The organism is Streptomyces sp. NBC_01506 (assembly GCF_045040295.1).
Classification (GTDB): domain Bacteria; phylum Actinomycetota; class Actinomycetes; order Streptomycetales; family Streptomycetaceae; genus Streptomyces.
This window is the reverse complement of record NZ_CP109422.1, coordinates 4,144,055-4,200,108: the sequence shown is the minus strand read 5'-3', so window position 1 is coordinate 4,200,108 and position 56,054 is coordinate 4,144,055. Positions and strand designations below refer to the sequence as shown.

At 70.4% G+C, this 56,054-nt stretch carries 55 protein-coding genes and 1 pseudogene (2 of these 56 running past the window's edge); 34 read left to right on the top strand and 22 right to left on the bottom strand.

Going from position 1 to position 56,054, the window contains the following annotated elements:
* Positions 1-346 carry the 3' portion of a kynureninase gene (gene kynU / locus OG329_RS18225; protein ID WP_405796399.1) on the top strand. 854 nt of this gene lie to the left of the window's left edge, so the window shows 346 of its 1,200 coding nt (coding positions 855-1,200); its start codon lies beyond the left edge, outside the window; its stop codon occupies positions 344-346.
* A 58-nt stretch (positions 347-404) separates the two neighbouring features.
* On the opposite strand, the gene OG329_RS18220 is transcribed toward kynU, so the two are convergent.
* Complete coding sequence (locus OG329_RS18220; protein ID WP_405796398.1) at positions 405-710, bottom strand: hypothetical protein; 306 nt, start codon at positions 708-710, stop codon at positions 405-407.
* Positions 711-884: 174 nt separating this feature from the next.
* On the opposite strand from OG329_RS18220, the gene OG329_RS18215 reads away from it, so the two are divergent.
* The 11 genes from OG329_RS18215 (at position 885) to OG329_RS18165 (ending at position 12,151) form a co-directional block, all read left to right on the top strand.
* Positions 885-1,820: an ABC transporter ATP-binding protein gene (locus OG329_RS18215; RefSeq protein ID WP_405796397.1), complete on the top strand. Its 936-nt coding sequence runs from the start codon at positions 885-887 to the stop codon at positions 1,818-1,820.
* Positions 1,820-2,584, top strand: a complete 765-nt coding sequence (locus OG329_RS18210; protein WP_405796396.1) for an ABC transporter permease — start codon at positions 1,820-1,822, stop codon at positions 2,582-2,584. Before OG329_RS18215 ends, OG329_RS18210 begins: the two co-directional genes overlap by 1 nt.
* A 6-nt stretch (positions 2,585-2,590) precedes the next feature.
* Positions 2,591-3,979: an ATP-binding protein gene (locus tag OG329_RS18205; protein ID WP_405796394.1), complete on the top strand. Its 1,389-nt coding sequence runs from the start codon at positions 2,591-2,593 to the stop codon at positions 3,977-3,979.
* On the top strand, positions 3,976-4,596 hold the full coding sequence (locus tag OG329_RS18200; protein ID WP_405796393.1) for a response regulator: 621 nt from the start codon (positions 3,976-3,978) through the stop codon (positions 4,594-4,596). Before OG329_RS18205 ends, OG329_RS18200 begins: the two co-directional genes overlap by 4 nt.
* Before the next feature lie 141 nt (positions 4,597-4,737).
* Positions 4,738-5,286, top strand: coding sequence for a YciI family protein (locus OG329_RS18195; RefSeq protein ID WP_405796391.1), 549 nt, complete (start codon positions 4,738-4,740; stop codon positions 5,284-5,286).
* A gap of 91 nt (positions 5,287-5,377) precedes the next feature.
* Positions 5,378-6,643 (top strand): serine hydrolase domain-containing protein, encoded by a 1,266-nt coding sequence (locus OG329_RS18190; protein ID WP_405796389.1) that lies wholly within the window; start codon positions 5,378-5,380, stop codon positions 6,641-6,643.
* A 175-nt stretch (positions 6,644-6,818) separates the two neighbouring features.
* Positions 6,819-7,748, top strand: coding sequence for an alpha/beta hydrolase (locus tag OG329_RS18185; protein WP_405796387.1), 930 nt, complete (start codon positions 6,819-6,821; stop codon positions 7,746-7,748).
* A gap of 66 nt (positions 7,749-7,814) precedes the next feature.
* A complete protein-coding gene (locus tag OG329_RS18180; RefSeq protein ID WP_405796386.1) occupies positions 7,815-8,693 on the top strand; it encodes an NAD(P)H-binding protein in 879 nt (292 codons plus the stop codon).
* Between the two features lie 148 nt (positions 8,694-8,841).
* On the top strand, positions 8,842-10,239 hold the full coding sequence (locus OG329_RS18175; RefSeq protein ID WP_405796385.1) for a sensor histidine kinase: 1,398 nt from the start codon (positions 8,842-8,844) through the stop codon (positions 10,237-10,239).
* Entirely contained in the window at positions 10,236-10,895 is a 660-nt protein-coding gene (locus tag OG329_RS18170) for a response regulator (RefSeq protein WP_381795643.1), read from the top strand. Before OG329_RS18175 ends, OG329_RS18170 begins: the two co-directional genes overlap by 4 nt.
* A 53-nt stretch (positions 10,896-10,948) precedes the next feature.
* Positions 10,949-12,151: a cytochrome P450 gene (locus OG329_RS18165; protein WP_405796382.1), complete on the top strand. Its 1,203-nt coding sequence runs from the start codon at positions 10,949-10,951 to the stop codon at positions 12,149-12,151.
* A 67-nt stretch (positions 12,152-12,218) separates the two neighbouring features.
* Here the strand turns inward: OG329_RS18165 and OG329_RS18160 are convergent, their stop codons facing one another.
* Together OG329_RS18160 and OG329_RS18155 are read right to left on the bottom strand one after the other, a co-directional pair.
* Positions 12,219-13,877 (bottom strand): ABC transporter permease, encoded by a 1,659-nt coding sequence (locus OG329_RS18160; protein ID WP_405796381.1) that lies wholly within the window; start codon positions 13,875-13,877, stop codon positions 12,219-12,221.
* Positions 13,874-14,857, bottom strand: coding sequence for an ATP-binding cassette domain-containing protein (locus OG329_RS18155; protein ID WP_405796380.1), 984 nt, complete (start codon positions 14,855-14,857; stop codon positions 13,874-13,876). The genes OG329_RS18160 and OG329_RS18155 overlap by 4 nt, the downstream gene beginning before the upstream one ends.
* Before the next feature lie 134 nt (positions 14,858-14,991).
* On the opposite strand from OG329_RS18155, the gene OG329_RS18150 reads away from it, so the two are divergent.
* Positions 14,992-15,525 carry a GbsR/MarR family transcriptional regulator gene (locus OG329_RS18150; RefSeq protein ID WP_405796378.1) on the top strand — a complete coding sequence of 178 codons (534 nt, stop codon included), beginning with the start codon at positions 14,992-14,994 and terminating at the stop codon, positions 15,523-15,525.
* Positions 15,526-15,562: 37 nt separating this feature from the next.
* Here OG329_RS18150 and OG329_RS18145 read toward each other — a convergent pair whose 3' ends face one another.
* Positions 15,563-16,459 carry a diacylglycerol kinase gene (locus tag OG329_RS18145; RefSeq protein ID WP_405796376.1) on the bottom strand — a complete coding sequence of 299 codons (897 nt, stop codon included), beginning with the start codon at positions 16,457-16,459 and terminating at the stop codon, positions 15,563-15,565.
* Between the two features lie 144 nt (positions 16,460-16,603).
* Here OG329_RS18145 and OG329_RS18140 point away from each other — a divergent pair, with 144 nt between their 5' ends.
* On the top strand, positions 16,604-17,887 hold the full coding sequence (locus OG329_RS18140; protein WP_405796375.1) for an adenylosuccinate synthase: 1,284 nt from the start codon (positions 16,604-16,606) through the stop codon (positions 17,885-17,887).
* Between the two features lie 77 nt (positions 17,888-17,964).
* Here the strand turns inward: OG329_RS18140 and OG329_RS18135 are convergent, their stop codons facing one another.
* The gene (locus tag OG329_RS18135; protein ID WP_405796374.1) at positions 17,965-20,103 is read right to left on the bottom strand and encodes a serine/threonine-protein kinase; all 2,139 of its coding nucleotides are present in this window, start codon (positions 20,101-20,103) and stop codon (positions 17,965-17,967) included.
* Positions 20,104-20,300: 197 nt separating this feature from the next.
* Here OG329_RS18135 and OG329_RS18130 point away from each other — a divergent pair, with 197 nt between their 5' ends.
* Together OG329_RS18130 and OG329_RS18125 are read left to right on the top strand one after the other, a co-directional pair.
* On the top strand, positions 20,301-22,718 hold the full coding sequence (locus OG329_RS18130; protein ID WP_405796373.1) for a protein kinase domain-containing protein: 2,418 nt from the start codon (positions 20,301-20,303) through the stop codon (positions 22,716-22,718).
* A gap of 47 nt (positions 22,719-22,765) precedes the next feature.
* On the top strand, positions 22,766-25,045 hold the full coding sequence (locus OG329_RS18125) for a protein kinase domain-containing protein (RefSeq protein ID WP_405796371.1): 2,280 nt from the start codon (positions 22,766-22,768) through the stop codon (positions 25,043-25,045).
* Positions 25,046-25,054: 9 nt separating this feature from the next.
* On the opposite strand, the gene OG329_RS18120 is transcribed toward OG329_RS18125, so the two are convergent.
* A complete protein-coding gene (locus tag OG329_RS18120) occupies positions 25,055-26,581 on the bottom strand; it encodes a substrate-binding domain-containing protein (protein ID WP_405796370.1) in 1,527 nt (508 codons plus the stop codon).
* Positions 26,582-26,802: 221 nt separating this feature from the next.
* Between OG329_RS18120 and OG329_RS18115 the strand changes: the two genes are divergently transcribed.
* The 5 genes from OG329_RS18115 to OG329_RS18095 all read left to right on the top strand — a co-directional run bounded on the left by OG329_RS18115 (position 26,803) and on the right by OG329_RS18095 (position 31,113).
* Positions 26,803-27,969, top strand: coding sequence for a permease (locus OG329_RS18115; RefSeq protein WP_405801894.1), 1,167 nt, complete (start codon positions 26,803-26,805; stop codon positions 27,967-27,969).
* A 268-nt stretch (positions 27,970-28,237) separates the two neighbouring features.
* Positions 28,238-29,188, top strand: coding sequence for a hypothetical protein (locus OG329_RS18110; RefSeq protein WP_405796369.1), 951 nt, complete (start codon positions 28,238-28,240; stop codon positions 29,186-29,188).
* Positions 29,189-29,292: 104 nt separating this feature from the next.
* Positions 29,293-29,559: a hypothetical protein gene (locus tag OG329_RS18105; RefSeq protein WP_405796367.1), complete on the top strand. Its 267-nt coding sequence runs from the start codon at positions 29,293-29,295 to the stop codon at positions 29,557-29,559.
* Positions 29,556-30,020, top strand: coding sequence for a hypothetical protein (locus OG329_RS18100; protein WP_405796366.1), 465 nt, complete (start codon positions 29,556-29,558; stop codon positions 30,018-30,020). The genes OG329_RS18105 and OG329_RS18100 overlap by 4 nt, the downstream gene beginning before the upstream one ends.
* Before the next feature lie 379 nt (positions 30,021-30,399).
* Positions 30,400-31,113: a hypothetical protein gene (locus OG329_RS18095; protein ID WP_405796364.1), complete on the top strand. Its 714-nt coding sequence runs from the start codon at positions 30,400-30,402 to the stop codon at positions 31,111-31,113.
* A 79-nt stretch (positions 31,114-31,192) separates the two neighbouring features.
* Here OG329_RS18095 and OG329_RS18090 read toward each other — a convergent pair whose 3' ends face one another.
* The gene (locus OG329_RS18090; RefSeq protein WP_405796362.1) at positions 31,193-31,633 is read right to left on the bottom strand and encodes a hypothetical protein; all 441 of its coding nucleotides are present in this window, start codon (positions 31,631-31,633) and stop codon (positions 31,193-31,195) included.
* 87 nt (positions 31,634-31,720) lie between these two features.
* Here OG329_RS18090 and OG329_RS18085 point away from each other — a divergent pair, with 87 nt between their 5' ends.
* Positions 31,721-32,053, top strand: a complete 333-nt coding sequence (locus OG329_RS18085) for a hypothetical protein (protein WP_405796360.1) — start codon at positions 31,721-31,723, stop codon at positions 32,051-32,053.
* Between the two features lie 30 nt (positions 32,054-32,083).
* Here OG329_RS18085 and OG329_RS18080 read toward each other — a convergent pair whose 3' ends face one another.
* A complete protein-coding gene (locus OG329_RS18080) occupies positions 32,084-32,245 on the bottom strand; it encodes a hypothetical protein (RefSeq protein ID WP_405796359.1) in 162 nt (53 codons plus the stop codon).
* 113 nt (positions 32,246-32,358) lie between these two features.
* Between OG329_RS18080 and OG329_RS18075 the strand changes: the two genes are divergently transcribed.
* On the top strand, positions 32,359-33,255 hold the full coding sequence (locus OG329_RS18075) for a hypothetical protein (protein ID WP_405796358.1): 897 nt from the start codon (positions 32,359-32,361) through the stop codon (positions 33,253-33,255).
* Positions 33,252-35,171 carry a hypothetical protein gene (locus OG329_RS18070; protein WP_405796357.1) on the top strand — a complete coding sequence of 640 codons (1,920 nt, stop codon included), beginning with the start codon at positions 33,252-33,254 and terminating at the stop codon, positions 35,169-35,171. The genes OG329_RS18075 and OG329_RS18070 overlap by 4 nt, the downstream gene beginning before the upstream one ends.
* A 15-nt stretch (positions 35,172-35,186) precedes the next feature.
* Here the strand turns inward: OG329_RS18070 and OG329_RS18065 are convergent, their stop codons facing one another.
* Together OG329_RS18065 and OG329_RS18060 are read right to left on the bottom strand one after the other, a co-directional pair.
* The gene (locus OG329_RS18065; RefSeq protein ID WP_405796355.1) at positions 35,187-35,777 is read right to left on the bottom strand and encodes a dihydrofolate reductase family protein; all 591 of its coding nucleotides are present in this window, start codon (positions 35,775-35,777) and stop codon (positions 35,187-35,189) included.
* Positions 35,778-35,843: 66 nt separating this feature from the next.
* Positions 35,844-35,972 (bottom strand): annotated as a pseudogene (locus OG329_RS18060) (transcriptional regulator); the annotation flags it as partial.
* A gap of 419 nt (positions 35,973-36,391) precedes the next feature.
* On the opposite strand from OG329_RS18060, the gene OG329_RS18055 reads away from it, so the two are divergent.
* A complete protein-coding gene (locus OG329_RS18055; protein ID WP_405796351.1) occupies positions 36,392-37,039 on the top strand; it encodes a DUF4232 domain-containing protein in 648 nt (215 codons plus the stop codon).
* A gap of 30 nt (positions 37,040-37,069) precedes the next feature.
* Here the strand turns inward: OG329_RS18055 and OG329_RS18050 are convergent, their stop codons facing one another.
* Entirely contained in the window at positions 37,070-38,359 is a 1,290-nt protein-coding gene (locus OG329_RS18050; RefSeq protein WP_405796350.1) for a transcriptional regulator, read from the bottom strand.
* A gap of 189 nt (positions 38,360-38,548) precedes the next feature.
* On the opposite strand from OG329_RS18050, the gene OG329_RS18045 reads away from it, so the two are divergent.
* The 5 genes from OG329_RS18045 (at position 38,549) to OG329_RS18025 (ending at position 42,629) form a co-directional block, all read left to right on the top strand.
* Positions 38,549-39,181, top strand: coding sequence for a hypothetical protein (locus tag OG329_RS18045; protein WP_405796348.1), 633 nt, complete (start codon positions 38,549-38,551; stop codon positions 39,179-39,181).
* Complete coding sequence (locus OG329_RS18040; RefSeq protein ID WP_405796346.1) at positions 39,181-39,801, top strand: hypothetical protein; 621 nt, start codon at positions 39,181-39,183, stop codon at positions 39,799-39,801. The genes OG329_RS18045 and OG329_RS18040 overlap by 1 nt, the downstream gene beginning before the upstream one ends.
* Before the next feature lie 28 nt (positions 39,802-39,829).
* Positions 39,830-39,994 (top strand): hypothetical protein, encoded by a 165-nt coding sequence (locus OG329_RS18035; RefSeq protein ID WP_405796345.1) that lies wholly within the window; start codon positions 39,830-39,832, stop codon positions 39,992-39,994.
* A gap of 86 nt (positions 39,995-40,080) precedes the next feature.
* Positions 40,081-41,250: a YcaO-like family protein gene (locus tag OG329_RS18030; RefSeq protein WP_405796343.1), complete on the top strand. Its 1,170-nt coding sequence runs from the start codon at positions 40,081-40,083 to the stop codon at positions 41,248-41,250.
* On the top strand, positions 41,247-42,629 hold the full coding sequence (locus OG329_RS18025) for a TfuA-like protein (protein WP_405796341.1): 1,383 nt from the start codon (positions 41,247-41,249) through the stop codon (positions 42,627-42,629). The genes OG329_RS18030 and OG329_RS18025 overlap by 4 nt, the downstream gene beginning before the upstream one ends.
* Here OG329_RS18025 and OG329_RS18020 read toward each other — a convergent pair.
* From OG329_RS18020 to OG329_RS18010, 3 genes are read right to left on the bottom strand one after another with little or no spacing between them, the layout of a single operon-like run.
* Positions 42,545-43,825: an MFS transporter gene (locus OG329_RS18020; RefSeq protein ID WP_405796340.1), complete on the bottom strand. Its 1,281-nt coding sequence runs from the start codon at positions 43,823-43,825 to the stop codon at positions 42,545-42,547. The genes OG329_RS18025 and OG329_RS18020 overlap by 85 nt on opposite strands.
* 13 nt (positions 43,826-43,838) lie before the next feature.
* Positions 43,839-44,075, bottom strand: coding sequence for a DUF397 domain-containing protein (locus OG329_RS18015; protein ID WP_405796338.1), 237 nt, complete (start codon positions 44,073-44,075; stop codon positions 43,839-43,841).
* Positions 44,072-44,908 carry a helix-turn-helix domain-containing protein gene (locus tag OG329_RS18010; protein WP_405801893.1) on the bottom strand — a complete coding sequence of 279 codons (837 nt, stop codon included), beginning with the start codon at positions 44,906-44,908 and terminating at the stop codon, positions 44,072-44,074. The genes OG329_RS18015 and OG329_RS18010 overlap by 4 nt, the downstream gene beginning before the upstream one ends.
* A gap of 228 nt (positions 44,909-45,136) precedes the next feature.
* Here OG329_RS18010 and OG329_RS18005 point away from each other — a divergent pair, with 228 nt between their 5' ends.
* Both OG329_RS18005 and OG329_RS18000 read left to right on the top strand, forming a co-directional pair.
* Entirely contained in the window at positions 45,137-45,505 is a 369-nt protein-coding gene (locus OG329_RS18005) for a hypothetical protein (RefSeq protein ID WP_405796337.1), read from the top strand.
* 153 nt (positions 45,506-45,658) lie between these two features.
* Positions 45,659-48,316 (top strand): ADP-ribosyltransferase, encoded by a 2,658-nt coding sequence (locus tag OG329_RS18000; protein WP_405796335.1) that lies wholly within the window; start codon positions 45,659-45,661, stop codon positions 48,314-48,316.
* A gap of 109 nt (positions 48,317-48,425) precedes the next feature.
* On the opposite strand, the gene OG329_RS17995 is transcribed toward OG329_RS18000, so the two are convergent.
* The gene (locus tag OG329_RS17995) at positions 48,426-49,652 is read right to left on the bottom strand and encodes an RCC1 domain-containing protein (protein WP_405796333.1); all 1,227 of its coding nucleotides are present in this window, start codon (positions 49,650-49,652) and stop codon (positions 48,426-48,428) included.
* Positions 49,653-49,863: 211 nt separating this feature from the next.
* Here OG329_RS17995 and OG329_RS17990 point away from each other — a divergent pair, with 211 nt between their 5' ends.
* Positions 49,864-50,220 carry a VOC family protein gene (locus OG329_RS17990; protein ID WP_405796331.1) on the top strand — a complete coding sequence of 119 codons (357 nt, stop codon included), beginning with the start codon at positions 49,864-49,866 and terminating at the stop codon, positions 50,218-50,220.
* Positions 50,221-50,323: 103 nt separating this feature from the next.
* On the opposite strand, the gene OG329_RS17985 is transcribed toward OG329_RS17990, so the two are convergent.
* The 4 genes from OG329_RS17985 to OG329_RS17970 form a co-directional block, all read right to left on the bottom strand.
* Positions 50,324-50,620 (bottom strand): hypothetical protein, encoded by a 297-nt coding sequence (locus tag OG329_RS17985; RefSeq protein ID WP_405796329.1) that lies wholly within the window; start codon positions 50,618-50,620, stop codon positions 50,324-50,326.
* 171 nt (positions 50,621-50,791) lie between these two features.
* Positions 50,792-51,229, bottom strand: coding sequence for a DUF732 domain-containing protein (locus OG329_RS17980; RefSeq protein ID WP_405796327.1), 438 nt, complete (start codon positions 51,227-51,229; stop codon positions 50,792-50,794).
* Between the two features lie 339 nt (positions 51,230-51,568).
* On the bottom strand, positions 51,569-51,769 hold the full coding sequence (locus OG329_RS17975) for a hypothetical protein (protein WP_405796325.1): 201 nt from the start codon (positions 51,767-51,769) through the stop codon (positions 51,569-51,571).
* Positions 51,770-51,852: 83 nt separating this feature from the next.
* Positions 51,853-52,761 carry a helix-turn-helix transcriptional regulator gene (locus tag OG329_RS17970; protein WP_405796323.1) on the bottom strand — a complete coding sequence of 303 codons (909 nt, stop codon included), beginning with the start codon at positions 52,759-52,761 and terminating at the stop codon, positions 51,853-51,855.
* Between the two features lie 189 nt (positions 52,762-52,950).
* On the opposite strand from OG329_RS17970, the gene OG329_RS17965 reads away from it, so the two are divergent.
* Positions 52,951-53,715 (top strand): SDR family oxidoreductase, encoded by a 765-nt coding sequence (locus OG329_RS17965; protein WP_405796321.1) that lies wholly within the window; start codon positions 52,951-52,953, stop codon positions 53,713-53,715.
* Between the two features lie 41 nt (positions 53,716-53,756).
* Here the strand turns inward: OG329_RS17965 and OG329_RS17960 are convergent, their stop codons facing one another.
* The 3 genes from OG329_RS17960 to OG329_RS17950 form a co-directional block, all read right to left on the bottom strand.
* A complete protein-coding gene (locus tag OG329_RS17960; RefSeq protein WP_405796319.1) occupies positions 53,757-54,944 on the bottom strand; it encodes a GDSL-type esterase/lipase family protein in 1,188 nt (395 codons plus the stop codon).
* Between the two features lie 42 nt (positions 54,945-54,986).
* A complete protein-coding gene (locus OG329_RS17955) occupies positions 54,987-55,562 on the bottom strand; it encodes a TetR/AcrR family transcriptional regulator (RefSeq protein WP_405796317.1) in 576 nt (191 codons plus the stop codon).
* Positions 55,563-55,682: 120 nt separating this feature from the next.
* A protein-coding gene (locus OG329_RS17950) for a carboxylesterase/lipase family protein (protein WP_405796315.1) crosses the window boundary here: on the bottom strand, positions 55,683-56,054 show its end. It continues 1,116 nt past the right edge of the window; the window shows 372 of its 1,488 coding nt (coding positions 1,117-1,488); its start codon lies beyond the right edge, outside the window; the stop codon is at positions 55,683-55,685.

The window sequence follows — 56,054 nt, the reverse complement described above, 5'->3', positions numbered from 1 at the left end:
CTCCATGCTGGCGCTGGAGGCGGCGCTCGATGTCTGGGAGGGCGTATCGCTGGAGGCTCTGCGGGCCAAGAGTCTGGCGCTGACGGACTTCTTCCTGCGCTGCGTGGAGGCGTACGCTCCGGCGGGCCGGGTCACCTCGATGACGCCGACGGCGCACGCGGAGCGCGGCAGCCAGGTGGCGCTGCGCTGCGCGGAGGCGCCCGCGGTGATGGCGGAGCTGATCAGCCGCGGCGTGGTCGGCGACCTGCGGCGTCCGGACGTGCTGCGGTTCGGCTTCACGCCGCTGTACGTCGGCTTCCGTGACGCGGAGCGGGCGGCGCGGGTGCTGGGGGAGGTACTGGCCTGAGCGGCGTGCCGATGGGGCGGGAGTCGCTGGCCGGGGCTCCCGCCCCATCGGTGTGTGGTTACGGGGATGGGGGGCGGGCCCAAACGGCGGTTGACGGCCCGGCCCGGTTCGGTGAGTTGATCACTGTCGGGCTGGACGCCGCGCCCCACGGTCGCTGGAGGAGGCCGCCGAGCCCGCCGGCCGCCAGACCCGCCGCACCGGCGGTGAGCAGGGCGGCGGCCACGGTCAGCAGGATGGCGGCGCGGCTGTTTCCGGCCCGGTTTGTGGTGATCTTGTCGAGCCAGGTGTGGAGCCGTGCCGCGTCGAACGGGTGCGACTGGCCGGCGCACGCGGCGGCGACGACGAGCGTCGCGACCCGGAGCACGTGCCCTGTGCCCGCTGGGCGAGGAGCGGAGCCAACGAGCGGGCCGACAACCAACCGGGCGTCGGGCGCTGCGCGGGGTGCTGTACATCCACCGAACGGTGGAGGCGCGAATCAACCCAAGCGCAGACGCTACGGTCGATGTGGCGGGGTGCGGTGCGTCCGTAACTTCGCCGTATGACCGCATTGGAAGTGCGAAATCTGCACAAGCGCTACGGGCGGCACGTTGCCGTCGACGACGTCTCTTTCAGCGTTGACGAGGGCGAGATCTTCGGCATCATCGGGCCCAACGGCGCGGGCAAGACGACCACCGTCGAGAGCATCGCCGGCCTGCGGACGCCCGACTCGGGCTCGATCTCTGTGCTGGGATTCGACCCGGTCAAGGACCGGGCGCAGGTGCGTGAGCGACTTGGCGTGCAACTCCAGGAGAGCAGCTTCCCGGACGCGATCAAGGTCGCCGAAGCCCTTGAGCTCTACAGCTCCTTCTACCGGAACCCCGCCGACTGGCGCGAGCTCATGCAGCTCCTTGGTCTCACCGAGAAGCGCGACACGCGGTACAAGGCTCTCTCGGGCGGGCAGAAGCAGCGGCTTTCGATCGCGCTCGCCCTGGTCGGCAATCCGGAGGTCGCGATTCTCGACGAGCTCACGACGGGACTGGACCCGCAGGCGAGGCGCGACACCTGGAGCCTCATCGAGCGGGTTCGTGACACGGGCGTCACGATCCTCCTCGTCACGCACTTCATGGATGAGGCGGAGCGCCTCAGCGACCGGATCGCCGTCATCGACGGTGGCCGGATCGCCGCGGTGGATACGCCCGCAGGGCTGATCGCGCGGTCGAGCGCGGTGCGGCAGGTCCGGTTCCGCGTGAGTCGACCGCTGGACAGGAGTGTCCTGACCGGGCTTCCCGACGTGACCGATGTCGAGATCACCGAGGGCCGCTGGCTGGTCACCGGCAGGGGGCAGCTTCTGAGCAGCGTCGCGGGGGCTCTCGCCAGGGCGCAGGTCGTGGCGGAGGATCTGCGCGTCGACCAGCGCAACCTCGACGACGCGTTCGTGGCCTTCACGGGACGCGCCGCGGAGTCCCCAGAACCCTCCGAGAGGAGGGTCGACTGATGCGTGCCCTCCTGAAGATGGTCAAGGTCGAGAGGAAACTCTTCCTCCGGGACTCCGCCACCGTCGTCTTCGGTGTGCTGTTCCCGGCGGGACTCCTGCTCGGGCTGGGTGCCGTCCCTTCGCTCAGAGAGCCGTCCCCGGAAACCGGCGGGCTCCGGTCCATCGACATCTGGGCACCGACCGCACTGGTGTTCGGGATGGTGATGATCGCCGTGCAGCACGTCCCGGCGGTGATCGCGACGTATCGAGAGCGCGGCATCCTGCGCAGGCTGTCGACCACTCCCGCGCATCCGCGGAACGTCCTGCTCGCGCAGATGATCGTCGCGTTCGCCTCCGTGGTCGTCTCCGCGGCACTCATGATCTTCGTCGCGTGGGCGGTGCTGGATATCGCGCCGCCCACGCGGCCCCTGGAGTTCGTCGTCGCCTTCGTCGTCGGCTACGCGGCACTGCTCGGGCTCGGCATGATCTCCGCGGCGGTGGTCCGCACGAGCGGTGCCGCGAACCAGATCGGCACGCTCCTGTTCGTCGCGCTGATGTTCTTCGGCGGGGCCTTCCTGCCCCGTGTCCTCATGCCCGACGTGCTGCGCGAGGTCGGCGAGTTCATACCGCCCGGGTTGCAGGCCCTCACCGCGGCGTGGTCCGCCGAAGCGGGCGAGGTCACCGCCACCGCCGGTGGGCAGCCCTTCTGGCTACAGATCGCCATAATGGCGGGTATCGCAGTGATCGCGAGCGCGATCGCCGCGAAGCTCTTCCGCTGGGAGTAAGTGACGATGACGCGAGATGCCGGGGCCGGTGAGTGCCCGAGCTTCGGGACGCACACCGGGGCCGGTGAGCGCCCGAGCTTCGGGACGTACGAATCCGCCGTCGCGCAAGAGGCGGAGATCGCGAATCGCTCCCGGTTGGCCTGGAAAGCGGAGCAGCTACGGGTCTGGGACCTGCTGCAATTGATCACACCGTGGCTGCTGCTGACGATCTCGACGGCGATCTATTTCGCGTGGGTGCTTCCGGCCTCCGGTGAACGCTTCTGGCCCGAGGGCGCATCCGTCCTCGGGCTGGTCGCGGTCTCGGTGCTGTGGGTGCTGTTCGGTCACACGCTGCCCATCAGGAGCAGGACGCTGCGGCCCGTGTCGGCGGGCATCTTCTTCGTCGGGCTGCTGGCGCTGTCCGTCACCCTCATGACGTACTCCGACATCTTCCTCGTCTTCACCATCGCTGGCTTCTTCCACGCGTACTTGCTCAGGCCGTGGCCGTTGGGGGTGCTCGGCGTCCTGGCCACCTCCGTGGCCCTCAACGGCTCGGCGATGCGCGTGTGGGCCGACCCGACCCCGGACACGCTCGCGGAGTTCGTCCTGATCGTCGCCGTGCAGACCGCGGCGATCGGGGTGGGCATCCTGCTGACGGCGCGCAGCGAACCGGAGGAACGCAAGCGGGAGGAACTCGTCGAGCGACTTGAGGCGGCACTGCACGAGAACGCCGGGCTCCATGCGCAACTGGTCGCCCAGGCCCGTGAATCCGGGGTGCAGGACGAGCGGCAGCGATTGGCCGGCGAGATCCACGACACGCTGGCCCAGGGTCTCGCCGGCATCATCACACAGCTCCAGGCGGCGGACCGTTCCGCGAGTGTGCGGGGTGAGACGGACGAGCACGTCGCGCGTGCGCTTCGGCTCGCGCGCGGCAGCCTGACCGAGGCCAGACGGTCCGTGCGGGCGCTCGCTCCCCAGGAACTCGGACGGGCGCACCTCCCCGACGCGCTGCGCACGTTGACCGAGCGATGGGCGCAGGACCAGGAGATCAGCGCGCAGGTGGAGGTCACCGGCACCCGGGAGCCGCTGAGCCCGGCGATCGAGGTGTCGCTCTTCCGGGTCGCGCAGGAGTCGCTGACCAACGTGGCGAAGCACGCGGGCGCCTCGCGCGTCGGTGTCACGCTGTCGTACACGGGCACCGAGGTGCTGTTGGACGTGCGGGACGACGGACGCGGGTTCGCGTTCGCGAAAGGGGTCGGCACCGGCTTCGGCCTGACGAGCATGCGCCAGCGCATCAGAGGGGTCGGCGGTCACGTGGAGGTGCAGAGCGCACCGGGTGAAGGGACATCCGTCAGTGCGCGCGTTCCGGCGATCGCCCCCGGGGGCACGAGAGCGAAGGGGGAGACCGACCGATGATTCGACTGGTGATTGTCGACGACCATCCGATCGTGAGGGGCGGTCTTCGCGACACCTTCGCGCACGCCGAGGACATCGTGGTGGTCGGTGAGGCCGGGGACGGCGCCGAGGGCATCGAACGTGCGGAGCTGCTGGCGGCGGATGTCGTGCTCATGGACCTCCGGATGCCCGGGATGGACGGCGTCGCCGCGACCGCGGCCCTGCGCGAGCGGGCCCCGAGTGCCCGCGTACTGATCCTGACCACCTTCGACAGCGAGAGCGACGTACTGCCGGCGATCGAGGCGGGTGCGATCGGATATCTCCTGAAGGATGCGCTGCCCGACGAACTGATGCGAGCCGTCCGTGCGGCCGCGCGCGGGGAGTCGGTGCTCGCGCCGTCGGTGACGCAGCACCTGATGGGGCAGGTTCGGAGGCCCGGCGCCGGCACACTGACCGACCGGGAGAAGGAGGTACTGCAATTGGTCGCGAACGGCAGCTCGAATCGGGAGGCCGCTACAGCGCTGTTCATCGGCGAAGCGAGCATCAAGACCCATCTGCAACACATCTACGACAAACTGGGCGTCCGTGATCGAGCCTCGGCGGTGGCCGAGGGCTACCGCCGCCGCCTGCTCACCTGACGCTCCAACTCCCCACTCCCCACTACCCATTCCCAACTCCCGGCTCGCCGCCGCCTGCGACCGGCGCCGGGATGCCGTGCTGAAGGGGGTACCCGAGTGGTCGATGAGGCGTGAATCGGCCGGTGATGAAGAATGGCGGCCATGGAATTCTTCTGTTACCACCGTGACCGGCCCGGCTCCCTTGCGTTGCGGGAGAAGTTGCTGGAAGAGCACTGGTCCTACATGGACGGGTACGCGGACGAGATGATCGCCCGGGGGCCGACCATGCGCGGGGACGGGGAGACGCCCACGGGCAGTGTGCACATCCTCGACCTGCCCGATGTCGCCGCCGCCCGCGCGTTCGCCTTCGACGAGCCCGGCTATCAGGCGGGGGTGTACCGCGATGTGCTGTTGCGGCGGTGGCGCAATGTGCTGGGGCGCACCATGTGGGACTTCCCCGGGGGTGCTGAGGACGGTGACCGGTATCTGGTGCTCGGGCTGGGTGCGGGGGCGGGGGTCGATCTTGAACTGCCCGCCGATCAGCGCGAGTTGATCGCGTACGGGCCGCTGCTGTCCGACGACGGCGACACCTGGGTGGGTACGGCGGTGCTGCTGCGGGCGCCGGACGCGCGGACGGCTCGCGCCGTGCTGACGGCGGACGGGTACGCCGACATCGAGGTGCACCACTGGCAGTTCGGCGGGCGGTCGTAGCGCCGCGGCGCGGTGGTGGTGCTATCCCCACCGTGATGTCGGGTGCCTCCTTCATGGATCGGGACGGTCCGGCGGACCAAGCTTGACGACCATGAACTCCCAGCCGAAAACCTCCCGTCGGCCGCGCCTGCCCGTGGTCACCGCCCTCGTCACCGCCGCCGTCTGCGCCGTGTCCCTCGGGGTGTCCGCCGGGCCCGCGCCCGCGCAGGGGAACGGCGAGGGCGGCGGCGGCCGGGACTCCGCCGGGGCCGCGCTGTCGCAGAAGCAGTTGCAGCGTGAGGTGGACCGGACGTTGAAGGACGCCGGGTACGTCGGCATCTCCGTACAGGTGCGCGACGGGCAGAGCCGTCGGTACGCGGTCGCCGGGGAGGCCGAGTTGGGCACCGGGCGGCCGGTGTCGCACGAGGCCGACTTCCGTGCGGCGAGCGTCACCAAGACGTTCGTGTCGACGGTCGTCCTCCAACTCGTCGCCGAGGGACGACTGTCGCTGGACGACACCGTGGAGGACTGGCTGCCCGGCGTCGTGGCGGGGAACGGGAACGACGGCAGCCGCGTCACCGTACGGCATCTGCTCCAGCACACCAGTGGGATCTACAACTACGACGTCACCGAGGACACCGGCGACACGGCCGCGGACTTCGAGCGGACCAGATTCGACCACTACGACCCGCAGGACATGGTGGCCGGGGCGATGAAGCACCGGCCGGACTTCGACCCCGCCGACCCGAGCGACCTCGAGCCCGACTGGAGTTATTCGAACACCGGCTACGTGCTCGCCGGGATGATCATCGAGGAGGTGACGGGCAAGCCGTGGGACAGGGAGGTCCGTGACCGTATCGTCCGCCCGTTGGGGCTCACGCGGACGTACGCCCCCGGTGACGACCCGCGTCTCAAGGGGCCGTACACGCACACGTATCAGCAGCTTCCCGGGTCAACCGCCATGACGGACACCAGCATTCGCAACGTGTCGTGGGCGTCGGCCGCCGGCGAGCTGATCACCGGCGAGCGCGATCTGGACCGGTTCCTGACGGCCCTTCAGCGCGGCAGGCTGCTGCCGCCTGCCGAGATGGCCGAGCTGCGCAAGGCCGTTCCGGCGGCCGGGGACTACCAGATGGTCTTCCCCGGGCTGCACTACGGGCTCGGAGTGATGCGGCAGCCGCTGACCTGTGGTGGGGACCGCTGGGGACACGGCGGTGACCTGGAAGGGCAGACGATCAGGACGGCCGTCAGCGAGGACGGACAGCGGTCGGTCGTCATCAACGCGAGCGGCAAGAAGTCGAACGACGAGTGGCTGATCGGCGCGGAGAAGGCCGTCCAGGCGCTGGTGGACCGGGCGATGTGCGGCGGGGGCCGGTGACGGTCGCGGGGGCGCTGACGCGCGCGGAGTGAGCGCGGCTGTGGTGGGGGCCGTGGTGGGGCCGTCGAGGTGAGGCCGTCGAGGTGAGGCCGGGCCGTAAACCTGGGGCGTGGATGCTGGTAGCGTCCCCGCTGATCAGGTCAATTCGGGTCTCTCATCGAAAGGTTGGAGCAGCATGACGGATTCCGTCGCGAATGACTCCGCTGACTCCGCCGACGTCGCTGCGGTCGCCCGTGACCTCGCCGAGTCCGAGGCGCTGTTCGCACGTCCGGGGGTGGCGCCGGACGTCACCGTGGCGTACGGGGAGCACCCTGATCAAGTGGTCGACTTCTACGCGCCGCGCGGCGGGCGCGAGGGCGTGCCGCTGGTGGTCGTACTGCACGGCGGGGCCTGGCGCGCGTCGTACGACCGGCTGCATCTGACGCCGTTCGCCGGCTTCCTGGCCCGGCGCGGTTTCGCCGTCGCCAATGTGGAGTACCGGCGGGGGAACGGCTCCGAGGGCGGCGGCCACGACGGCGGCGGCCACGGCGGTGCCGGGGTCGTCGCGGGGCGGTGGCCCGAGACGTTCGACGACATCGCCACCGTGATGGACGCGCTGCCCGCACTCGTCGCCGACGCCCTGCCGCAGGCCGACCCGCGCCGGATCGTGGTCACCGGGCACTCCGCCGGTGGCCATCTCGCGCTCTGGGCCACCGCGCGGCATGTGCTGCCCGCCGGATCGCCGTGGCGGCTGGACGCGCCGCCGAAGCTGCGCGGTGTCGTCGCGATCGCGCCCATCGCGGACTTCGCCAGCGCGGTCGAGTTGGGCGTCTGCGGCGGAGCCGTCGTACAACTCCTCGGTGGGGAGGGCGAGTTGAAGGCGCGCGGGGACAGCGTGGACCCGTCGCTGCTGCTGCCCACCGGGATCGCGACCGCCGTCGTGCACGGCCGGAAAGACATCGTCGTGCCGCAGGCGGTCACCGAGGCGTACGTCGACGCCGCCGCGAAGGCCGGCGAGATGGTCGGCGTCACGCTTCTGGAGGACGTCGGGCATTACGCGCCGGTCGACCCCGGGGCCGATGCCTGCGCGGTCGTGGCCGAGGAACTGGCGCAGCTCGCGTACTGAGGCGTACTCAAGGTCCGGGCGGACTTGCGGACAGAAGCTGACCGCAAGCCCTCGTACCTTCGAATCATGACCAACAACGCAGACGCCAGCACGAACACGAGCGCGAACACGAACACGAACCCGACCGTGAACCTTGTGACCGGCGCGACCGGCACCGTCGGCCGCCAGATCGTCCTCGAACTGCTCGGCCGGGGCCACTCCGTACGCGCCCTGACCCGCGACCCGGCCAAGGCCGACTTCCCGGACGGTGTCGAGGTCGTACGCGGTGACCTCGCCGATCCGGCGTCGCTCGTTCCTGCCCTCGAGGGCGTCACCGGCCTGCATCTGATCACCTTCGACGGCGGTCTCTTCGCGCCGCTGGAGACCGGTCCCGAGATCGTGGAGCTGGCGGCCAAGGCCGGAGTGCGCCGGATCACCGTGCTCAACGGCGGTGGTGCCACCCCGCTCCAGGACGCGGTCATGGCGGGCGGCATTCCGTGGACCGTGCTCATGCCCGTCGAGTTCATGGCCAACGCGATGGAGTGGGCGCGGGGCATCCGCGCCGACGACGCCGTGCGCGAGCCGTTCGTCGGCCGGCTGAGCGCCATGGTCCACGAGGGCGACATCGGCGCTGTCGGCGCCGTCGCGCTCAGCGAGGACGGGCACGGCGGGAAGTCGTATCTGATCACCGGGCCCGAGGCGCTGACGATCCAGGACAAGGCGGACGCGCTGGCCGAGGCCCGGGGCCGGAAGATCGAGGTGGTCGAGCTGACCGAGGCACAGGCCGTCGAGCAGTGGCGGGCGGCCGGGCAGCCGGAGGAAGTGATCGGATTCCTGCTGGAGGTGTACGGGAACACGCCGCCCGAGGGCCGGACCCCGATCGGGACGGTGGCGGAGGTCACGGGGCGGCCGGCGCGTACGTTCGCGCAGTGGGCTGCCGAGAACGCGGACGCGTTCCGGCCGTAGCCGTCGCGCTCACCCGGGCCGCTCACCGGGGGTACTGGGGCGACCGCGTATAGCTCTCGCGGGGGGCTCGTAGTACCTGGGAGGGATGGGAAAGGATCCCTATCACTGGTGACGACCGGTACCCGTCCCTCCCCTTACCTTTGAAAACGTGACCCAGACACAGACGAAGACCGCGACCGGGAAAGCCCGGAGCCCCGAATTCCGGCTGGCCGCGAGCCTGCTCGGAAGCCTGCGCCAGGACCTCTTCCAGGACGCCTTCGCCTACCGGCCGCTGCCCCCCATGCGGACGGACGGCGTGATCACGCGCCGGCTGCCCGCTCGTATACGTGAGCACGCGGGATGGTTCCCGCACGTCGTGATCGTCGGCTGCGCGCTGTTCGCGCTCGTCGTCGGGACGGCCAACGGCACGGGAGTGGACCTGATCGCGGTCGCGCCGGTGCTGCTGGTCCTCGTCAGGCCCGTCGCGGCCTGGTGGCTGGCCCTCGCGGTCACCGCACTCACCGGCACAATGGGCTCCTACTACGCCGACTGGCCTTGGACGCCCTCCGCCTTCGCTTCGTATCTGGCGGTGATGACGATCGTCGCGATACGGACGAACCCGCGCACCGCGGGCTGGATGTGGGTTGTCACGCTGGTCTACGCGTTGTTCGTCGGGACGCTCTTCGGCGGGGGTTACGCGTACGGGTCGACCAGCGCGCCCATGCTGTTCGTCTCCGCGCTGTTCCTGCTGGCGGTCTCAGCCGTGCACATCCGCCGTGACGCGAAGCAGGAGGTCGCGGTGCAGCTCAGTGTCAACGCGGTCGAGCGTGGCCGGCGCACGCTCCTCGAGGAGCGCACCACCATCGCCCGCGAGCTGCACGACGTCGTCGCGCACCATATGTCGGTCGTCGCCATCCAGGCGGAGGCGGCGCCCTACCGCGTGGAGAATCCGCCCCCCGAGCTGGAGAAGGCGTTCGCCACCATCAGGGAGAACGCGGTCGCCGCGCTGACCGAGCTGCGTCGCGTCCTCGGAGTCGTACGGGCCGAGGACTACGACGCCCCCGACGCCCCGCAGCCGACTCTCGGCGATCTCGAAGGGCTGCTCGCCAATGTCCGCGAGGCGGGTCTGACCGTGGAGAAGGCGGTCACCGGAGCGGTGAGGGAACTGCCGCAGGGCGTCGAGCTGTCGGCGTACCGCATCATCCAGGAAGCGCTCAGCAACGCCCTGCGGCACGCGCCGGGGGCGACGGCGAAGGTGGAGGTCTCGTATGTGCTCGGCGGGCTCGGCCTGCGGATAGTCAATACGCCGCCGCAAGGGCTGGTGAAGCCCTCACCCGGGGCCGGGCACGGCATCACGGGGATGCGGGAGCGGGTGAGCATGCTGAACGGCGAGATGACGGCGAGGCTGCTGCCCGACGGTGGCTACGAGGTCGCGGCGTACATACCGGTCGCCGTTCAGGACGACGACGAGAACGAGGACGAGGGCCGAAGCCAGGGCGCGGTCCAGGGCGCGGTCCAGGGCGCGGTCCAGGACGTGGCTCCGAAGACCGGCGGGCAGGCGTCATGACGATCCGGGTACTGATCGTCGACGACCAGGTGATGGTCCGCGAGGGCTTCTCGGTCCTGCTGAACGCGATGCCGGACATCGAGGTCGTCGGCGAGGCGGTGAACGGCCGCGAGGCCGTCACCCAGGTCGCGGCCCTCGGCCCCGACGTGGTCCTGATGGACATCCGGATGCCGGAGCTGAACGGTATCGAGGCGACACGGGAGATCGTGGCGGCCGACGCGGACGCGAAGGTCCTCGTGCTGACGACGTTCGACCTGGACGAGTATGTGTACCAGGCACTGCGGGCGGGGGCCTCCGGCTTCCTGCTGAAGGACGCGTCCGCGCGCCAACTGGCCGACGGGGTAAGGGTGGTGGCGTCCGGCGAGGCGCTGCTCGCGCCCACGGTGACGCGCCGGCTGATCACGGAGTTCTCCAAGCTGGCCGAGTCCCCGCGCCCACCGGCGCTGGCACAGATGGGGGAGCTGACGGAGCGCGAGACCGAGGTCCTGGTCCTGATCGCGCAGGGACTGTCGAACGCGGAGATCGCCTCGCATCTGGTTGTCGCCGAGTCCACGATCAAGACGCATGTGAGCCGCATCCTGGTGAAGCTGGGGCTGCGGGACCGTACGCAGGCGGCGGTGTTCGCGTACGAGGCGAGGCTCGTCACTCCGGGGTGAGCGCGGGCGCCCGGCCATGGCGTTCGCGCGGGGCGGGTCAGTAGCGTGCGGGCATGGCATCCTTCGACCCCTGGTCGCCCGGCTTCGTCGCCGACCCGTATCCCGTGTACTCGGAGCTGCGCGAGCGTGGCCGGCTGCATTACTTCGAGCCGTCGCGGCAGTGGCTGGTTCCCCACCACGGTGACGTGTCGGCCCTGCTGCGGGACCGGCGGCTGGGGCGGACGTATCTGCACCGCTTCACGCACGAGGAGTTCGGCCGTACGCCACCGCCCGAGTCGCACGAGCCGTTCCACGTCCTCAACGGCAACGGGCTGCTCGACCTGGAGGCGCCGGACCACACCAGGATCCGGCGGCTGGTGTCGAAGGCGTTCACGCCGCGCAGGGTCGAGGCGCTTGCCCCGACCGTGCGGCGGCTCGCCGCCGAGCTGGTGGGCGGGCTGTGTGCGGCGGGCGGCGGGGATCTGCTCGCCGAGGTGGCGGAGCCGCTGCCGGTCGCCGTCATCGCCGAGATGCTTGGCGTTCCGGAGGCGGACCGGGGGCTGCTGCGGCCCTGGTCGGCCGACATGTGCGCGATGTACGAGCTGAATCCGACGGAGGAGGTGGCGCGGCGGGCGGTCAGTTCGTCACTCGAATTCAGCGACTATCTGAGGGAGTTGATCGCCGCCCGGCGGGCCGCGCCCGGTGCGGACCTGCTCACCGCGCTGATCGCGGCGCAGGACGCGGGGGACCGGCTGAGCGAGCAGGAGGCGATCTCGACCTGTGCGCTTCTGCTCAACGCGGGGCACGAGGCGACGGTCAACACCACCGCCAACGGCTGGTGGACGCTGTTCCGTCACCCCGAACAGCTCGCGGCCCTGCGGTCCGGGGAGGTGTCGTTGTCCACAGCGGTGGAGGAACTGCTGCGGTACGACACTCCGCTCCAGATGTTCGAGCGGTGGGTGCTCGACGACATGGAGATCGACGGCACGGTCGTGCCGCGCGGCGCCGAACTCGCGCTTCTCTTCGGCTCGGCCAACCGTGACCCGTCCCGTTTCGACCGGCCGGACACGCTCGACCTCAGCCGCGTGGACAATCCCCATCTGACGTTCGGCGCGGGGATCCACTACTGCCTGGGCGCTCCGCTGGGGCGGCTCGAACTGAGCGCGTCGTTCGGTGAGTTGCTGCGCCAGGCGCCGACACTGCGGCTCGTCGCCGAGCCGCAGTGGAAGCCGGGATATGTGATCCGGGGGGTGCGGGAGCTGCTGGTGGAGGTATGACGCCCCCCGCGGCGCCACACTTCCAACCGTCACCTCCGGCAGTTGGGCCCCGCCGGGAGGGGAGGATTCACTTGGTCTCCACGTCCCGGCGGCGGAAGCCCGCCAGGCCCAGCCGGATCAGCCCGGCCGCGACGGCGGTCAGGACGATCAGGGGCGTCCACCGCATATCGGCGGCGGGCAGTTGGGGTACGTGCCCGAAGGGCGACACGTTGTTCATCCAGTCCGGGAACTGGAGCATCGCCCCGAGATACCCGACCAGGAACGCGTACACCGGCACGATCCAGGCCACCGCCGCGGCCCGGGGGAACCAGCCGTAGAGCGCCACGGCCACGCCGATGGTCACCCACAGCGCGGGCGCGTACGCCAGCGCGGCGCCGGTCAGTTGGAGGACGAGGCCGCCGTCCCCGACCGAGGCGGCGCCCGAGATGCCGAAGCCCAGCCCGGCCAGGAGCAGCAGCGCCGTACCCCCCGCGAGCGCGATCGCGACATGGCTGCCCACCCAGCGGTCGCGGGACAGGCCGGTGGCCAGTAGTGGTTCGGCGCGGCCCGCGCTCTCCTCGGCGCGCGGCCGCAGCGCGGCCATCACCACGTACACGGCGGCGACGACGGCGACGATGACCATCGTCATCGACGCGAACGACTCGGCGACGGACGCGCCGCCGATCTTCTCCAGCGCCTCCTGGATCTGCTCGACGTCCTTCACCATGTCGGCCGCGTCGCCGAGGATGGAGCCGTACATCACGCCCATCAGGAACAGCCCCGCGCCGAAGCCCAGCAGGGTCCCCCGGTGCAGCCGCAGCGTGAAGCCGAGCGGGTGGGTGAGCGCGGCGGAGGCCGTACGGCGGCCGAGCCGGGCGGAGCGCAGGCCCGCGCCGACGTCGCGCCGGGTACTCAGTACGAAGCCGGTGGCGGCGGTCAGCGCGGCGAGGGCCAGGCACAGCAGCAGCGGCCACCAGCGGTTGTCGACGAAGACGTAGGTGCGCTGCGCCCAGCCGATCGGCGACAGCCAGGACAGCGCGTCGTTGCCCACGTCGCCGGAGGCGCGCAGTACGTAGGCGACGCCGATCACCGCGAGCGCCATGCCGGAGGCGGCGCGCGTGTGGGCGGTGATCTGCACGGTGATCGCGGCGACGCCCGCGAAGACCAGACCGACGGCGGCGTGCGTGAGCCCGTACAGCAGCGCCCCGCCGGTGCCGACGCCGTCGACGCCCGCCGACAGGACGCTCAGCGTCAGCAGGGCGGCGAGTGCGAGGTTGGCGACGGTGGCGACGATCAGCGCGGACGCGAGCTGCGCGTGATGTCCGACGACGGTGGAGCGCACCAGCTCCGCGCGGCCTGTCTCTTCCTCGTCGCGGGTGTGCCTGGTGATGATCAGTACGGACATCAGACCGACCATGATGGCCATGAAGCCGATCAGTTGGTGGCCCATCATCGAGCCGATGTTGTAGTCGGTCAGGTAGTGGCGCGGGCCGGTCATCGCGAGCGCGGCGGGGCTGTCCATGGAGCTGCGCGCCGTGGCACGTTCCTCGGCGCTGGAGTAGAGCGTCGTGAACTCGGTCACCGTGGTCATCGTGACCAGGGTGAGGGCGACCACCCAGACGGGGATACGGACGCGGTCCCGGCGCAGGCCGAAGCGGACCAGGGTCCCGGTGCCGGCGAAGGCGCCGGCCACGGTCCGGGCGGGCGCGGCGGTGCGGCCGGCGGCGGGTGCCGTGACGGTGGTCATCGGGCGACCCCACTGCTGCCGTTGCTCGTGTCGGCTGTGGCGGCGGTCGGCAGGTCGTCGAAGTCGTCCGTGGCGACGGAGTGGCCGTTGGCCGCCAGCTCGTCGCCGTAGTGGCGCAGCATCAGCTCTTCGAGGGTCGGCGGGTGGCTGACCAGGCTGCGGATGCCGAATTCGCCGAGCCTGCGGATCGCGGCGTCCAGGTGCGCGCTGTCGACGGCGAAGTGCACCCTGCGGTCCGTCACCCGCGCCCCGTGGATCCCGGCCATGGCGTCGAGCCCGGTGGCCGGGCGCTCGGTCTCGGCCTCGACCGTCGTACGGGTCAGGTGCCGCATCTCGCTGAGCGTGCCGGACTGCACGTTCCGGCCCTGCCGGATGATGCTCACGCGGTCACACAGCTTCTCGACCTGGGCCAGGATGTGGCTGGAGAGCAGCACCGTCTTGCCGGCGGCCTTCGCCTGGAGGATGACGTCCTGGAAGACGACCTCCATGAGCGGGTCGAGGCCGGCCGTGGGCTCGTCCAGGAGCAGCAGTTCGGCGTCGGACGCGAGCGCGGCGACGATGGCGACCTTCTGCCGGTTGCCCTTGGAGTAGGCACGGCCCTTCTTGGTGGGGTCCAGGTCGAACCGTTCGATCAGCTCGTCCCTGCGCCGGCGGTCCAGTCCGCCGCGCAGCTTGGAGAGCAGGTCGATGGCCTCCCCGCCGGTGAGGTTGGGCCACAGCTCGACGTCGCCGGGTACGTAGGCGAGCCGGCGGTGCAGGTCGACGGCGTCCTTCCACGGATCCTTGCCGAGGAGCTGCGCGGCGCCCGAGTCGGCGCGCAGCAGCCCGAGCAGGACGCGGATGGTGGTGGACTTGCCGGCGCCGTTGGGGCCGAGGAAGCCGTGGACCTCACCGGAATCGACGGCGAGGTCGAGGCCGTCCAGTGCGTGCGTCCGGCCGAACGACTTGTGCAGTCCGGCGACGGTGATTGCCTTCGTCATGATTCTGAACGTACACTTCTTTCAGAAACTTGTGAAGTTAAGGAAACGTATAAATGGGAGCTCGATAGACTTGACCGAGGCGTTGCTGGCACCGCAGGCGCCGTGAGGACACAGACAGAGACCGAGGTCAGCGCATGAGTGAGCGGCGGCGTGAAGACGGCCGTGCCGGAGACCACGCACCCGGTGGTGTCCGTGACGACGAGGCATCCGTCTCACAGTTCGTCGAACGCTTCGCGGCCCAGCTCGTCGAAGCCGGTATGACGCGCATGCCGGCCAGGGTCTTCGCCGCGCTGCTCGCCTCCGAGCAGGGCGTCATGACCTCCGCGGAACTCGGCGAGCAGTTGAAGGTCAGCCCGGCGGCCGTGTCCGGTGCGATCCGCTATCTCGCGCAGGTCGACATGGTCCTGCGCGAACGCGAGCCGGGCTCGCGGCGCGAGCGCTACCGGGTGCAGGGCAATCAGTGGTACGAGGCGCTGACCAACCGCGACTCGATTCTGAGGCGTTGGCAGGCCACCTTGCGGGAGGGTGTGGACCAGTTCGGTCTCGATACACCGCAGGGGCGCCGGATCAACGAGACGCTGGAGTTCTTCGCGTTCGTGGAGAAGGAGATCGGGTCGTTGATGGACCGCTGGGCCGAGCACCGCGCGACGCTCCTCCGGGGCGAATGAGCGACACCGGCACCGGCACCGGCACCGGCACCTGCGGTCAGGCGTCCGCCGGGAGCGTCAGCCCCCACGCCCCCGCCCGCAGCGTCCAGGTCCGTGTCCGCACCGGGCCCGTCACCGCCGCGTCCGCCCGGTAGCGGAAGTCCGCGCCCGAGACCGTCACCGACAGCGCGCTGGCGGTGATCGGCTCGGCCGAGGAGCGCGTACGGATCACGACCTCCGCCCGCCCGCCCCGCGAGCACACCGTCACGGTCTCCACCGGCTCGTCCAGATCGCTCAGCAGGACGCCGTCCGCCTCCACCCGCAGCCGGTGCGTGTGGACGGCGAGCACCTGCGGCACGGGCTTGACCAGCGTCCGGACCAGGGACCGGCAGGTGTCCCACACGGACGAACCGCCCGGCCCGCCCCCGCCCGGCCCGCCGGAATCACCCTTGCCGGAACCGCCCCTGCCGGAACCCTTGCCGGAACCACCCCTGCCCCCCGCCGCCGGCAGCGCCGGGATCCGCAGATCCCCCAGCACCACGCCGTCGCTGTCGTCGACGAGCAGATCCAGCCGCCGTACGACCCCGTCCAGCACCGCCCGCGCCGCCGCGACCGCGCCCGTGGGCACCCCGAGCGAGCGCGCCAGCTCGACCGACACCCCCACCGGCACCAGCGACAGCGCGCCCGCGGACAGCTCGCGCTCCCGGTGCAGCAGGGCCACCGTCCGCAGCAGGGCGCGGTCGTCGCCGATCACCACCGGCCGCCGCGCGCCCCTGCGGGCCAGCACCCGGGCGAACTCGGCGGGGCCGTCCGGCAGGCAGATTTTCGCGGTCGCACCCGCGCTCAACACATCTTTCGCGATCCGCACTGATTCGCCGTCGGTCCGGCGGGCGACCGGGTCGATGACCACCAGAAGTTGCTGCGCACCGTTCTCGGCGGGCTCTGGAGCCGACACCTCGGTCCTTCCTCGGGTAGCATCTTTGTGCAAGAGCCCCTTGCGCTATTGCGCCAGGGGCTTGGTCTATTCCGGGGCAACCGGTTCGACGGCTCAGGCTTCGTCGTACGTTGGACATGCCCCGCCCGGAAGGGGTGTACGCCTGTGCCCGCACTTGTGCTGCTCGGTGCTCAGTGGGGTGACGAAGGCAAGGGAAAGGCCACCGACCTGCTCGGTGGATCCGTGGACTATGTGGTGCGTTACCAGGGTGGCAACAACGCCGGCCACACGGTCGTCGTCGGCGACCAGAAATACGCGCTGCATCTCCTCCCTTCCGGAATCCTCTCGCCTGAATGCACGCCGGTGATCGGCAACGGCGTTGTCATCGACCCGGCCGTCCTGCTCTCCGAGCTGAGTGGGCTCAACAACCGTGGCGTTGACACGTCGAAGCTCCTGATCAGCGGAAACGCGCATTTGATCACGTCGTACCACACCACCATGGACAAGGTGACGGAACGGTTCCTCGGCTCCCGGAAGATCGGCACGACAGGCCGTGGCATCGGCCCGACGTACGCCGACAAGATCAACCGGGTCGGTATCCGGGTCCAGGACCTCTACGACGAGTCGATCCTGATCCAGAAGGTCGACGCGGCGCTGGACTTCAAGAACCAGATCCTCGCCAAGCTCTACAACCGGCGCGCCATAGACGCCGGGAAGATCGTGGAGGAGCTGCTGGGCTACGCGGACAAGTTGCGTCCGTACGTCAGCGACACCACCCTCGTCCTCAACGACGCGATCGACGCCGGAAAGGTCGTCCTCTTCGAGGGCGGCCAGGGCACACTCCTGGACGTCGACCACGGCACGTATCCCTTCGTGACCTCGTCCAACCCCACGGCGGGCGGCGCCTGTACGGGAGCCGGCGTCGGCCCGACGAAGATCAGCCGCGTCATCGGCATCCTCAAGGCGTACACGACCCGCGTCGGCGCGGGCCCGTTCCCCACGGAGCTGCTGGACGCGGACGGCGAGGCGCTGCGCCGCATCGGCGGCGAGCGGGGTGTCACGACGGGCCGCGACCGCCGCTGCGGCTGGTTCGACGCGGTGATCGCGCGCTACGCGACCCGGGTCAACGGTCTGACGGACTTCTTCCTCACCAAGCTGGACGTGCTCACGGGCTGGGAGCGGATCCCGGTGTGTGTGGCGTACGACATCGACGGCAGGCGCGTCGAGGAACTGCCGTACAGCCAGAGCGACTTCCACCACGCGAAGCCCATCTACGAGTACCTGCCGGGCTGGACCGAGGACATCAGCAAGGCGAAGACGTTCGAGGACCTGCCGAAGAACGCGCAGGACTATGTGAAGGCGTTGGAGGAGATGTCGGGAGCGCCGATCTCCGCGATCGGCGTGGGACCGGGCCGTACGGAGACGATCCAGATCAACTCGTTCCTGTAGACCGCGGATTCGCTGACAGCTCCGCCCCGGTGGGAGGTACGGCCACCGGGGCGGAGCCATGTGTGCTCACGCGGGGGTCAGTCGGTGCGGCGGAAGGTGTTCGCGTCGTCCGAGCCGACCCAGGTGAGGGTCATGGCGTCCGCGCCCTTCATCTTGACCGCGCGGCTGCCGAACGCCTCGCACTGGTCCTCCGGTTCGGCCGCCGTCACGATCTGCGGGCCCAGCCGCAGGCCCTCGGGCTTGGCGTCGACCAGGACGCTCTCCCATTCGCAGTGGTACGCGGGACCGTCGCCCGTGTACTTGGCGACGACCGTGCCGGACTTGCCCTGGCTCAGGACCAGGGTCGTCTTGCCCTCCGGTTCGGTCGAGTCCTCCTCGGTGGACGGCTCCTGTGTCCAGGTGCCGAGGAAGCTCGCCGGGATCGGCTCGGCGGGCTCCTTGTACTTGCTGAGGACCGCCGTCTCGCCGTCGTCGCCCGTCCAGATCAGCGTGCCGTCGCCGTTCGCGCGCACTGTCTGCCGGCCGCCGTCGGAGCAGCCGTCCTCGGGGATGCTGGTGACCGCACGGGACTCCAGCACCATCAGATTGTCGAACGAGGTCAGCTTCGCCGCACCCTCGCACAGCAGGTCGTCGAAGGAGTTGAACGTCGTGGCGACGTCCGCGCCCACCGAGCCCTGAGTGATCGTCAGACGGCGCAGTGAGACCTCCTCGTCGTAGCTGTCCTTGCCCACGCCCTGCCAAGTGCCCAGGTAGTCCTTGCTGATGACGCCCTCGACCGCCGCCGGCGGGGCGTCGGGCTCGCCGGACTCCCCGGACGTGTTGTCGGAGGCGTCGGACGCCGTGTCCGAAGGCGCGCCCGTCGCGCTGTCATTCGCGCCGTCATTCGCGCTGGAGTTGTTCTTGTCGTCGGACCCGTCCTTGCCGCCGAGGTTCATCGCCGCGTACGTCGCCCCGCCCGCGATCAGCGCGGCGGCCACCACGACCGACGTCACGATGAGCGCGGTGCGTCTGCGGCGTGCGGCGGGGTCCGGTTCCGGTACGGGGGCGGTGGGCGCCCCGAACACCCCCAGCGGCATGGGAGTTGGGGCCGGAGTCGGAGTCGGAGTCGGGGTCGGGGTGGGGGTCGGCTCGGGAACAGGCGCGGGCGCCGGGGAGTCGATCGCCGTTGGCGGCGGGGCCAGCGGCGGAGGTGGGGTGACCGGCGTCGGAGGGGTGACCGGCGCGGGCGGGTTCAGCGGTGGCGGCGGTGTCGACGCCGGGGGCGGCCCGGACGGCCGCGCCGGGATCGGCGCGGCGGGCGTCTCCGCCTCCAGCAGCTCCGCCGACCGCCGCCCGAGGTCCGCGAGCACCGAGCCCGGCAGCCACGGCAGGTCGGTCTCCACCCCTTCGCCGTCGTTGGCCGAGTCCGCCGTCCGCTCCGCGACCTCCGCCGGGGTGGGCCGCTCGGCGGGATCCTTCGCCAGACAGCTCCGCACCAGCTCCGCGAGCCCGTCCGGCAGCCCCTCCAGGTCCGCCTCCTCCTGCGCGATACGGAACATCACCGCGTGCATCCCGCTCGTCGACGTACCGAACGGCTGCCGCCGCGTCGCGGCGAAGGCGAGGACCGAGCCCAGCGAGAAGACGTCGCTCGCGGGCGTCAGGGTCTCGCCGCGCACCTGCTCGGGCGACATGTAGCCGGGCGACCCGATCACCACACCCGTACGCGTGCGGTTGTCGCCGGTGACGGCGTCCAGCGCGCGGGCGATCCCGAAGTCGATGACGCGCGGACCGTCGATGGTCACCAGCACGTTCGCGGGCTTGAGGTCGCGGTGGATCAGACCGGCGGCGTGGATGGCGGTGAGCGCCTGCGCGAGCCGGTGGGCGAGGATGCGCACCGACCGCTCCGGCAGCGGGTGCGGCCGGTCGGCGATCACGGCGTGCAGCGAGGGCCCGGGGACGTAACCGGTGGCGACCCACGGCTCGCGGGCGTCGGTGTCGGCGTCGAGGACCGGCGCGGTCCACTCGCCTCCCACCCGGCGCGCCGCGGCGACCTCCTGGGCGAACCGCCGCCGGAACTCCTCCTCTTCGGCCAGTTCCGGCCGTACGAGCTTCACCGCGACGGTCCGGCCGCCCTCGGACCTGGCGAGGTAGACGCGGCCCATGCCGCCCGCGCCGAGTCTGCCGAGGAGCCGGTAGGGGCCGATGCGGGACGGGTCGTCCGGGGTCAGCGCTTCCACGTTGTCTGTGCCTCTCCTGACGGACAGTCAGAATCTGACTGCCAACTACCCAACGTCATGGGATCTTTGCACAGTGCCCGGGACCCGGACAGACTGAACGAGCGCCTGTGGCCGAGCTGTGGCACAAGCGTTCTCGACCACCGCACCAGACACCATCGACCAACACACCATCGACAACGACGGGGGGCGGATGTCCCATGCTCGGTGAGCTTCTTGAACGGTCGCCACGCCAGATCGGGCCGTACCGCGTCCTCGCCCGCCTCGGCGCCGGCGGCATGGGTGAGGTGTATCTGGGCGCCGACACCCGTCCCGCGCCCCGTCCCCCCACGAGCGGGACCACCTCGCTCGCCGCCGTGAAGGTCGTACGCGCCGATCTGCTGGCGAGCGGCGGCCCCGCCTTCCGCGACCGCTTCCGGCGCGAGATCTCCACGGCCCGCGCTGTCGAAGGCCGGTTCACCGCCCGCCTGTTGACCGGCGACGCGGACGCCCCCGCGCCCTGGCTCGCCACCGAGTACGTCGCGGGCCCGACGCTGGAGCGCGCCGTACGCGAGAGCGGCCCGCTGCCCGCCGACACCGTACGGGGCCTCGGACTCAGCCTCGTACGGGCGCTGCGCGGCATCCACCACGCGCGGGTCCTGCACCGTGACCTCAAGCCCGCGAACGTCCTGCTCGGCGCGGACGGACCGCGCGTCATCGACTTCGGCATCGCCCGCGACTTCGGCGCGAGCACCCTGACCGCGACCGGCGCGATGGTCGGCTCACCGGGCTACATGTCGCCCGAGCATGTGCTCGGCGGACGCCATGTCGTGTCCGCCTCCGACGTCTTCTCGCTGGCGTCCGTGCTCTGTTACGCGGCCACGGGCGAGGGCCCGTTCGGTACGGGGCCGGTCGCGGCCGTGCTGTACCGGGTCTCGCAGGCCGAGGCCCGACTCGACGCCGTACCGGCCGAGTTGCGCGCGCTGATCGAGGACTGTCTGCGGGCCGACCCCTCCGCACGCCCGGACGCGATCGAGCTGGAGGCGCGCTTCCGGGACGCGGGCGCCCCGGACCCGGTCGTCTGGCCGGCGGCGATACGGGCCCAAGTCGCCCTGTACGAGGGGGAGCTGGCCCGTGCCGTTGAGGCGGCCGGGACCGTCGCCGGGCGCGTACCGACCATGCCGGGCGCGGCCCCCGTCCACAGCGCGCCCACGGTCACCGGCCCTTCGCGCGAGCCCCGGCCGCAGCCCCCCAGCACCCGCCGCCGACGTACCACGATCCTCGCCGTCGTCGCGGGCGCGCTCACCATCGGTGTCCTGGGCGCGTTCGGCATACGCGCCCTCCAGGACGTTCCGGATCCCAAGTCCCCTCCCTCGGAGGCCGGTTCGGAACCCGATCCACCCGCAGCGCTTGTCGGACTCGACAAGCACGGCGTCGACCGGGGCCGCCACTTCCCCGTCGACCCGGCCGCCCGCCCGCAGGACTGGCAGCCATGGACGGCGAAGCTCAGCGGCCGGCCCTGGGACTGCGCCCTCAGCAGCGACATCCTGGTGTGCCGGATGTTCTACGGCGGCCTGGAGGCCGTTGGGGCGGCCGACGGCAAGCCCCGCTGGAAGGTGCCGTCTGCGGAGCCCGGCGCGCCGCCGACGCTGGGCGCGTCGAGCGGCATGTACATCCCCGGTGACGCCACCAACCCGGTGATCTACGGCGATTCGGTGCTCTCCGCCGAGGGCGGCATGGTGCACTCCCGGTCCCTCAAGGAGGGTACGGAGCACTGGAAACAGCCGCTCAAGGGCGACGGCACGGTGCGGCTGGCCAATGTCGGGGAAGCGTTGGTGGGTGGCGGCGTCGCGTTCTTCGCCACCCGGGGTGAGCGCACCGAGATCCACGCCTTCGACGCCGACACGGGCGAACCGCTGTGGAAGCGCGCCCTGTCGACGTATGTGGGTGTGGAGGTCGGCTACGGCGGCTTCGGACCCGAAGCCTTCGCCGGCGGGCGTGTCCTGGCGTCCACGGACGGGGGACTGACGGGGTTCGACGCGCGTACGGGCAAGCCGACGCCGTTCACCGTGCCGGGTGAGGACGGCGGCAACTGCGTCGGCGTGCGGGTGATGGGCGGCGAGGTGCTGTGCGGGATCGAGGGCAAGGGCAGCGTGGTCCTGAACGCGGAGACGCTGCGGCAGACAGCCGACGGGCCACACGCGTCGCCGCCGGACTGGCAGCCGGAGGATCTGGTGACGGTGGGGGCGGACACATACGTCCTCGCACCGGACGAGAAGAGCACCAGGATGGAACTTCTCAACGCCTACGACGACGCCCCCGTACCGCGCACGGTGGGGAACTTCCTCCCCGCTCCGAAGGACGGGCAGTATCTGTACTCCGAGGCGTCGGTCGTCGGCACCACCGCCGTCTTCCTGGACAACGAATTCCTCTACACCCTGCCGGTGACGGGGGACGCCCAGACGGGGACGAGAACGCGGATCGAGGGCGCGCCCGGCAATCGGAGCGGCAGCGGACTCGGTGACGGCCGTCACGACGTCGACAATCAGGTCTGGGAGCCGGAGTTGATCTCGGTCGGCGGGGTGCTGTTCCTGATGTACCACGACGGAACGGTCCGCTCGATGGAACTGCCCACCTGATTCCTGAGTGAGAGTCAGTGACATTTTCCGGATGAGGAGTTGACGCCGTGCTCCGCCCGCTCGATGCGCACGTTCCGTTCAGCGTCGGTCCCTACCGGCTGCTCGCCGGTCTTGGTTCCGGCGGTATGGGTACGGTCCACCTCGCTCTGCCGCCCGGCGGCGGGCCACTCGATCTCGTGGCCCTCAAGACGGTGCGCCAAGACATCGACTCCCAGGGGGACTTCCGGCTCCGCTTCCGGCGGGAGGCCGATGCCGCGCGGGCGGTCCGCAGCCCGTACGTCGCCGCGCTCGTCGACGCCGACCCGGCCGCCGAACCGCCCTGGCTGGCGACGGAGCATGTCATCGGCCCGGCGCTGGACGAGGCGGTGGAGCGTTCGGGCCCCCTGCCGGTCGCGGCCGTACGGGAGTTGGGCGCCGACCTGGCGCGCGGCCTGTCCGCCGTGCACGGCGCACGGCTCGTGCACCGCGACCTCAAGCCGGGCAACGTCATCCTCGGTACGGGCGGCCCCCGGCTGATCGACTTCGGTATCGCCCAGGCGTACGACGCGACCGCACTCACGGCGACCGGCATCATGGTCGGCTCACCGGGCTTCATGTCACCGGAGCACGTCGCGGCGGACCGTTCGGTGACGGCGGCGTCGGACGTGTTCTGCCTGGGAGCGGTGCTGTGCTTCGCGGCGACCGGCCAAGGGCCCTTCCATGACAGTGAGTTGGCCGCCGTCGTGAACCGGATCGCGCGCGGCGGCGCCGATCTGTCAGGTGTGCCGGAGGAGTTGCGCGAGGTCATCGCGGACTGCCTGCGCACGGATCCACAACAGCGCCCGACCACAGACGAGTTGCTGCGGGTACTCGACCCGGCGGGGACGGCCGCCGCCCGTCCGGGTGTGGCACCGGCCGCCCGCGAAGGGGCCTTTCCCTGGCCGGAGGGCGTACGGGAGCAGATCGGCGAGTACGAGGTCGCGGTGGGCCGGGCGCTGCTGGCGCCGATACGGCGACCGCCCGCCCAGGTCCCCACGTCACCGCCACCGCCGCCACCACCGGCCCGCCGCAACCGGCTCAGATGGGGGATCGGTATCGGCGCCGCCGCCGTGGTCGGGGTGGTGACAGCCGTCGTGATCTCCCTCTGGGGCGGCGGTGGTTCGGGCGGCGGACAGGGTGGCGGCGGTGGCGGTGGCGGTGGCGGTGCGGGAGGATCGTCCGCGCCGCCCGCCGGTGTGACCGTCACGAGCGGCATGAGTGACTTCGGCCCGGACGCGACGGACCGCACGAAGGCCCCCGACGGGTGGTCCCCCTGGTCGGCGGAGGCGTCGGAGCCGTCGGAGCCTGGCGTGCCGGTGACCTGCGCGCTCAGGGGCACGACCTTCCTCTGCTCGTTCAGACTGCCCGAGCTGGGCGAGTACGGCGGATGGCTGGAGGCCCGTAACGCCTCGGACGGCACCCTCAAGTGGCGCTATCCCGAGGAGGGTACGGCGGAGACGCTGGTCGGTTTCGGCAATGTGGACATGGACGCGGAGCGCGTCTACACGCAGTCGGCGGACGGTGACGGGTTCGCCGTGCTGGACATCGCGACCGGCGAGCCCGTGGCCAAGCTGCCTGGTGCGGCCGGCTACCGGCCGGCACGTGTCCGGGTGCACGAGGGCAGGGTCTTCACCTCGTACGAGGGAGTGTCCGGGGTCGGCGGGTCGGGGAACATGATGTTCCGCGCGTTCTCGGCGGACAGCCGCGAGCAGTCGTGGGAACGCGTGATCCATCTGGCGTACCCGGACTCCCTGGATGTCGTCGGCGACGGTGACCTTCTCCATGTCGGCACTCCTGTCAGCACCCTCGCCCTCGACGTGGCGACGGGCGAGACGGTGGCGCAGGCACCCGAGTTGTGCCTGATGATCGCCCGGGGCGCGCCGTATGTGTCCTGTACGGAAGGGGGTGCGGCGACGATGCGGGACAGCGCCACCCTCAAGGAGGTTGATGTGTTCCGGGCAGCCCTCCCGGCCGCGCTCAGCCGCGAGGGCACGGTCCTTGTCCCGGCGAGCGACAACGCGCTGTTCCCCGAGGGACTGGAGGCGTACGACATCGAGACGGGCGTCCGCCGCTGGGGCACGGAGGAGTGGGCGGCCGGCGACCGCGCGGCGGTGGCGGGCGACCGGGTGCTGCTCGCGGGCGCCGAGGACATGCGCAGCGTGTCACTGGCCGATGGCAAGGACACGGCGGGCCGGCGCAGCTTCGAGGGCTGGCCGGAGGGGGTGGCGCCCACGGCGATGCTTGTCTCGGGCGGTGTGGTGTTCCTGGCTTTCCCGGACGGGACGTTGGTGTCGGCGAACGTGCCGTGACCCGCGCCCCTATTCCTCCGCGCAGATCTTCAGCCCCTCGGGCGTCGCGCAGGGCAGATGCCCGTGCGTGCGGATGACGTCCTGTCCGCTGCCCCTGATCAGGTAGTTGAGGAAGCTGGACACGAGTGAGCTGGCGGGCGGGCGGCCGTACGTGTACGCGTACTCGATCTCCCGGTACGGGTACCCGCTCTCCGCGATGTCGTCTATCGACGGCGCCCGCCCGTCCAGCTCCAGCCGGTGCAGGCCCTTGACCTGCGTGCCGCCGCGCAGCTCGCTGTAGCCGAGCGCGCCCGGCAATTTCTTTACTGTGTTGAGGACTTGCTCGGTCGTGTCGAGTTCGCACCGCAGGACGCGGGCCTTCGCGTCGTCCTTCTGGCGGCAGTCGGTGGACGAGGCGCCCGGTTCGAAGCCCTGGAGGATGCGGCGCTGGAAGGTGTCGCGGGTGCCGGAGCCGGCGTTGCGGCTGACGAGCCGGACGGGCAGGTCCGGGCCGTCGAGTTCGCTCCAGTTGGTGATGTCGCCCCGGTAGATCGCGCGGATGTCGGCGGTGCTCAGCCCGTCGAGCTTCACGTCGTCGTGGACGACGAGCGCGAACGCCGAGACCGCGACGCGGTTCTCCCGCAGCGCGTCGAACCCGGCGCGCTTGGGGCCGTCGGAGAGGGTGACGACGGCGGGTGAGCCGCCCTTGTGCGCGGCTGCGGTCTCGGCGAGTTCGCGGATGCCGGCCGCGCTGCCGTCGGCGTCCACCTCGATGTCCGAGCCGGGGCAGTCCTTCTCGTACTTCGTGGCCAACTCCCGTGCCACGGGCGCGAAAGCGGTCGATCCGGTGACGGTCAGACTGCCCTTCGCGCAGCCCATCGGGGGCCGTGAGTCGTCCCGTACGACGATGATCGACGCGAGCGTGACGACGCAGATCGTGAGCATGACCGTGATCAGCCGGGCCGGGTTGCTGAACACCGGGGGCTTCGTGTCCGGGGTCGCGGAGCGGTTCGGTACGACCACGCCGTCCCGGATTCCGCCGCTGACGGTGACCGGGCAGTCCACGCTGCCGCCCGTGAGCAGGACGAGCAGCTTGTAGTGGTGCCCCGGATTGAGCGGCACGCGCGGGACGTTGAGGGTGCCACCCGTGTGCTCGAAGCCGTACGAGGGCTCGAAGTGCTCCATCAGGTGGTCGGCGTCCGGGGGTTGGGTGACGGCGACGCCCCGGATGACGCGGTCGGTGAACTCGACGGTCAGCCCGTGGATCCCGTGCGCCGTGTAGTCGTTGTCGGCGATGGACTGCGAGCCGTCGTTCTCGATGCGCAGCAGGACGAGCGTGGCGTCGGACATGTCCGGGGTCTCGTTGAACAGCCCGAGGCGTACGTTGGCCCGGCCGGGCCGCACGTCGCTGCCGATGGCGGTGTCCATCTGTACGCGGTACCCGATCCGTTTCCGGCGCGGCACCCGGCGCTCGTACCAGAGCACCCCCACGGAGGCCAGCACGCCGAGTACGGCGGTGAGTACGGCCACGACGTTCTCGGCGCTGAACCACTCCACGATCGCTCGCCCCCCGGCACGCTTCCCGGCATTCGCCGGTCTCGCTCGTGAGGTGACGGTAGGTCAGCGCGGGGCGAACAGCAGTACGGGGAGTGGTTTTGATGACGGATGTTCACGAGCCGTTTGCCGGGCCCCATTTGGTGTTCAGAGAGACGCCCTGCCCTTACGCCGACGTGTCGGTACGCGCCGGGCCGCCCTCCGGTCGGAAGGCTGCGGGGATGATCCACGCCGTACTGCACGCACTGTCGATCACCGGCTCCATGGCCTGGGAGATCGCCTGGGCCCTGATCCTGGGCTTCGCCCTGTCCGCCGTCGTCCAGGCGGTGGTCCGCACATCCACCGTCGTGGCCCTGCTGGGCGACGACCGCCCCCGTACGCTGGCCGTCGCCGCCGGCCTCGGCGCGGCCTCCTCCTCGTGCTCGTACGCCGCTGTCGCGCTCGCCCGCTCGCTGTTCCTCAAGGGCGCGAACTTCACCGCCGCGATGGCCTTCGAGATCGCCTCCACCAACCTCGTCATCGAACTCGGCGTCATCCTGGCCCTGTTGATGGGGTGGCAGTTCACGGTGGCGGAGTTCGTCGGGGGACCCGTCATGATCGTGGTCCTGGCCGTCCTGTTCCGGCTGTTCCTGCGGGACAAACTGCTGCGGCAGGCGCGTGAGCAGGCCGAACGTGGGCTGGCGGGCTCGATGGAAGGTCACGCGGCGATGGACATGTCCGTCGGTGGCGGGGGTCCCTTCGCCCGGAGGCTGTTCTCGCGCGAGGGCTTCACCGCCACCTCCCATGTCTTCGTCATGGAATGGGCGGCGATCCTGCGCGACCTGGTGGTCGGCCTGCTCATCGCGGGCGCCATCGCCGCGTGGGTGCCGGACTCCTTCTGGCGCGCGTTGTTCTTCGACGGCCACCCGCTGGCGTCCAAGCTGTGGGGCCCGCTCATCGGCCCGCTGGTCGCGCTCGCCTCGTTCGTCTGCTCCATCGGCAACGTGCCGCTGGCGGTGGTGCTCTGGAAGGGCGGCATCAGCTTCGGCGGCGTCGTGGCGTTCATCTTCGCCGACCTGTTGATCCTGCCGATCCTCAACATCTACCGGAAGTACTACTCGGCACGGACGGCGCTGTTCCTGCTGGGCACGTTCTACGTCGCGATGGTCGTCGCCGGGTATGTCGTGGAGTTCGTCTTCGGCGGGCTGGGACTGATCCCCGACCAGGCCGACGCGCGGATCCCCATGGAGGGGATCACCTGGGACTACACGACCTTCCTGAACATCGCGTTCCTCGTCCTGGCGGTGGTGCTCCTGATCCGCTTCTTCCGGACCGGCGGCATGGGCATGCTGCGGATGATGGGCGGCGCGCCGCCTGCTCGGAGCGCCGGGGGCCATCACTCCAATGGATGAATTTGGTTGGGATCTGACGATGTGTCACATGGCCCGCCATATCGGGCATTTAATCGATCCATGCAGGTCGGGCCGGGCGCGGTCGCCGGGGTCCGGGGGCCTGAACTCCGGGCTCCGGCCCACCACTTGGCATTTGCCATCGTCACGGTGTGTGGCATTACAGTCACGGAGTCGGTGCCGGACCTGGCATCAGGCAATCAGACATGAGAATGCCCCCGCGGTGCGGCAAACACCCGGGGGCTCGACACCAAGGGAAACCAACTCCCCGATGCGCATTCACCGTACCAAGCAGACGTGTTCGTTCACCACCGTCGCCAACGCGCTGGCCCGCGATCGCAGCATCTCGTGGTGTGCGGCGGGTGTACTGCTGTACCTACTGACGCTGCCCTCCGGGGCCCGCGCGTCGATCCGGTCGCTGGCCGAGCAGCGCCAGGAGGGCCGCGCGCGGATCGCCTCCGCGCTGAAGGACCTGGAGCGTTCCTGCTATCTGCGCCGCGTGCTGGAGAAGAACCCCGAGTCCGGTGAACTCTTCACGGTGTACGAAGTGTTCGATCAGCCGTACACGGATCGGGTGACAGAGGAATCGGCCGAGGGCGATCCGGAGAATGGCCAGAACCTGGCCTCCGGTGAACTGCCTCCCGGTGAGACGGGCCCGCTCCCTACGGGAGTAAAGACTGGGGAACAAGAACCTCCCTCCCCGGCCCCGCCGCGCAGACGCGCCGCGCGCCTGCCCAAGCTGAGCGTGCCCGAACAGCTCCGGGCCGCAACGGAGTTGCTGCTGTCGCTCGGCCGTATCGATTCCCGGCTCACGCTCGGTACGGCCGAGGCGGTTCGGCTGGCGCCGCTGGTCGGTGAGTGGTGGGAGGCCGGCGCGAGCGACGCGCAACTGCGCGAGGCGCTGACCGGTGGGCTGCCCGTGCCGGTCCTCTCGGTGCCCGGCCTGCTCGCGAACCGCCTGCGCCGCAAGATGCCGGTCCGCCCACCGCGCCCGGCTCCACCGGCGCCGCGCGCCGAGTGCGACGACTGCGGCGTGCCGCTGCCACCCTCGGGCCCCTGCCGCGCCTGCACGCCACCGCCCCCGCCCCCGGAGTCCCGCGGCTTCGCCGCCGCGGCCCGCAGGGGTCGGGCGCTGGCCCGCGAGGCCCTGGCGGGCGGGGTGTTGCCGGGCGGGGCCCTGGGCGACGGGGCCTTGGCTGACGGGGCCTGCGCGGCGATGTGAGACTCCCGGCCCCGAGAGAGGGCCGGGTCACCCAAGAGAAACGGAGCGACATGACCGTCACACTCGTACGCCCAGAGGTGGTATACCGCAGGTATACTGTCGCTGTGGCTGACACGACGATCAAGGTTGACCCCACCGTCCGCGACCGGCTTCAGGAGCTGGCCAGGGACCGAGGGCTGTCCATGCGGGATCTGCTCACCGAGCTGGCCGGTGCCACTCCGACAAAGGAGGAGCTGGCCGCGAGGTACGAGGAGACCAAGGCGTACGTCGAGGAGCACTTCCTCGGCCGGCCGTACACCGAGGAGGACGAGAAGGCCGGCGAAGCGCTGTGGGCCGCCGTCACTTCCGGACGCATCGGGGAGATCCAGTGAGCCAGGACAAGAAGGGCGAGAAGGACCAGAAGGAGCCGTACCCGCCGGCGCGTGCCATCGTGCTCGACGACTCGGCGGCCCTCGCGCTCGGCGCGGGGAACCGGATGGCGTCCCGTTTCGTGGTCGAGGCCGAGAAGGACCCGACGCTGCGCGTCTACATCCCGGCGCTGTGCCTGGCCGTCGCGGAGGCGGACCGGGCGGGAGTCGCCGAGCACATCGGCTCGCTGCCGTCCGTGGACATCACGGAGCTGGACTTCGCCGGAGCGGCGGCGGTCGGCAAGCGCCTGCGCGGCTTGGCGGAGGCTGACGGCGGCGCCGCCGTCGAAGACGGCTGGAGCGGCGCGCACGCGCTGCACCTGGCGATGCCTTCGGTGGAGTGGCCTCGGGGCCGTCCGGTCCTGACCGGTTATCCCGCCCGCTACAAGGGCACGGGCGTGCGCGCGATCCAGTTGGAGCGGTAGCGCCCGGTCACGTCACGGGGGTGCGGGGCCGGGTGCACACGGCCCCGCACCCCCGTGACGGCCGACCGGGGTACCCCCGTACCCCCGGCGGCTCGGTGTCCAACCCCCGGTGCCCGATCTTCGCAGGAGCGTCACACAGGATCCGCACAGCCTCCGGGAGCGGTCGCTATGTTGTTGGCGCTCGATCCCGAGTGCGAAATCCGACAGGTCGCCGGCTTCCGGTGGCGCAGTCAGCACAGAAAGATCGCGGATGGACTACTGCTCGACGTGCCGGCGGACTCTCAACGGGGTTTTCGTATGCCCTGGTTGTGGTGCCTACGCCCCCGACATCGCACCGGCCGGCTCACACGTCCACCACACCCCGTCGACGGCCGTGGTGATGTCCGAGGTATCCCACACGCGGGAGTTCGACGCGTTCCCCGGGTTCCCGGACTTCCCCGATCCGCAGGCGGAGGCGGACATACCCGTCGGTCCCGCGACTCCCTCGGCCACCGGCCGCGCCGCTCGTCGGCGGCGGCTGGCGGACTGGAAGAAGCAGCGGCGCCGGGCGGTCGTCGCGTCGACCGTCGCGCTCGTCGGCGGCGGTCTGACCCTCGCCTTCATGCCGTCGTCCCGGCCCTCCGTCGCCCAGGCCCAGGCGTCCGCGCCGGACCCGTCGACGGTCCCGTCGTCGCCGTCCGTGGGCAGCGGCGACACCGACCCGGACACGGAGCGGCCCCGTACCGGCGACCCGCGCGACTCCGACAGCGGCACCCGCCCGTCCGGGGCCGGGTCCGCCAACTCGCCGGGCAGCGCTACCTCGACCGCCCCCGTGGACGCCCCCGTGAAGCGGGACACCCCGACGCGTACCAGCAGGAGCGATACGCGCCCGGCGGCGGAGAACCAGTCGCAGTCGCCTGCGGACCCGGCGGTCCCCGACGAGACGCAGCCCACCGCCGAGCAGCCGACAACCCAGCCGAACAAGCCCACTTCACCCGCCGAGCCGGACCCGACGCCGCCCCCGCCGCCGCCGACCGCGCAGGAGCCGCCGAAGGAGGACTCGGGGGATCTGTGCGTGCTGGTCCTGTGCGTGGGTCTCGACCTGGGTAAGTGAGGCGCGCGGCTCTAAGAGCTAGTGGTGTCGACGTCGGAGTCGAAGTCGACATGAAGTGGCAGATGGTCTGAGGGCTCGGTCAGCGACGGCAGTTCGGTGTCGCGGGAGAGCCTGGGCAGGACGCCGTGGCGCGGTCGGAGCCTGCCTGTGGAGAACAGCAGGTGATCGATCTCGCGTGGGCGGCCGTTGATGGCGCAGGTGTCCCACGGCCGTTGGCTGCGGCAGCTTTCCTCGATCCCCTGCGCCAGGGCGGCGCCACGGCGTCGCGGTGTGCGAGGAGTGCGAGCATCTGGTGGTGGCCGACGTACTCGGCGGGCGGCGTCGACCTCGGTTGCCATGCCAGGTGAGTGCGCGCGACGTAGAACGGCCGCTCCTCGAAGGTGAGTTGGGCGATCAGGGCCGCGTCGTCGCCGTGCCCGAGCCGGCCGAAGAGGGAGCGCCGGGCGAAGACGGCCACGCCGTCCGGGCGTCGGCGGCGCCGGAGGTAGGCGAGGGGCCGGTAGGACACGATCACGGACATGGCCGTGACGGAGATTCCCGAGGACGCTTCCCCGATGGGTTGCACATGGCAGCGTTACGTCGATCAACTGGCCATTGAGCATGGCGGATGGGGCAGTATCACGGGCGCTTCGCGGATCTGCCGCTCTCGTTGCGCGAGGAGCGGCTGTGGTTGTGGGACCGGCCGCCGATCGCCGAGTCGTCATCCGCAGGCTGGATCGAGCTGGGTCTCGCCTCGGTCGCGCCGCGCCGACGTGACGTCGCGGGCGCCCGGCTGCGGCTGCGGCTCGTGCGGGCGGGGGACGTGGCAGCCCTGGCCGCGCGGATCGAGGCGGCGCTGTTCGAAGCCCGGCTGGAGATGGACGCGGGGCGACCGGCCCGGACCGGTGACCTGCTGACGCGTACGGGGGCGGAGATCGCGCGGTTGCCCCCCGGGCGGTGACCGTGACTGCTGCCACGCCCGCTGGGTCGATCAACGCGCCTGGCCTACCGCCACTGGAAGCTCGGCGAACGCGACCTCGCGATCCAGCACGCTCGGGGCGCCGTCGAACACGCCGGTGACGCCGGCCTGTTGCGCTTCCGCGCGATGGTGCTCCAGATGCTGGCCGCTGTCGAGCCGCGTGAAGCCCGCCAACTACGGCGCCGCGTCGGCCGTATCGTCGCGGAGCTGGAGCATGAAGACCTTTAGGCATCCCTCCCCTGTCGAAAACTTGTTCGACTGACGTGCCCTCAGATAGCGTGCTGCGTATGGCAGTTGAAACGGGGCAACAGACGTTGTTACGCGACCATCCGGACGACCACGCTTCGTGGCTCGCGTACGGCGAACTACTCACCGAACAGGGCGACGCCCGAGGCGAGTTGATCCAGTTGGAACGCCGCCACGCGCGCACCCGGCCCGCCGATCGAGCGGCCCTGCGGCGGGACATCGACGCACTCGTGGCAGAGCATCAGGAGCGCTGGGACGCGGAACTGCCGCAGGGGGTGAGCGTTCTGGCGCGCCGGTACGGGTTCGCCACGAGGGTCGAGGTCGAGTGGTCCGAGGACGCGCCCGCGCTCATCGAGCGGGCCCTGCGGGAGAGCTTCGTGACCGCGCTGCGGATCGCACCGGGCACCACGTCGGAAGAGGACGACGACTACGACGAAGACGAATTCGAGGGCGAGGATCCCGAATTCCCGCCCGTGGAGGCCGGCGCTCTCGCCGGGCTCGACCTCAGCCAACTCGCCGAACTCGACCTGTCCTACCTCCGGATCGGCGGGCCCGGCGCCCAGGCCCTCGCCGCCTCGGCCATGACCGGCCGGATGCACACCCTCGACCTGCGGTACTGCTCCCTCGATGACGTCGGACTGGCGGCCCTCTCGGCCGCCCCGGGCCTCGCCGACCTGCGCCGCCTGCACCTCCAGGGCAACAGCCTGACAGCGGAGGGCATGCGCTCCCTGCACCGTTTCGAGCGGCTGGTCGAACTCGACCTGCGCTACAACTCGATCGGTGAGGCGGGCGTGGACGCCCTGCTCGCCGCGCCCTTCATGGGCTCGCTCGAACTCCTGAGGCTGTACCGCGCCGATGTCTCCGCCGCCGGCGCGAAGAAACTCGCGCGTGACTCCCGGATCCCCGCCACCCAGCGCAGCTATTGGAGGAACGTATGAGCGTCCAACTCCGCGACCAGTTCTTCGCCCTGTCGAGCGGTGACGCTCCGGCCGACGAGGTCGCCCGCTACCGCGCCCAGGTCGACGCGACCGACGCCGACATCGACGCCGACACCGCTTCCGTCGCGACGGTCGACGGACTCACCCTCTCCTGGCACCCGACCGCGCGCCACAAGGCGGTGCGCTTCATCGACGCCGAGCTGATCGAGGAGCCCGTACGCGAGCTGTTCGCCCGGCCCAGCGAGGAAGCGCCGTATCTGGCCGCCGTCTTCGTCGATCCGCGTGAGCTGTCGTTCCGTACGTACGAGAACATCCTGCCGCTCGACCGGCTGTTCACGGGCGTGCCCCTGGATCTGGAACTCACCGGTCGCAAGGAGCTGGCGCGGGGCGTGTACTCGTACGCGCTGAGCCTGCCCGCCGACGCCCGCGCGAGCCTTGAGCGCCTGGACAGCCTGAACCTCTACGTACCGCCGCTCAACGCCGTCTCACGCGGCGGCGAGCGCTTCATCTTCCACTCGGCGCTGCTCGCGGACGCGCTCACCGAGGCGATGGCGCGGGCGATACCGGACACGCTGCGCGAGGGCTTCTCGCATGTGAACCCGGTGTTCCGGTGCAACCGCTTCGAGCCCGACGACACCAACTTCCACCGCCACCGCGACACGCCCTACTACGACGCCGGGCGCGGGCACATCTCGCGCTACACGGTCCTGCTCTACCTCACCGGCGGCTCGGCCGAGCCCGCGCTCGACCTCACGCCGGTCGCCTCGCTCACCGAGATCGACGCCTTCACGTGCGTGATCTTCGACCAGCGGTACGAGCACGAGGGCGCGCCGTACGCCGACGGCCGCAAGGTGTTCCTGCGTACGGAACTCGTCTTCGCCGAACCCGAACCCGAGGCCGGACTTGGGGGCGAGGCCGGGGACGCGGCCGGAATCAGCCACGATCCCGCGATCGGCGAACTGTTCAGCAGGGCCTGCTACTTGACCGGCGAGAGCGTCTTCGCCCCCGAACTGGCCCGGCACGCCGACGCGTACTACAACCAGGTCGCCGCCGCGCACTGGAACGGTCTCGTCCCCCGTACCGGCCCGGAGCCCTTCGTGCACAAGGACTTCCGTGGCGTGCGGTTCGTCGCGAACGGCTACGACTTCTGGTTCGGCAAGAGCGGCCATCTCTCGCTCGCCGAGTGCGCGACGGTCGCGCTGCTGGACTACTTCAACTGCAAGATCGGCGGCACGGCGTTCCGCGCGCTCTGCGAATCGGAGGTGATCGAGGCCGAGGACACCGACTGGATTCCCGCGTACCTCCGGGACCGGCCCAGCGATTCGGCCGTCGCACCGATCGACAAGTCGTTCCTCTTCCCCGAAGCGGAAGACACCGAAAGCACCGAGGACGCCGACATCTGCTGTCCGTTCCACCGGTGGGGAGCATTCGACCCCACGCGCCACAGCGAAATAGTCGAGCTGTACGAGGAAGCCCAGTCCGCCACGATGGAGCACATCATGCCGGCGCCGGTCGTGATGCTCGGTGAGGATGTGTTCCTGGATCCCGAGAAGTTCGTGATCCGGGGGAACGCCATCCACGTACTCGGCAAGAAGGCACTCACGCCCGTGAACTTCGCCGCTTGCTGGAACGCCGGTGGAATGCCCCACATGTACATCGAGACCGAGGTCAGGGTGGGAGTGGCGGAGTTCGTCGTCCCGCCGATCCTGTTCACCGAGTCCGCCGACGGCTACCACCTTCAGTTCGACTTCTTCCGCAACTCCTGGATGGTGAACCACAGCCAGGCGGAGATACCCGTGCCCAGGATTCACGGCGAGGTGATCGATGACGACGATCCCGATCCCGATCACGAGCACGATTACGGGCACTTCGAGGACGAGTTGGCGGACGCCCTCGCCGAGGCGGAGGGGGTGTAGGCGCGTACGCCGCCCTCAACCCTCCATGCGGCGGCGGTAGGTGTTGATCAGGACGCCGGACGGTGTCGGCTGCGTCGCGGTGAGCGTCAGGCGGCGGGGGATCTTGCCATCGGCGAAGAGTCGCTTCCCGCCGCCCAGGATGAGCGGGAAGACCAGCAGCCGGTACTCGTCCACGAGGTCGTGCTCGATCAGGGAGCCGAGCAGTTCTCCGCTGCCCAGCACCACCGTCTCGGCCTCGGACGCGTCCTTGATTCGGCCGACCTCCGCCGCCAGATCAGCGCCGAGGACGGTGGAGTTCGCCCAGCCCGGATTTTTGAGCGTGCGGGAGGCCACGTACTTGGGCATCGCGTTCATCGCGGCCACCGCGGGGTCGCTCATGTCGGCGTACGGCCAGGTGGCGGCGAAGATCTCGTACGTCCTGCGCCCCAGCAGCAGCGCTCCTGCGCCGGCTGTGGCCTCGCTCATGAACCCCTCCACGGCGTCATCGACATAGGGCAGCACCCAACCACCTTGATCGAACCCACCGTCCCGGTCCTCGTCGGCCGACAGGACCGACTGCATGACCCCGTCCAGCGATACGAAGTTGACCACGGCCAGCGTTCCCATGTGCTGCTCCCATCCTTGTGCTTGCCTTCACCGGTACTGACCGCACGCAAGGGCGAAACTCATCGGTCAGCGCAGCGCGTCGAGTGCTCGCACGACCAGGGCGCGGGCGTCGGCTCCGTATACGGCCATGGCGCGCAGTCTTTCGAAGGCGTCAAGGTAGAGGGCGATCTCGCTCGGTTGTGTGATGCTGACTTTCCGCCGACAGCCGGCCAAACCGGTGACGGCCGCGACGGCGGTTCTCGCGACCAGGGACGGGCCAGGGGTGTCCCGGAGTGGGGGCTTGCCCCATGTCCGCTCATGTCCCTTGCGGTTGCGGCGCGTTGGTGCGTCAAGGGCCTCCGGGTTACGGGTCTGTCCCGGCGGGTGGCAGTCGTGGGCAGGTGCGGAACGGCGGCGGGAACCGCCGTCTTGGCCCGCCGGGACCGTGATCCGCGGCGGTGTGTGGCCGGTGTGGTGGGTGTTGTGCCTGGTGGTGCGTGTAACAGCAATGTATTAGGGGTCGGTCGGGCGGAACGGACCGCCGGGTCGGGCGGGTCTTGGTGATCAGAAATGCCCGCTGGTACCCACTCGTACCGAGCATTCGGCACCCCACAACCGATGTTGAGGAAGAAACGATGCGCGTTCGCAAGCTCACCTTCGCCGCCCTCGCTGTTGCCACGGTCCTGTCGCTCACGGCCTGCAACGACGAAGACCTCACGGGGCAGAGCGACCCGTCGGCCGCGTCCACCGCGTCTTCCTCGTCCGGCGATTCGGACTCGGGCAGTTCGGACCAGAGCGACGGCAAGGAGTCCGGCGGGCAGGCCCCGGCCGCCGACAGCGGTTCGAACGACAACGGCGGAATCGACAAGTGCCGCACCGACGACCTCGACATCACCGCGTCGGACGCCACCATCGGCGGCGACACCGAGGGCACGGTCGCGGTGGAGTTCAAGAACGGCGGCGGCCAGGACTGCCAACTTGCCGCGTACGCGGGCGTCGACCTGGAGACCGACTCGGGGACGATCTCGGCGGAGCGCACCGGTCAGGAGGCGGACACGACCATCCTCAAGGACGGGGAGTCGATCTTCTTCGGCATCACCTACCCGATGAACGACTCGGGCGGCTCCGGCGTCGGCGTCACGTCGCTGGTGGTGACCCCGCCGAACGAGACGAAGTCGTTCTCGCTCGAATGGCCGGGCGCCGGTTCGCTGCCCGTCACGGACGGCAGCGGCTCCTCGGTGCAGGTCGGCCCGATGGGCAGCGCGGGCCAGGGCGAGGGCTGATCCACACGGACGTCCGGGCCGGGCGACCATTCAGCCGACGAGGACGTCACCGAGACGCGCGCGGGGTGCCCCGGTGAGAGTGTCACGCAGTGTTTCGGCGCGGGTGCGGACCAGGCCGGTGCGGTATCCGGTGGGAAGGCGTTCCCATACGCCGGTCGCCATGTCGGCCGCGGCCTGTGGATCGCCGTCGGTCCGTAAGCAGTGCGCGGTGTCCAGGGCCAGCAGGGCGCGGGTCATGACCGACGGGGAATGGGTGAGCGCCAGGGCCGCGTCTTGTTCGGCGTACGCGTTCGTGGTGTCGCCGAGAAGCGTGTACGCCTGGCTGAGGTGGACGTGGTGTTTCTGGTGCGGGTAGCCGAACCAGGTGTCCGCCAGGTCTGCGGATCCAAGGCGCTCGGCAAGTTCACAGGTGCGGGTTACCGCGTTGAGTGCCCCCGGTCCGTCGCCGGTGGCCGCGAGGGCGCGGGCGCTGATCGCGGCGGCGAGGGCGGAGGCGGCGGACGGACGGGCGCCGGCGGCGTGTTGGGCCCTGGCGGCGAGTTCGGCGGCGGTGCGGGGTGAGCCGTAGTTGAGTCCGACCATGGCGTGCCGGGCCAGGACCCAGGCGTGCATGATCCGGTCGCCGGATTCGGCGGCGGCGTGCTCGGCGGTACTGAACCAGCGGTGTGCGTCGCGCTGGTCACCTCGGTCGTGCTGGATGATGGCCACCAGCCCGGCGAGCCCGGCGGCGGTGCGGACCAGTTCGGTGCGGTCCCGGGCCGGGTGCGGGCGGGCCAGTACGTCGCGCAGGAGCGCGAGGTCCTGGTTCATTCGCTGAAGCACGTGCTCGGGGTCACGGCCCCGGTATCCGCCGGTGTCGCGCTCGAACACGGCCTGGAGATAGGCGATATCGGCCGAGCTCGAACCGGACAGTGCCGCGTCGATGCCCTCGCGGGCGTCCGCGACACCCGGCAGCGCGGTGGCTCCGGCCGCCGCCGTTCCCGCGAGGAATGTGCGTCGTTTCACCGCTGTTCCGTCCTCTCCGCCCGTGGCCGTCTCGTGCCGGTGCCGCCATGCCTTCGAGGCTGCCCACGCGCGGGTGATGTCCGCGAGCGGGATGCCGAGGGCCCGTTCCATGAGGGGGTGCCACCGGGGCACCGGAAGGCGGGTTTCGCTTTCCCAGCGTTTGAAGTTCTCCGGGTCGAAGTGCCGCCCGTCCTGGGCCTGTTCCATGAGGCGTGCGACCGCTTCGCGGGTGAGTCCGGACTGTGTCCGATGCGCGCGCAGTAGCGTCCCGATGCCGTCCGGTGCCAGGTCTCTGTTCGTTTCCGGTGCCATCATGCGCCGCTCTCCCCACGTCACAGGTCCCGTACGCGAAATGGCCCTCAAAACGGCCCTCTTGAGGCCGGTGAGGGCCGCCGAACGCACCTCCTTTCGGCACTGGAGACCTACCGTAGCGCGGCGTTGACTAAGCGTCACCTACGGGCCGCATATCGCGGCCCGCACGCTCCCCGACGAGAGGAGACGCCCGTGAGACAGACCGAGGCCGAGCGCCGTGCCGCGCGTACGTCCTGGGACCGGACCGGAACTGCCCTGATCCCACAGGTGCTGACGGCGGTACGGTTCGAGGCGCTGGTGACCGAGGCACGCGGCCAACTGGACCAGGCTGCCCCGCACATTCATGAGCACACCGCCGCACACCGTGACGGCAGTTTCGCCTCGCCGGTCCACTGCTCCTTCGTCCCGCCCGGCCCCGCCCTGGAGACCTTGGCATACGACCGTACGCTTCTGGCCGCCCTGCGGGAGGCAACCGGCATTCCCCGGCTGATCCCCCGTGGCGGGGCCGTTGTCCGCTATCAGGAGGGCGACTTCCAGGGGCTGCACACCGACTCGGTGAAGTCCACGGTCACGGTGGCGTTCGCGTTGACACCGGATCTTCCGCCGATGGGCTGGGCGCCGCACCTTCACAACGCGCACCCGGACGACCTGAGCAAGGTCGTCGCCGATCACGGCATCTTCCCCGAAGGGGAGCCGTACACGACGCTGGCCCACCCCTATGGGGACGGCAGCGTCCGCGCGTTCGCGGGCTACAGCGTGCCGCACTGGCGCCCACGCCAGCCCGCCGGGGGTCTGCTGGTGACGATGTCGTTCCTGGACCTGTGATGGCGCCGGAGACGCTGCGCTCCACTTGGCTGGCCGAGGGCCGCGCGGACGTACCGCCCGAGACGGTCGCGGCCGGAGTGTGGCAGGAGATCGCCGAGGAGGCCGAGCGGTGCGAGCCGCACGCGGTGGTACGCCACAACCGGCGGCCCGGCCTGCTGGCGATGCGCGACGGGTCGATCACCTCACCGCAGCGCTGCCGGGTCCACCCCGGCGGCAAGGCCCTCAACGCCCTGGCCCGGTCCAAGACGCTCGCCGAGGTGGCCGGGGAGGCCACCGGCCGCAGGGGCCTGACGGCGATCCGGTTCGGCCTCAAGTTCTACGCACCCGGCGACTACATGCACGTGCACCGCGACGACGGCAAGTGCGAGATCACCCTGTCCACCGGCCTTACCCCAGGACTCACACCGATGGGCTGGCTGCCCCGCCTACGGCACCTGACGACTCGCGAGGTCGCCGAACGGCTGGCGGACACGCCGTACCCCGAAGGTGACCTCTTCCCGATCCGCTACCGCGAGCTCACCGCGTTCGACGGCGGCCGGATCCCCCACTGGCGTACCCCGCTCGACACCCGGTCGCGCGAGGTGCTTCTCACCATCTGCTACGCCGACCTGACCCCGTAGCAACCGACACCACCAGGAGGACAAGCTCATGCCCGAGCCCATGACCACCCCGCTCACCACCATGAGTGACCCGGCGGACTTCATCACCGAACTCCATGCGGACGGCATCCTGCCGCAGAACTCCGGCGGCGACCCGGCCGTCCCGGACTCCGCGTTCCCCGACACCCACGTCTACCAACAGCCCGGCGTCTGACGACAGTCCGCACCCCGCCCGGCCGCCGCCACCCTCGCGAGGAGGACGGCGGCCGGGCCCGTGGAATCCCCCAGGGAGGCAAGCCCATGCGTACGGCTCTGTTCGACGGCACCTGCCGCACCCTCCCACCCGCCAGGACGTGGCAGGCGATCCGGCCGCTGCTTCCCGCCTACGGTGTCACCCGTGTGGCCGACGTGACCGGCCTGGACGATCTCGCAATCCCCGTCACGATGGCCGTCCGCCCGCTGTCCCGGACCCTGTCCGTCGCGCAGGGCAAGGGCGTGAGCCTGGACGCGGCGCGCGTCTCGGGCGCCATGGAGGCCCTGGAGGTCTGGCACGCGGAGCGGGCCGTGCCTCCCACCGAACTCCGGCGCGTGGCGGCCGCCGACTTGAATCTGCCGTACACGGTGGACGAGTTGGAACAGCACGCGGGCGCTCTGGTCACGGACCGGACGCCACTGGACTGGATCACGGCCCGTTCCGCCGTGGACGGCGCCGCGGCGCTGGTGCCGGCCGCGGCGGTGCGGCTCGGCCGGCAGGAGCACGACGACTGGCGCCTGTATCTGCCCAGTGCGTCGACCAACGGCCTCGCGTCCGGCAACACCCGTGCCGAAGCGCTGGCGCACGGCCTGTGCGAGGTCATCGAGCGCGACGTCCTCAGCACGGTGCCCCGCGCCGGTCGGGTAGAGCTGATCGACCCGGCGACGGTCGACGGCGGCGAGCCCGCCGTCCTGGTCGACCGGCTGCGGCGGGCGCGGGTATGGGTGGAACTCACCTGCTGGCCGAACCGGTTCGGTGTGCCGGTGATGTGCTGCCATCTGTGGCGCGAGGATCAGGCGGCCGTCCTGGTCGCCGGCTCGGGTGCCCATGTGGATCCGGCGGTCGCACTGACGCGGGCGATCACCGAGGCCGCCCAGTCCCGGCTCACCCTGATCACCGGCAGCCGCGAGGACAGTCACCCCGCCGTCCACCGAGCCGGGACCGGTGTACGGCGCGGTCCCGCCGCCTCATCCCCACTCGCCTTGGTGTGGCGGGACATCGCCGCCCGCCACACCACGGCGCACACCACCGACACCGGCACGGCGGCGCACCTGGCCGCGTGCGTCACGGCCGCCACCGGCATCCCGCCCCTCGCTGTCGATCTGACCTGGGGCCCATACGTGCGTGAGGAGTTCGCCGTGGTCAAAGTGATCGCGCCCCGCCTGCGCTACGACGCCCGGCACACCGTCCCCCGACCCACAGTGGCCGGCCGATGAGCGTGCACGTGTTCGCCGGACCCACCATCCCCGCCGCCCGGGTATGCGAACTGCTGCCCGCCGCCCACCTCCATCCGCCCGTCCGCCACGGCGACCTCTTACGTCTGCAACTCGCCCCGGGCGCGACCGTGTTGATCATCGATGGCCTGTGGCATCAGAGCGCCCCCGTCCGCCACAAAGAGATCCTGCTGCTCCTGTCCGAAGGAATCGCCGTCGTGGGAGCCGCGAGCATGGGAGCCCTGCGCGCCGCCGAACTCGGACCGTTCGGCATGTCCGGGATCGGCGCTGTCTTCCGCGCCTTCCGCGACGGTGTCCTGGACGCGGACGACGAAGTGGCCGTCGTCCAGGGCCCGGACGGACAGCCACTCTCACATGCCCTGGTCAATCTGCGCACGGCGCTGCACCGCGCCGCCGGGGCCGGCCGGATCACCACCGCCGAGGCTCACGCACTCGCCGAACTCGCCCAGGCGTTGCCCTACCCACGCCGCTCCTGGCGCGCGCTGGCCCGTGCTGCCGACGGCGCCGGACTGCGCGACGCGTACGGCCGGGCCAACGCCTGGCGCCGCGCGCACCCGTGGGACCAGAAACGCGAGGACGCCGAAGAAGCCCTGTGCGCGCTGTACGTCCGCGCGCCGGGGCCGGCGGACACGAGCGGGTGGGGCCAGGAGCCGTGGCGGACCAGTTTCGTACGGTACTGGGAAGCAGCCCACCGGCCGATTCCCGGCACGGACGTGCCCTTCCTCGCGCACCTGACGCACCAGCAGCTCTACGACGCGGAGTTCGGGGCCCGGTGGCGCAGGAGGGTCCTGGCCCGTATCGCGGAAACCGGCACCGTACGGGAGGGCTCCGGTGCAGCCGAAGCGGCGGTGGGGACGGCCGCCGAGGCGGGTCTGACCCCGGATGCCCTGTCGCCTGTTCAGCTCGCGCACTGGCTGACCCCGTACGAACGACGCTCGCTGGACGAGCGGGAGATGCTGATACGCGTGATGGTCCGCTCCGCACGGCTCGACGGAGCCTGGACGATCTGGCCCACCTCGCCGCAAGACGCCGGAGACCTCGTCAACCCGGAACTGCCCACGGCCACGGAGGTCGCGGAGGCGTTTCGCCTCAACGCGGCCACCGAGTCCGCGAACCCCCTGCACAGCACCGCCCACCTGGCACCAGGCCGGATTGCCGCCCATCTGCTCGTCCGCTGGCATCTCGCGCCGGACGCCGACCGGTTGGTCCGCGACGCCGCCGCTCGCGACCGCGCTTTCCGCGACTTCGCCGGAGCCGTGGAGGCCGCCCGCCCGTTCTATCTCGGCGCTGTCGCTCGCACCGTCGCCAACTCCTCGGCAGGCACCGTCGGCGACGGGGCGAGCGTCAACGCCCGCACCTGACGCATCAGCAGCGGAACTGCGACCGCGACGGCGATCACCAGGGCGCCGACCGTGAGCACCCGCCGCACTCCGAACATGCCCGCGAGCGGGCCGGCCGTCAGGTAACCGATCGGCACCGGCACCAACTGCCCCAGCGTCGACCAGGACAGGACACGCGACAGGCGGTCGGTGGGGATGCGTTCCTGGACCAGGCTCGACCACGTGGTCATGCTGATCGCGAGCCCCACGCCGGCCGCCACTACGGCGGCCACCAGCACCGGCAACGGCGCCCGCGCCCCCATAGCGGCCAGCGGCAGGCCCATGCAGCCAGTGCCCAGACACACCACGACGCCGACCAGGCGCGGCTTCCACACCAGCGCGACAGCCGCGCCCGCCAGAAGCCCGCCCGTGAAGCCGGAGACAACCACACCCCACAACTCCGGTCCTCCCAGCACCCGTTCGCCGTAGACGGGGCCGAGCATCTGGTAACCCACCAGCCACACCGGCACGACAACCGAACCCTGAAGGACCATCACCCACAGCCAGCGACGCGAGCGGAAATCCGTCCAGCCCTCCCGCAGATCGGCCACGAACCCCGCCCGTACTTTCGCCCGCGCCGGGCCCAGACCCATCCGCGCGCACAGCACGGCGGCGGCGGCGAACGTGAGCGCATCCCAGCCGATCACCCAGCCCGGCCCGACGACCGCGACCAGCAGACCACCCAGAGCCGGACCCGCGACTTTCACCGTGTTCTGTCCCAGCTTCAGCAGCGCATTCGCGGCGTGCCGCATCTCCGCCGGAACGACCTCCACGACGACCCCGCCGGCCGCCGGGGTGAAGAACGCGCTCGCTGCGCCGCAAACAGTCGCCATCGCCACCAGGTGCCACACCTGCGCGAACCCGGTGAACAGCAGCACCGCCGTGGTGGCCTCGGCGAGCGCCGAGACGGCGTTCGTCCACACCATTACCCGAGCGCGGGACCAGCGGTCCGCGACCACCCCACCCACCAGCAGAAGCACAATCTGGGGGGCGATCCCGGCCGCGAGCACCAGACCGAGTCCTGTGGCGCCGCCGCCGATGTAGAGCACGGCGAACGCCAGCCCGATCGAGCTGACCGCCGAACCGGTCCACGACAGCATCCGCGCCGCGAAATGCAGCCGGTACGGACGGACCGCGAGAGGAGCACCGGAGGCCCGCAGCCGAGCGGACCATCCCACACGCGGCACCTTGCTATTCGGCCCAGGTGAGGAACGTCGTCCAGGCTGTTGGGGCGATTATGAAGGTGGGGCCGTCGTGGATCTTTGAGTCGCGGACGTGGACGGCGTGGGGGCAGGTGGCCACCTCGACGCAATTGCCGCCGCTGTCGCTGCTGTAGCTGGACTTGTGCCAGTCGACGGCGATCTCTACGCAGTTCCCGCCGCCGCTGTCGCTGTAGCTCGACTTGAACCACCGCAGTGTGCTGGTCATTCCCGTTCTCCTGCCAACTGCTCGATGAGGCCCAGCGACTCGCGAGGACCCATGGCCTGTGATCGGATCTTCGCATAGCGCTGGGCACGCGTGCTCACACCCGCAGGATCGGATACCAACACGCTCTCGCCTTGCACTTCCAGGAACAGCAGATGGTCGTGGTCCGGAGTCTCGACGAGATTGATGTCGCCCCGATCACCTGCGTGTTCGCCGCTCAGCCCGCAGTCCAGTGGCAGCACTTGGAGTGTCACATTTCGACGCTTTGCACACGCGGCGAGATTCATAAGCTGCTCGCGCATGACCTCCGGGCTCCCGATCGTGCGGCGCAGTACCGACTCCTCCAGGATGACCTCGATCAGCGCCATCGGCTCCCGGTCGAACAGCTTTTTCCGCGCCATCCTCGCCTCGACCAGCTCCTCCACCCGCTGTTCCGGCAGGGGCGGATAGCCTCCGCCGATCAGCGCCCGCGCGTACGCCTCCGTCTGGAACAGGCCGTGGACCTCCAGCGTCGCGTACAGACACAGGCCCACCGCCTTCTGCTCCAGCAGCACGTAGTTCTTGAACTGCGGTGGGTACTTGTCCAGCCGGAGGAAGTCCCGCGCATGTTCGAAGATGCCGAGGTCGTCGCCCAGCACCCGTCCCAGGGCCACCAGCATCTGATCGCTCGCCGGTTGCGCGCAGGTCTCCATCGCGCTGATGGCCGCCGCCGAGAAGCCCGTTTCGGCGCCGAGTTCTTCCTGTGTCATCCCTTTCTGTAGGCGCATCATGCGGGCGATGTGCGCCACCAATCGCGTCGCCGCGCCTGCCGTTTCCTTGTTCTCTGCTCGCGCCATTGCGATCACCGTTTCGACTCGACCGGACTCAACCGGTCACAACTGATCCTCGCTGAATTCGACCTCGTGTAACGGGAGTTCGCGCAGGTCAACCAGTCTGCGAAAGCTCCCGTTGCACCATGGGAAACGCTAGCGGCGACTACGCAGAATGTCTGCGTGAATACACAGAATGAGCATTCATGGGTCGATTGGGTACCTCAAGATGGATTCCAACTCCGCAAAGCGGGTGTGCGATTCGACGCCGTGCGCGTCGACGGGGCCGAGGGGCGGCGGCTCGCCGACATGATGGACTCGATCACGGCGGGCGATCCCAGGCCCATCGCCACCGAGTCGAGCGGGTGCCGGGCGGTGTACTTCTACCTGCCGGCCGGGAGCACCGCGAACCGGATCTGGGCGCCGGGCGTGACGCGGTTCAACTCCGCGAGCGGGAGCGTGAGTTACGTACCGGTGCCCGCGCTCAGTGGGCAGACGTGGCCGCTGTTCTGGTACTGCCCGCCCTCGGACAACGAGCGCTTCGTCCACCCGGTGATCCTGCGCAACGCGGCAGCCGCGCTGTTCGGTCACCCCATGTCGTTCGGCGGAGACGAGAGCCGTTGAGACGCGGGTGGGTCCGACTTGGGCCCTGGTGGGTCTGAGGTGGGTCCGCAGACCCTTCGGCTTGGGTCTGTCGCGTACGTACCGTCCTGGCATACGCGTTGCAGCCGGATCGGGGGAGCCGGACTTCGTCACTGGTCGGTGGAAGGTTTCCCCTTGTCGTACTCACAGGTCGGCGTACCTACGCACAGGTGGGAGTTGCCGAGGTCGCTCGCCGCGACACGGGTTCTGCTGTACCTGGTGTTCGGTCTGACGCTGCTGGGCGGCGTGGGGGTGCTGAACTCGCTGCTGGACCTGGGTACCCACATCACCCCGACGATCAGTCTGCTGGCGCTGTACGCGATGGCGCCGGGTGTCGCCGCCGTGATCCTGGCCCAGCGTCTGTGGACCGGCGGGAAGGTTGTCTGGTTCGCGCTGGTCGGTCTCCAGGCGTGGCTGTTGACCGGCAGCGTGGTCAATCTGTACGCCGGGTCCGAGCGCGGGTTCAGCCAACTGCTGCTCCCCGGTGTCCTGCTGGCGCTGGTGAGCGTGGGCGGCAGCCGGCAGTGGTTCGAACTCCCCGCGGAGCAGCGGGCCGTGAGGCCGCGCGTGACGCTGGGCAAGCTGCGCCGGGAAGGTATGCCCTCCGTTCCGCACCTGATCACGTGGCGGCGTAACCGTGGTCAGTCGACGGTCGAGTGCGTCGGCCTGATCGGCCTGGTCGCCCTGATCATCGGCGCGCTGCTGTTCAGTGGTGTGGCGCCGCAGATTTCGACCGGCCTTCAGACGGCTGTGTGCAACATCCTGGGCGGGGACTGTGAGTCGACCACGGTCGGAGACGGTGGCGACAACGGTGGCGGGGACAGCACAGGCGGCGGGGACAGCACCGCCGGAGGCGGCACCGGCGGAGGCGACTCGGGTGGTGAGGGCGACAACGGCGGGGGTGCCAACGGTGGTTCGGACGGTGGTTCGGACGGCGGTGGCGATAACGGCGGTGGGGACTCCGGCGGTGGGGACTCCGGCGGGGGTAACTCCAGCGGCGGTGACAGCGGCGGTGACTCCGATGGGGACGACTCCGGCGGCGGTTCATCGGGCGGCGGTAGTGACAACGGCGGTAGTGACTCCGGCGGCTCGGACGGCGGAAGCGACAGCGGAGGCTCCGACAGCGGAGGCGGGTCCAACGGCGGCGGCAGCTCAGGCGGCGGTAGCGACAGTGGTGGCTCGGACGGTGGCAGCAGTTCCGGCGGTAGTGACTCCGGCGGCTCGGACGGCGGAAGCGACAGCGGAGGCTCCGACAGCGGAGGCGGGTCCAACGGCGGCGGCAGCTCAGGCGGCGGTAGCGACAGTGGTGGCTCGGACGGTGGCAGCAGTTCCGGCGGTGGTTCTTCCGGTGGCGGGTCCAACGGCGGTAGCTCTAACGGCGGTAGCGACTCCGGCGGCAGCAGTTCCAGCGGCGGTAGCGACAACGGCGGCGGTTCCAACAGCGGTGGGAACTCCGGCGGCAGTGACAGCGGTGGTTCGGACGGTGGTTCCGACAGCGGTGGTAGCTCAAGCAACGGCGGTAACGACGCCGGTGGTTCGGACGGTGGTTCCGACAGCGGTGGTAGCGACTCCGGCGGTTCCAACGGCGGAATGGTCAGTGGCGGGCTCATCGGCGGCATCGGCGGACTCATCGGCGGCTCAAGCGGTGGCGGTAGCTCCGGCGGTGGTAGTTCCAGCGGCGGCTCAAGCGGTGGCAGCTCCAGCAGTGGTGGTCAGGACAAGGACAAGGACAAGGACGACGACAACGACAACGACAACGACGAGGATGAGGATGACGACAACGACGACGACAACGACGACTGCAAGAACGACACAAACGTCGCCTTCTACGGCAGCCTGACCCCCGGCGCATCCGGCAGCGGGCGCTACACGCTCGCCTCATCCGGAGCCGGTAAGCAGGTCGTCTACAGCGGCGGCACCACGCTCGCGATCGGCGGCGCCGTCCCCCTGTCCGTGATGGAGGGGCTGTCGGGGGCCACCATCCCCGGCGTCGACACGTACCAGGACGTCGAGGACAGGGTCAGCCTCGCTCTCGGACTCACCGACGAGCCGAAGCAACCGCCCGCGTCGGACCCCGAGCCCGAGCCCGAGCCCGAGCCGGAGCCGGAGCCGGAGCCGGAACCCAAGACCAAGCCGAAGCCGAAGCCCAAGCCGCCGCACCTGACCGGCTGCCCCCTGAAGACTCCGATGAATGTCCTTGACGACATCCCGGACTTCGACCCCAAAGACAAGAAGGCATGGGCGGACAAGGTCGAGGAGATCGCCAAAAAGAACCCGATGACCGAGGATTTCACGGCCGAGGACGCGCTCATCATCGCCGACTACACCGGCTCTTGGGCCCTGGACGCGAACAAGTTCCTGCGCGGTGATCCGATTCCCGGCAAGCGTGGGGATTCGGTCCCGGAGTTCATCAAGCGTATGGACCAGGCTCTGGATCATCTGCCGCCGGTCTCCGGGACGTTCCACCGGGGGACGTTCATGCCGGACGAGATCCTGGAGAAGCTGGCCAACGGTGAAGAGGTCGAGTTCCCCGAATACCTCAGCACGTCGACCGACCCGGCGAAGGCCGACCGCGCGGCCAAGAACGCGAAGAGCAACGGTCGGCAGGGCGAGAACGTCATTCTCGAAATCACCACGGACAACGGCCGGAACATCGACCCCCTGTCCCGCTACCGGGGCAAGGAGTCGGAGGTCCTTATCCCGCGCGACGGGAAGTTCGTGAAGGTGGGCGAGGAGACGAAGATCATCGACGGCAAGGAGTACAGGGTCATCGGCCTGAAGCAGGTGGGCTGAGGGACACGTACGTACGGCCGAGTACACGCCGCGGCGCCCCACCGGATCTCTCCGGTGGGGCGCCGCACTCGTACGTGGCGAGCGAGGGTGCTCGGTGGATCTCGGTGGATCAGTAGGCGTAGGTGGTGTTTCCGCCGAGGGACGCGGCGACGTGCTCGACGGCGGGCTTGGCGTTCAGCGCGGAGACGGCCTCGGTGCGCGCCGTGGTGGTGCGGTCGCCGAGCTGGCCCTCGCTGTTGTGGCCCCAGGCGAAGACGTCCTCGCCGAAGACGGCGACGCCGTGGCGGGAGCCCGCGGCGATCTGCTGGGCGCCCTCCAGGCGGGGGATCTCGACGGGGGTGGTGCGCTGGCGCGGGGCCTCGGCCTTGGCGTCGGCGTTCGCGTTGGCGTTGGTGTCGGCGTTGGCGTTCGCCGGGGCCTCGCGCTGGAGGAGCTGGTTGTCCTTGTTGCTGCCCCAGCCCCAGACCTGGCCCTCGTCGGTGATGGCGTAGTTGTGGTTGGCGCCCGCCTCGATGTCGGTGACGCCGGTGATCCAGTCGACGTCGACCGGGACGACGGAGGACTTCGTGGAGGAGTTGCCGAGCTGGCCGTTGAGGTTGTGGCCCCACGACTTGACGGTCTTGTCGGCGGTCAGCGCCAGCGCGTGGTGGCAGCCGGCGTCGATGTCGGTGACGTTCTCCAGGCCCTCGACCTGGCGGGGGGTGGTGACGGTGGCGCGCGTGCCGTTGCCGAGGGCGCCGTAGACGCCGCGGCCCCAGGCGTAGACCTTGCCGTTCTCCGTCAGCGCGAGGCTGAAGTCGCAGCCGGCCGAGACCTGCTTGACCTTGGGCATGCCCTTGACGCGCTCGGGGACGGCGCGCGTGTCGCCCGTACGGTTGTTGCCGAGCTGCCCGTAGGTGTTGTCGCCCCAGGAGAAGACCTGGCCCTGCTCGTCCATCGCCAGCGCGTGCTCGCCACCGGCGGCGACGTCCTTGATGTCGACCAGGCGCTGCACGGTGGCGGGCACGCTCTGGTTGGTGCGGTTGCCGTTGCCGAGCTGGCCGGAGGCGTTGTGGCCCCAGGACTTGACGCGCTCGTTCGTCAGGGCGAGCGCGAAGGAGTCGGACGAGGCGGTGCCACCGGCGGAGATCCGGTCCACGTCGCCGCGGAAGAGGGACTTGACCGGGACCGGGCGGGAGCTGTCGGTGCTCGTGCCGTTGCCGAGCTGGCCGGTACGGCCGGCGCCCCAGCTCAGTACGGGGCTGTCCTGGGCGGGCGCGGCGGCGACCGAGGCCAGCGGGGTGAGTGCGAGACCGGCGGTCAGGGCGGCGGTCAGGAGTGCGCGACTACGGCGCATGGGGGGATTTCCTCTCAGATTGCTGTGGCCCCGTCCTCGCGGGACCGCACCTGATCATCGATACGTCCCCCGGTGACCTCCCGAGGCGCGACCGGTCGCACACCCGGATGGACCCGAACGGCGACCCGAACGGGGTGAAAGGGCGTACACGCGGCCGATACGGTCGCGTACGGTCGCGGGAGTGTTCCCACGCGGAGGGTAGGTCCCGTTCATGGCATGCCGTATCAGTGAGCTGGTGCTCGACTGCCGCGACCCCGAGGTGCTGGCGCGGTTCTGGTGCGAGGTTCTGGACTTCGTGGTGCTCGACCGCGAGGAGGACGGCGCGATCGAGATCGGGCCGCGCGAAGGGTTCGGCGGCGCGCAGCCGACGATCATCCTGAGCCCCGGCGACGAGCCGAGGAAGGGGAAGCTCCCGCTGCACATCGACGTCAACGCGACCGACCGGGACATGGACGCCGAGCTGGCGCGCCTGCTGGCCGCCGGGGCGGAATTCGCCGACGTCGGTCAGACCGGGGAGGAGCCCTGGCGTGTTCTCGCCGATCCCAACACCTCTAACTACCAGTTCTGAGCATACGCGCACGTCAGCACCAACGACAGAGCCCCGCACGGCACTTGCCGAACGGGGCGTTTCGTTGTTGGGGGCCGCTCGTCAGCCCCCTGCGGCCGGAGCGCTACCGGGGGACGCCAACACTGTTTCCGAGGTCGAAGACACGGTTGTCGCCTGCGAGGACCCTCCCGATGCGGCGACCCTCGCAGTCCTCGTCTTCGTAGACAAAGACGACGGTGTCGGTCCGGTTGTTCACTGCCAGGGGCCAGAAGTCGCCCGTGTAGCAGCCTCGCCCTGGGTCGGTGTAGGTCTTCCCGCTGACTGTCAGCGTGCCCTGGGAGGCCCAGGCGGAGCCGGACAGCCCCAGGGTCAATGCCCCAGCGGCAATCAGGCTGCCCAGTACCTTTACGGCGCGTCGCATGTCGTGCCTCCTGCAAGTCGGGGAGGGCGGACCCCTCCCGCACGTTCTCTAAGTATGCGATCGGCTACTCTAGGTAATTGGCATCGACCCGCCGAGCCAGCCAGCAGTCAGAGCGGAACACGCGCAAAGCCCCGCCCGGCACTTGGCCGAACGGGGCGTTTCGCCGTCTGGTCAGTCGCAGAACGATGACCGTACGGCGGTCACGATGTCGCCGGCCTGGTCGTCGGTGAGGCTCGGCACGGTGCCACCCTCGAACCGGGTCTTGGCGTTGCTCTGGATGGTTGCCGCATCCTTGCCGCCTGTGATGTCTAGGCAGACGTTCCGGGCCCGGTCAACGGCCCGATCTTCCTCGGCCACCAGCTCCGGTTCTACGGCCCGCAGCGCGCGTATCAGGGCTTCGGTCTGTGCGGCATCGGGCGACGGAATGCCGGACGGTCTGGGCGGTTTCGCGCTCAGCTCGGTTGTCGACTCGCCGGATGTCGTAACAAACGGCTTGGGGTCCGATGCTGCCGTGGTGTCCGTGTCGTCATCGAACAGCGGCAGCACCGCAACCGTCGCGATCACCGCGCACACCACGATGATCCAGTCTCTGTTCTTCTTCCGCCTCATGGCGGACCCTCCCCTGGTCATGCAACAAGATCACCGGTGCCTATCACAGTAACCCCACATCCTGTACACACAGGAGGCACAGAAGAAGCCCCGCCCGGCGGATGCCGAACGGGGCGTTTTGCTGTCTTGGCTCGTAGCTACGGGGCGCGCAACACGTCTCCGGGGGTCGGGCCCGCCCCGAGCTTCACCGCATGGTCAGGGCACGCGTAGAGGGTCGTTCCGGGGCCGCTGGCGCTCTGTATCCAGCGGCCCCGGAACGACGGGCTCGCGTGACGGCCTTGCACTCGACGCAGAGCGCGACGCATCCGGCGAGGACAACCGGGAACAGCTCGTCGGCGGTCACGCGGCCACCCGCCCACGGCGCACGAGCGAGCGGAGCGGCATCGTCGGATAGTCGTAGTCCACGCCGAGCCGGGCGAATGCGGCAGCGTACGCCCGTTCGCGCTGTAGCTCGGGCAGCTCCCGCGCGTACTCGTCCGTGAAGACGGCCCGCACGTCCCGCGACGACGGGGCGGTCCACGGACGGGACCAGGGCGACACGGGCGCGGGCTCGGGAGTCGGCGGGGTGGCCGTTGCGCATGACCTTCATGACCTTCATGACCGGGACCCTGACGGCTTGGCGCTCAGGTGTTCGCGGGCTGGGGCGCCGTCCAACTGTCGAGCAGGCGCAGCGCCTCGGCGGTCGGGGAGCCGGGCTCCACGTTGTAGACGCACAAGGTCTGGCCCGTGTCGCCGGGCGGCTGCAACGACTCGTAACTGAAGTGCAGATCGCCGACCAGCGGGTGGTGGTAGTGCTTGGCCCCGTGCGTGCGGCGCAGGACGCGGTGGTCGTTCCACCAGCCGGTGAACTCCGCGCAGCCCAGGGTCAGTTCACCCACGAGGTCGGCGAGAAGCCGATCCTTCGGGAACCGGCCCGCTTCGAGGCGCAGCATGGCCACGGTCTCCGCGCCCATCTGCTCCCAGTCGCCGACGCGCTCGCGCGCCTCCGGGTCCAGGAGGAGGTAGCGGGCGACGTTGCGGCGCGGCGCGGGCATGGCGTCGAAGTCGGTGACGACGGCGCGGGCCAGCCGGTTGGAGGCCAGGACGTCCGTCCGGCGGCCGAGGATGAAGGCCGGTACGTGGTCGAGCGTCTGGAGCATCAGGTGCAGGCCGGGGCGGACGCGCTGCGGGGTGGTCGGGGTGTGGCGGGTGGGGGTGGGGCGCGCGACGAGGTCCGTGAGGTGTTCGCGCTCGTCGGAGTCCAGGCGCAGCGCGCCGGCCAGGGCGTCGATGACCTCGGGGGAGGGGTGGGTGGCCCGGCCCTGTTCGAGGCGCGTGTAGTACTCCGTACTGACTCCGGCGAGCCGGGCGGTCTCGTCGCGGCGCAGGCCGGGGACCCGGCGCGTACGGCCGTCGGTGGGCAGACCGGCCTGGTCGGGGGTGATACGGGCGCGGCGGGAGCGCAGGAAGTCGGCGAGTTCGCTGCCACGGTCGCGGTCGGTGGCGCGGTCGCCGGGGCTGGTGCCGGGGCTGGTGCTGGTGCTGCGGGTCATACGTCCAGTATTCGCGCTCGGGACGGGGCGCGGCGGGGTGTGGGTGGTCCTGGCGGTACCTCCCTGGGCAGGGCTCGTTATGGCGGCGGAGACGGGGGCCGGGGGTGGTGTTCTGGATATGGGGCCGAGCGGCGGACGACCCGCCCCTCGGCCCGTAATCCAGAGGCATTCTTCGAGGAAGGCACCCCCATGCCCACGAACAAGACCCTTGACGGGCGCGTCGCCGTCATCACCGGCGCCTCCAGCGGTATCGGCGCCGCGACGGCCGAGCATCTGGCGGAGCTGGGCGCCTCGGTCGCCCTCGTCGCCCGGCGCGCGGACCGGCTGGACGAGCTGGTCGCCCGGATCGGGAAGAACGGCGGCACCGCGATCGCCGTCGCCGCCGATGTGAGCGACCCGGCCGCCGTACAGGCTGCGGCGGACCGTGTCGAGGCCGAACTGGGCGACGCGGACCTGCTGTTCAACAACGCCGGGGTCATGCTGCCCGCGCCGATCGAGGACCGGGCGACGGAGCAGTGGCAGCGGCAGATCGACATCAACATCAGCGGACTGATGTACGTCATCGGGGCCTTCGTACCGCAGTTGGTGCGGGCGGCCGGGGAGCGGGGCGTCGCGGATCTGATCAACACGTCGTCGATCGGTGCGCAGAGCGTCTTCCCGAACTTCGCCGTGTACACGGGTACGAAGGCGTACGTCACGCACATGTCCCGTAATCTGCGGGCGGAGTTGGGGCGGAAGAACGTGCGCGTCTCGGCGCTGGAGCCGGGGCTGGTGACGACGGAGCTGGCGTCGCACGTCACGGATGACGGGGCGCTGGAGTGGCTGGACGGGGCCCGTGACTCGGTGGAGTGGCTGACGCCGGGGGATGTGGCGCGGGCGGTGGGGTATCTGGCGGGGCTGCCGGCGCGGGTGAATTTCCAGCAGTTGACGTTGATGCCGACCGGACAGGTGTGAGTTGAGGGGAGCGCGGTGATTCCCTCAACTGGCTTTCGGCGTCAGGGAGTTGGTGACGGGGAAAGGCGCGTCGGTGTGAAGGCCAGCTTCGCGAAGCGCTCTCCCATGCGGCGGTGGGTCGCCGCGTCCGGGTGGAGTTCGTCCGGGAGCGGGAGCGTCGCGTAGTCCGCCTCTCCGTACAGCTCGCGGCCGTCCAGGTAGTGCAGATTCGGGTCCTGCGCCGACCGCTGCTCCACGATCCGCGCCAGCTCGTCCCTGATCACGTTCAGCGTCAGCTTTCCGCTCGCGCGTTCCGCCGGGTCGCCCGTCGCCATGAACCGCAGTTGGCCCTCGGCCAGGTTGGCGAAGTCCGGGGCGGCCGGGCCCGGGGTGTCCTCGTGGATCGGGCACAGGATCGCCGAGACCACCAGCAGCGGCGCCGTCGGGTGGCCCTCGCGGATCGTGTCGAGGAAGCCGTGTACGGCGGGGGTGAAGGCACGCAGGCGCATCAGGTCGGCGTTGACCACGTTGATACCGATCTTGACGCTGATCAGGTCGGCCGGGGTGTCGCGCATCGTACGAGCGGTGAACGGGTCGAGCAGCGCGCCGCCGCCGAAGCTCAGGTTGACCAGCTCCACGCCGGCCAGACCGGCGGCGAGTGCGGGCCAGGTGGTGGTGGGGCTCGCGGCGTCGGAGCCGTGGCTGATGGAGCTGCCGTGGTGCAGCCATACCGGGCGGCCCCGGCTCGGATTCGGCTCGATCGGGGCGTCGGTGCGCAGGGCGACGAGTTCGGTGGTCTCGTTGTGCGGCAGCCAGATCTCGATGTCCTTCTCGCCCTCGGGCAGTTCGCCGAAGCGCAGGGTGCCGGGCGGGCCGGGTGTCTGCTCGGCGGTTCCGGCGGTCATGTCGATGGTGAGGGTGTTGCCACCCGTAACACCGGCCTGGGCGGTGAGGCGGCCGTCGACCAGCAGGTCGTAGACGCCGTCCGGCCGGGGCGGGGCGCCCACGTAGACCCGCTTGGTGGGCAGCGCGTCCAGTTCTACGACGGTGGCCCGGGTGCGGAAGGCGAGCCGTACGCCGGACGGCTGGGCCTCCGCCATCGCCAACTGCGGGTCGGTGTTCTGCGCGCGGGCCCACGCGGGCAGCCGGTGCGGCAGGACGCCGCGCGCGGTCCGCTCCAGATCGACGGCGCCGCGCAGGATGTCGGTGGTGATGGGGGTGGTGGTCAAGGGGTGGTGCTCGGTGCTCATGGTGTCTGCCTAGTGGTGGGTGATCTCAGGTGATGGGTGAACTCAGGTGGTGGGTGGCCAGGTACGTAGCAGCGCGTCGAGGCGGTCCACGATCCACACCCACGTCTCCTCCGAGCCGGGTGTGCTGTGGCTGAAGCCGCCGGCCGTCTCCAGGCTGATGTAGCCGTGGAAGACGCTGCCCAGGAGGCGTACGGCGTGGGTCTCGTCCGGCTCCGGCAGGTCGTAACCGCGCAGGATCGCCCGCGTCATCCGCGAGTGCCGGGGGCCGGCGCTCGCCGCCGCCGTCTGCGGGTCGAGCGGGAGCCGGGCGGCGCTGTAGCGGCCGGGGTGCTCGCGGGCGTAGTCGCGCAGGACGTTCGCGAAGGCGGCGAGGGCGTCCTTGCCCGCGCGGCCGGCGAGCGCCGTCGCGACCCGGTCGGCCATCTCCTCGAGGGCGAGCAGTGCGATGCGGGTTCTGAGGTCCTGGGAACCCTTCAGATGCGAGTACAGACTCGCGACCTTGACGTCGAACTGCTTGGCCAGCGCCGAGACCGTCACGTGGTCGAACCCGATCTCGTCGGCCAGGTCGGCTCCCGCCAGGACGAGGCGGTCGGTGGTGAGTCCTGCGCGGGGGGACATGGCTGGTCTGTGCCTTCCGTTCGCGTGCCTACGCTGCCTACGATGATTATGCGTTTACCTAAGCTCATTAGGCAAATGCATAGTCATCGTAGGCAGCGGCTTCGGCGCCGGCTTCGGCCCTTAGCCCCCGCCGAGGATTTCCACCACCGGACTCTGCGGCGCGTACGGAGCCCAGCCAGGGTCCCCGCTGTCGGCGAACGCGACCCAGGCGCCATGCATCCGGGCCGCGAGCCCCGCCGGGGCGGGGTCGGGGCCGAGGAGGGAGGTGTCGCCGTGCAGCCAGGGTTCGTCGGCGATGTCGAACACGAAGGGCAGCTCGACGGTGTGGGCGGCGCCGAGTCGCCCGTCCAGGGCCGTCGAGCGGTATCCGAACGAATAGACGTGTGTGCGGCCACCCGAGATCCGTGCGTGGGCCCGCGCCAGGCGCGTCGTACCAGCCTCGAACAGGGCCTGCCCGAGCACGGCGGAGCGCAGCTCGCCCGGTGTCGCGCC

What these genes read in the sequence shown, in the direction of transcription:
- OG329_RS17955 (WP_405796317.1), bottom strand. Translation starts at nt 55,562, where the DNA reads ATGTCCCCCCGCGCAGGACTCACCACCGACCGCCTCGTCCTGGCGGGA.
- OG329_RS18035 (WP_405796345.1), top strand. Translation starts at nt 39,830, where the DNA reads ATGCCCGAGCCCATGACCACCCCGCTCACCACCATGAGTGACCCGGCG.
- OG329_RS18205 (WP_405796394.1), top strand. Translation starts at nt 2,591, where the DNA reads ATGACGCGAGATGCCGGGGCCGGTGAGTGCCCGAGCTTCGGGACGCAC.
- OG329_RS18195 (WP_405796391.1), top strand. Translation starts at nt 4,738, where the DNA reads ATGGAATTCTTCTGTTACCACCGTGACCGGCCCGGCTCCCTTGCGTTG.
- OG329_RS18190 (WP_405796389.1), top strand. Translation starts at nt 5,378, where the DNA reads ATGAACTCCCAGCCGAAAACCTCCCGTCGGCCGCGCCTGCCCGTGGTC.
- OG329_RS18055 (WP_405796351.1), top strand. Translation starts at nt 36,392, where the DNA reads ATGCGCGTTCGCAAGCTCACCTTCGCCGCCCTCGCTGTTGCCACGGTC.
- OG329_RS18065 (WP_405796355.1), bottom strand. Translation starts at nt 35,777, where the DNA reads ATGGGAACGCTGGCCGTGGTCAACTTCGTATCGCTGGACGGGGTCATG.
- OG329_RS18130 (WP_405796373.1), top strand. Translation starts at nt 20,301, where the DNA reads ATGCTCGGTGAGCTTCTTGAACGGTCGCCACGCCAGATCGGGCCGTAC.
- OG329_RS18180 (WP_405796386.1), top strand. Translation starts at nt 7,815, where the DNA reads ATGACCAACAACGCAGACGCCAGCACGAACACGAGCGCGAACACGAAC.
- OG329_RS17960 (WP_405796319.1), bottom strand. Translation starts at nt 54,944, where the DNA reads ATGAGCACCGAGCACCACCCCTTGACCACCACCCCCATCACCACCGAC.
- OG329_RS18200 (WP_405796393.1), top strand. Translation starts at nt 3,976, where the DNA reads ATGATTCGACTGGTGATTGTCGACGACCATCCGATCGTGAGGGGCGGT.
- OG329_RS18010 (WP_405801893.1), bottom strand. Translation starts at nt 44,908, where the DNA reads ATGGCGCGAGCAGAGAACAAGGAAACGGCAGGCGCGGCGACGCGATTG.
- OG329_RS18050 (WP_405796350.1), bottom strand. Translation starts at nt 38,359, where the DNA reads ATGATGGCACCGGAAACGAACAGAGACCTGGCACCGGACGGCATCGGG.
- OG329_RS17965 (WP_405796321.1), top strand. Translation starts at nt 52,951, where the DNA reads ATGCCCACGAACAAGACCCTTGACGGGCGCGTCGCCGTCATCACCGGC.
- OG329_RS18165 (WP_405796382.1), top strand. Translation starts at nt 10,949, where the DNA reads ATGGCATCCTTCGACCCCTGGTCGCCCGGCTTCGTCGCCGACCCGTAT.
- OG329_RS18185 (WP_405796387.1), top strand. Translation starts at nt 6,819, where the DNA reads ATGACGGATTCCGTCGCGAATGACTCCGCTGACTCCGCCGACGTCGCT.
- OG329_RS18150 (WP_405796378.1), top strand. Translation starts at nt 14,992, where the DNA reads ATGAGTGAGCGGCGGCGTGAAGACGGCCGTGCCGGAGACCACGCACCC.
- OG329_RS17970 (WP_405796323.1), bottom strand. Translation starts at nt 52,761, where the DNA reads ATGACCCGCAGCACCAGCACCAGCCCCGGCACCAGCCCCGGCGACCGC.
- OG329_RS17985 (WP_405796329.1), bottom strand. Translation starts at nt 50,620, where the DNA reads ATGCGACGCGCCGTAAAGGTACTGGGCAGCCTGATTGCCGCTGGGGCA.
- OG329_RS17995 (WP_405796333.1), bottom strand. Translation starts at nt 49,652, where the DNA reads ATGCGCCGTAGTCGCGCACTCCTGACCGCCGCCCTGACCGCCGGTCTC.
- OG329_RS18160 (WP_405796381.1), bottom strand. Translation starts at nt 13,877, where the DNA reads ATGACCACCGTCACGGCACCCGCCGCCGGCCGCACCGCCGCGCCCGCC.
- OG329_RS18085 (WP_405796360.1), top strand. Translation starts at nt 31,721, where the DNA reads ATGGGGCAGTATCACGGGCGCTTCGCGGATCTGCCGCTCTCGTTGCGC.
- OG329_RS18155 (WP_405796380.1), bottom strand. Translation starts at nt 14,857, where the DNA reads ATGACGAAGGCAATCACCGTCGCCGGACTGCACAAGTCGTTCGGCCGG.
- OG329_RS18215 (WP_405796397.1), top strand. Translation starts at nt 885, where the DNA reads ATGACCGCATTGGAAGTGCGAAATCTGCACAAGCGCTACGGGCGGCAC.
- OG329_RS18025 (WP_405796341.1), top strand. Translation starts at nt 41,247, where the DNA reads ATGAGCGTGCACGTGTTCGCCGGACCCACCATCCCCGCCGCCCGGGTA.
- OG329_RS17990 (WP_405796331.1), top strand. Translation starts at nt 49,864, where the DNA reads ATGGCATGCCGTATCAGTGAGCTGGTGCTCGACTGCCGCGACCCCGAG.
- OG329_RS18040 (WP_405796346.1), top strand. Translation starts at nt 39,181, where the DNA reads ATGGCGCCGGAGACGCTGCGCTCCACTTGGCTGGCCGAGGGCCGCGCG.
- OG329_RS18070 (WP_405796357.1), top strand. Translation starts at nt 33,252, where the DNA reads ATGAGCGTCCAACTCCGCGACCAGTTCTTCGCCCTGTCGAGCGGTGAC.
- OG329_RS18095 (WP_405796364.1), top strand. Translation starts at nt 30,400, where the DNA reads ATGTCCGAGGTATCCCACACGCGGGAGTTCGACGCGTTCCCCGGGTTC.
- OG329_RS18210 (WP_405796396.1), top strand. Translation starts at nt 1,820, where the DNA reads ATGCGTGCCCTCCTGAAGATGGTCAAGGTCGAGAGGAAACTCTTCCTC.
- OG329_RS18110 (WP_405796369.1), top strand. Translation starts at nt 28,238, where the DNA reads ATGCGCATTCACCGTACCAAGCAGACGTGTTCGTTCACCACCGTCGCC.
- OG329_RS18075 (WP_405796358.1), top strand. Translation starts at nt 32,359, where the DNA reads ATGGCAGTTGAAACGGGGCAACAGACGTTGTTACGCGACCATCCGGAC.
- OG329_RS18030 (WP_405796343.1), top strand. Translation starts at nt 40,081, where the DNA reads ATGCGTACGGCTCTGTTCGACGGCACCTGCCGCACCCTCCCACCCGCC.
- OG329_RS17980 (WP_405796327.1), bottom strand. Translation starts at nt 51,229, where the DNA reads ATGAGGCGGAAGAAGAACAGAGACTGGATCATCGTGGTGTGCGCGGTG.
- OG329_RS18090 (WP_405796362.1), bottom strand. Translation starts at nt 31,633, where the DNA reads ATGTCCGTGATCGTGTCCTACCGGCCCCTCGCCTACCTCCGGCGCCGC.
- OG329_RS18170 (WP_381795643.1), top strand. Translation starts at nt 10,236, where the DNA reads ATGACGATCCGGGTACTGATCGTCGACGACCAGGTGATGGTCCGCGAG.
- OG329_RS18015 (WP_405796338.1), bottom strand. Translation starts at nt 44,075, where the DNA reads ATGACCAGCACACTGCGGTGGTTCAAGTCGAGCTACAGCGACAGCGGC.